The sequence below is a fragment of the Aquimarina sp. Aq107 genome, assembly GCF_943733665.1.
In the GTDB taxonomy this organism is placed as follows: Bacteria; Bacteroidota; Bacteroidia; order Flavobacteriales; family Flavobacteriaceae; genus Aquimarina.
Map to the genome: position 1 here is coordinate 733,700 of NZ_OX030782.1, position 57,671 is coordinate 791,370.

Consider the following 57,671-nt stretch of genomic DNA (forward strand, 5'->3'; position numbering starts at 1 on the left):
ATGAGAAAAAAGGAACTTTAGCTTCTCCAGCAACTGCTTTTGCTAATAAAGTTTTACCTGTTCCAGGAGGTCCTACTAATAAGGCTCCTTTTGGTATTTTACCTCCTAATGAAGTGTATTTTTCAGGATTTTTAAGAAAGTCTACAATTTCTTGCACTTCTTCTTTAGCTCCTTCGAGACCAGCTACATTTTCAAAAGAAACTTTTACATCTGTATTCTGATCAAAAAGTTTTGCTTTTGATTTTCCAATATTGAAAATTTGACCACCAGCACCTCCACCAGCGCCACCACTCATTCTACGCATAATAAATATCCATACTCCGATGATAAGTGCAAAAGGAAGCAAAGTGATAAAGATATCACCCCACATATTGCTTTCGGTGTCATAACCTACTTCAGTGGCTAAACCATTTTCACTTTTAATTCTAGCGATTTCGTTCTCGAAATTTTGTAGATCTCCGAACTCAAATTCATAGTCCGGGTCATTTGGGCTAGTTGGTAAAATTGAATTCTTTTTATTTTTAGTGTGTTTTTCTTGACTTTTTGCTTCTTGAGTCAGGAAAACTTTAGCTTTACGTCTATTGATTATTGATACACGCTCTACTTCTCCGTTACTTAAAAAGTTATTGAAATCGGAAGGAGTTGTTTCGGGAGCAGACCCCATATTTCCTCCGCCTAAAAAATTCAATGCTAAAAAACCGACAATTATAACACCATAAATCCAATATGCGCTAAACTTTGGTTTTTTATTTGGTTCCATTTTTTTATTCTCTTTAGCCATTTACGCTTTTTTTAATAGTTTGTTTCGATAGTTGTTGTTTTAGCATCTCCCCATAATCCTTCGATGTCATAAAATTCTCTGATATGCTTTTGGAAAACGTGTACAACTACATTTACATAATCAATCAGTACCCATTCAGCATTTTCACCTCCCTCTACGTGCCAAGGTTTATCTTTTATTGATTTGCTAACTGTTTTTTGGATGGAATTAACAATGGCATTTACTTGAGTATTAGAGGTTCCATTGCAAATAACAAAATAATTACAAACTGTATTTTCGATTTCTCTAAGATCTAAAATAGTAATGTTATTACCCTTTACTTCTTCAATACCTTTAATAATTTGGGTTATTAATTGATCAGTACCGATTTCTTTTTTAATCATGCATTTTTTTAATTTGTGTAAAGTTATTACTTTTTATGGTTTTAATGTCTGTATTTCCGGACATTTGTAAAAACTTTCACATCGTTATTTATGGATATAATCAAAGTTGATGCCATTGGCTCTACAAATACTTTTCTGAGGGATATGAATCGGGAGAAATATTTAACAAAACCTACTTGTGTTGTAGCACGAGAACAATTGCAGGGTAAGGGGCAAATGGGTACAACTTGGCAAAGTAATCCAGGAGAAAACCTTACGTGTAGTGTGTTTGTGCCGATTAATGACCTTGATGTTATGGAACAGTTTTATATCTCTATGACTGTTTCATTAGGTGTTTACGATGCTTTAGATTTGTTAAAGTTACCTAAGTTGTCTATAAAATGGCCTAACGACATTCTGTCAGATAAATATAAGATGTGTGGTATTTTAATTGAGAATGTTGTTAATAATGGCAGATTGCGAGGTGCAATTATTGGTGTTGGTATAAATATAAATCAACTAGATTTTGATAATCTTCCGCTTGCTGGATCTCTAAAAAAGATTTTAGATAGGAGTTTTGATATAGATGAGGTGTTGTCTATTTTGTTAGCAAAATTAGAATATAGATTTTCTATTCTTCACCGTTCTAATTTCCAAAATATAAAAAGAGAATATGAATCTTTTTTATTTAGAAAAAATAAACCCTCTACATTTTTGGATGTAAAGGGTGATTCTTTTGTTGGTATTATTCAAAATATTACTTCAGCCGGAAAACTTCAGATACTTCTAGAAGATGAAATTATACAAAGCTTTGATCTGAAAGAAGTAAAATTGCTGTATTAGTAATAATTAAATTTTACTAATATTCTCACTTAATGTATTGATAAAGTTTTGAATAGGATTTTTGATCATCATCCCCATCATAGCATTGAATTGCCCTTCAAATATAAGTTGCGTTGTGCTTTTTCCATTTTCTGTATCCACAATATTGGCTGTAAGTGTAAATGGTAATTTTTCGCTAGCAGCTCCAAGAATAACAGTTGAGTGTTCTGTGCTTCCTTTTTGTTCTAAAACAATTTCTGGCATTCCTTTTAGTTGGAAAAGAAATCTAGAGTCGCTTAATTTTTCAAACTTTTGTTTGCTTTCAGGCATCAATTGTTCGAAGTTTTCAACTTTTGTTAAAAATTCAAATACTTCTTGTTGAGTTTTTTCTACAGTTACTGTAGGGCTTTCTAAATTCATTGAAATAAAAATTTATTGATTCCACTCTGCTGGGTTTGTTCTCCAACTTTGTAGTGTTTTTTGTTCTTCTTGTGTAATGTAATTAGTATCTAATGCTTGCTCAAGAAGATTTTCATAATTACTTAAAGTGTGCAAAGATAATGCCGCTTCTTCGAAATTTTCTGAAGCGATATCAAAGCCATAGTTAAAAATAGCTACCATTCCTTTTACATTTGCATTCACTTCTTTTAACGCTTTTACTGCATTAAGACTGCTTTTACCAGTGCTAATTAGATCTTCTACAACAACAACATTTTTACCAGAAGGAACGATTCCTTCTATTTGATTTTTTCTTCCATGTTTTTTTGCTTCTGGTCGAACATAGATAAAAGGAAGGTTTAGTTGTTCTGCGACCAACATACCAATACCTATAGCGCCAGTTGCTACACCAGCAATAACGTCTGGTTTTCCGTATTTTTCTTCAATAAATTTAGCAAGATGCTCTCGTAAAAAATTACGAATAACAGGATATGACAAGGTAACTCGATTATCGCAGTAAATCGGAGACTTCCAACCAGAAGCCCATGTAAAAGGTTCTTGTGGTTGTAATTTAATTGCATTAATTTGCAACAGTAGTTCAGCGGTTTTTTTAGCTGTATTTTTATCAAAAATCATAGTTGCAAATGTATAAAGTTTTTGTGAATAATACGCCTATTATTCTTTCAACAAAAGAGTCTATTGAGGATTGCGAGACAATTCATATCAAAGAAGTAGATTTTCCTAAAATAATAAGGGATATTTTACTTAAAGAAAGTAAAGGCAAGGAAGTGAAATATCACTTTTATCATAAAAATGAAGAAAAGCTATTAGATCATTTGTATACCAAGTTACCCGTAGTAATAGCAGGTGGCGGTAAGGTATATAACTCAAAAAAAGAGATTCTTTTTATTCACCGTAATGGTAAATGGGATCTTCCAAAAGGAAAAGCCGAAAAAAAAGAGAACATAGAAACAACGGCGGTTAGAGAAGTAGAGGAAGAAACAGGAGTTACTGGTTTAGAAATTACTAAATTCTTATATAGGACGTATCATGTTTTTAAAAGAAATGGTGAGTTTAGGCTAAAGGTTACGTATTGGTTTGAGATGAAAACAGAATATACAGGAATCTTAATACCTCAAAAGGATGAAGGGATCATGAAAGTAAAATGGAAAGATGCTAAAAAAGCTCGCAAGGCTCTTAAAGATTCATATGAAAATATTAAACAATTGTTTTCACACGATTATCTTTAATAATTAAGATTACTTTTCAATGATTAAAGCTATAAAATATTTATTATGAGGTTCTGTGTGTTATATGTTTTCTTATAGAAAGTCATAGCTAATTTGAGGAGATTATTATTTCTGAAGACTTCCTTCTTTTTCTGTCAATATATTTTGTTCCATGACTTGTATCTCGTTACTGATTCTATCTAATAGTACGCTAAAATCATTTTGATTTATTAGGTTGTTTTCTCTATTGGGAAAAATCTCTTCTACAGGAAATCTGTAATTAAGATCAATAGTAAATTGGTAAAAATTAGTAAGAGGTTCACCTTTAGTGTTTAATAGAGGTACGTTTAAGATAATTGCATCATTACTGTCACTATTTTGATTGGGAATGATCCAAGGACGACTGGAATGCAGGATATCAGGGTCACGTTTTAATGTAATTTTGGAACTAGGTATTCGCTTTTTACTAGTATACCATTTATTGTGGATAGCATCATATGCGTCATAAGTTTCTTTTGCTGTTTTAACAACTCCTAAACTGTCCAATGTGGTTCCAATATTCAATGTTGCTGCCTTATTAAAAGGTAGTTTTGAATGTAAAGTTTTCATTCCTATATGTATTCCAAGCAAGTTTGAATATACATCTTCAACTGAAAAGCTTGAAAATTTTTCTGGTATGAAAGGGATAGTTGATGCTCCAAACCAAGTAGAAATCTCATGCCAAAGAGAAAGATCATATGTTATCTTTCCTGCCAATAAAATAGAATCATCGGTGCTTAGATCTTCGGGTATATTTAAATATAAAGTTTTACGACCAGCTTCGTTTCGTAAAGGTATGGTTACTTTTCCTTTTCCTTTATTGTGTGCGATAGTAGTGTATAAATAACGAGTCCAATCTATTTGATCTCGTAAGTGGCCGATGTCTATAAAACCACCTTTATTAGTATAGATAGTTCCGGTGCCTTCATCTTTATTACCCATATAATGATGTTCGTTTAGATCATCAATACTAATAACCTGATCGATCGAAACAAATGGGATTCCCCATATTTTTAAATCATATCCAAAAGCACAACAAGCCCTTATAATTCTAGGAGGAGTTTTGCTTAGATCAATAGTGTCATCAACTGGTATGCTTTGAGCATTGATATTTATAGAGGTAATAAAAACACTTAAAAGTGTAAAGAGTTTTATATATTGTAATATCGTTCTACTAATAATAAATTTCATGAAGTTGGATGATAAATATTATAAATTATTACGTTTTATCATATCAGGATAGAGTTCATCTTCAACCCACATGAAGTTTGGGAATATTCGCATTATTTTCTCATAGCATAATTTGGCTAACTGTATTTGGTCCGTAGCTTCATAAGCCTGTCCTAGAGCCGTCATTGTGTTTATGTACATCCAATTATTCACAACTAATCCTTGTTTTTCAAAGCTTTTAACTGCCTTAATGTAGTATTTAATTGCTTCTCCTTTATCTCCACCAAAAGCAGATGGGCGATAATACATAGAGTTTCCTTTTTCGATATTTCCCTGAATATTTTCTGAGTCTATTTCAATAGATTTATCTATGTATCTCATACTTTTTCTACCTAAGTAAATAGCCTTTAGATTAGAGATGCCAATGGTAAATGCAATATAAGCTCCTTTGTAGGCTAACAAGGTTGCGTTTTCTGGTGATTCCTCTAGTAACCTGTCTATAATTTTTTCTGATTTATCAATATATTCTTCTGCTGTATCATCTTTTTCGGCCCCAATTAACCAAGCTGTATAGCCATAGTAATAACTGATAAGTTCTAATTGTTCTTGGAAATTATTGGGATTAGCATTTTTTTCGCAAGAATGCATTAATTCATACCATTTATCCATTTTACCTCTTGAATAAGCTTTGTAAATTGGATCACGATAAGGACTTTGAGAAAAGCCTAATTGCATTGAAAACAGTATAGTTATGATCGAAATTATAGATCTTGTAATATATTTCTGTCTTTCCATATTAGTTTTTTCTGTTTGTTATTGATGAGGCCCTTAATTATTATTAAAAGAAATATAATATGTTGCGGTAGGACTAATAGTAGGTTTTGAACAATTGCTTGTTGGCTTGCTAGCATAACAAAAAATCGAATGGATACAATACCAACAAGATAGGCAATTAACCACCATAAACCCATGTATAGATATACTACGAATGGTGCAATGGTTGTTAGTATTCCAAAAGTGATAGTTACTAAAATACTGTTACCAAAGAATTGGAATATGTTTTTGATAAATCCTTCAATAGCTTCATCTAATCCAACATACATTCTGCAAGAAATATCATTATCTCCTAAGCGTGTGTCGCTAGCTAGCTTTTTTTGTTTAAATAGTCTAATAATAGCTATATCTTCTACTTTGTTAGACTTATATCTTTCGTGAGGCCATATTTCTTTGTATGTAGCAGCTTTAAACATCATAAATTGACCATTAGCTGCTGAAAAAATTTTATTTTTTGATTTTCTTATTAGGTATATTGGTAGGATGCTTAATAAAACCCAATTCATTAAAGGTACCGAAACTTTTTCTCCAATAGACTTAACTATTTGTTTTGGAAATACAGATAATAAGTGTAGATCGTGTTGTTGAAGATAGCTAATACTTCGTTTAATTACACCCTTTTTTACGCTTACATCTGCGTCTAAAAAAAGTAATATGTTACCAGTAGCAGCATTTGCTAGTTGATGGCAAGCATGATTTTTACCTAACCAACCTTTTGGAAGCGCATCTCCATTTAATAATTTAATGTTAGGTTTGAGGGCTGCCCAGTGTTTAATAATACTCTCCGTTTTATCCGTCGAGTGATCATTATAGACAATGATTTCTAAATCATTATATTGAAATGTTGATAGTTGTTCTAATAGGGTCCCTATGTTTTCTTCTTCATTACGAGCTGGTACTAAAATAGAAACAGATGGTACAGAAGTTAATGAAGTTGTTTTTGGTAAATACGCAAACGAAAGGTAATTAACAAATGATACCAGTAATCTGATAATAAGTAAGATTATTAAAAAATAACAGAAATAGATCATTTCATACCTTGTTTTGTAAAACACACTTTTGCAAAACGATTAAACTCTCGTTCTACATCTTCGGCATTTGTAGTTGTAGTTATAGTTTGTGTTTCATAATAGACATTTAAATCGGGTCTGAGCTTAGTGCCATAATTAATTAGGTTTACATTATATACTAATTGGAAATTATTTTTAGCATTTGCTAAAATATGAGAAAGTAACCCTTTTTCAAAAGTAAATTCTTTTGTGTAGATACTTTGAATTCTCCCTTGCGGAAAAAATAAAAATAAATTTTCTTTGTCTTCTAACATTTCGATTGCATAATCAAGACTAGCGATACTAGACCTTTTTCCCTTATTGATTGAACTAGCACCAATTTTAGTCAGCATCATGTTTTTTTTCAGTTCTTTTTCAAGCATCATAAAGTTAAATCTTCGTTTGAAGATTTTTAGATTTAGTAAAATTTGAATAAAACCATCATAAAAAGAGAAATGATTACTGATCATTAGAATAGGAAGGCCTTTTTCTTCATATTCGCCTTTATATTTAATACTGCTAAAGAAAAATCCTATTAGTATTTTGGTATACAAATAAGAAAATTTCACCCAGTATTTATTATGATTAGCTCGTATCATTTCTGTATATAAATATGGTGAATAACTAAAATTATAAAAAAGCTAAACTGGATAAAAAATAACCAACGTGCAGGGCGATTGTTTGTTTTTATTTTAAACTTCTGGATTACCCAATTAAATAATAAAGCCAATATAAACCAAGCTATATAATTATTTATAGGAGGTTCGTTGTTAGAAAACATCCACATATCTATCAACGGAGCTGCTTTTTCTAATAGGATATCATATAATACCATTAACACTCCAGCACCCACAATGATAAAACTATTGTTTGATGTATATTTAGATATTATTCCATTGGATGCATACGTTAAGAAAACCCAATTAAGACCAATAATAACAGGTACGTCTACTATTTTAACACCAAGTCCTTGACCATAAGTGTAAACTCCAAAAAGCTTACCAGTTGCTACACCAATAATTTCGATTAGTATACTTGATATAAATATACTAGCTAAAACTATGGTCGTTTTTAAATTCCATTCTTTATGATGAGAAAAGACTGCTGCAGAAACAAGTACTAATGTGTATGGTGTTATTAGTATAAATAAATCATGAGTACTAGGTGAGAAATACAAAACTAACCCTACGCAGTAAAAAACTATAAAAGTTATTGGAAGTCCCTCATTAATAATGTATTTAATTATCCGATTCATCTATCATGAGAGTGTTTTATTAGCAATAATTTTAGTGCTTGCTAAACAGATTGATATTTCATTAAATGAACAAATATGCTCATCAAATAAATACAAGCCATGAATTCTGAAATCCTTCAATGCAATTTTCATACCTTTTTGTTTTTTTTAGCTCTCATTTCAAAAATATGAGTAAGCATTAAGGGTGATAAAAGCAATGAAAAATTATAAAACATATCTTCGAGCGGAATTGAAAGAACATGAATTCCTAGTATTACTTCTGGATTATAGTCAAAAACGGCTTGCTCAATTCCTGTTCCAGTTAGTATTCCATTAATAATGAAAAATGGAATAAGTAAAATCGGGTATATAGCTAAATAATATTGTACTACTTCTCTTGTGAAATAATAACCCAATAGGAGTATTACTGGTAAAACAAGAAAATTAACAAAAGTGTACGTGAGATCGTAGTTTAATAATGAGGTTGTAAGGGACGCTATTGCAATAAGAATGGTTAAAATTTTAGTCCATTTCTCATTTACTTTGAATTTAGGGAAATGAAACTTAACCGCATAAAAAGAGAATGCGCAAGCATACGGAATTGCAATAAAAAATAGGTACTCTTCTAAAGGAAGTTTTTTTATGTAAATCCCAGAATTATAGATTGGATTAAAAAACCAACATCCAATATGAGTAAAAATGATATCCCAAGCAACAAAAACAACCATAGTTATTAGGATTGCAGGAATTAGATATTTCCAACGCTTATATAGTTTCAGATTTTTCTCGAAACTCAAAGCCAGAGGTCCAGCAAGTGATATAATAAGTATAATTAGGTAAAGAGACATAGTTCGTAAAGTTTAGTATTGTGTTCTATGCCAGTTTAAGTTTGTTGCTGATGTAAATAGACGCTAATGTCCATATTTTAGATCTATTTGGTATACGAACTCGTTCGTTCAATAATTTCTCAACAGGTGTATACTCTATTTTGGTGGTAAGCTTAGTATAATAAAGGTACGCAGCATAAACACCGTTTTTTGAGTTGTCCGGAAGTTCTTTGATCCCTTCTAGAGCAACTTTGAAATCTTCATTGATATACTCAATAATTTTTTTCTTGATATTTTCAGTTAGTTCATTATCCCTTAAGATAGGGAAGTAGATACGATGTAACTGATTGATATCATCGTTTATGTCACGCAAGAAATTTACTTTCTGAAAAGCAGAACCTAAACGCATTGCGGCTGGTTTTAAGGCTTGATAACGTTCTTCATCACCATTGACAAAGACTTTAAGACACATTAACCCTACTACATCTGCGGATCCATATATGTATTCTTTAATCTCATTATCATCAAACTCTTTCTTTGATAAATCACTGCGCATGCTTTTTAAAAAGGCCTGAATTAACTCATCATCAATGTTGTATTTGCGAACAGTTATTTGAAATGAGTTTAGTATTGGATTAAGACTTATACCTTGATCATAAGCACGGTAATAGTCTTTTTCAAAATTTGAAAATAAAGTGGTCTTATCGTAATCGTGAAATGTATCGACAATTTCATCGGCAAAACGCACAAATCCATAAATACTAAATATGCTATCTCTTATTGATTTATCAAACAGTTTGATACCCATAGAGAATGAAGTACTATAATTTTGTGTAACTATCTTACTGCACTTAAATGATACATCATCAAATAATCCCTTCATTTACCGTTTTTTAAATTTTTTTAATGCAATTTTGCATTAGTAGAGTATGATTATTCCTCTTTACTTTAATCTATTTTTTTGCTTGATAGCAATCAGTTCAATAGATTGTTTAAGCATTAAAACTATTTAATTCTTAATTGTTGTTTCCTAGTGTTTTGATAAGTTAATATCATTTGCAAAAGTAATCATCTTTTTCAAACTACCCCACTTTTTAAATTTGCAATCAAACTATTCAGTAAACCTTCTATAGAACAGTTTCATTATAGTTAAGGTTTAATAATAAAATATTATAAATACTTGTGATAATTCAATATGTATATGAAAATAGTGCTAAATATTATGATAAAAGTTTATTGATTAATTATACGAGGCTATATTGTGTTAAATGAGTTTCCTGTTACTTATGATTGTGTTTTTTAAGTTGCTAGGTTTTTTTTAATAACTTAAAACAATTTATAATCTTTCAGAAATGCTTTTTTTTGAAGTAAGATGATTAGAAACATTGTAACTTTTGTAAGTAAGATATGTCCAATGGTATATATTCATTTTTTAATAAGTAATCTTTGAAGTTTTATTATCTATTACAGTGTAAACGTCTTTACCGTTCTTTTAAAGATTTTGGGACTGAACCTATTATAGGGTATCCTATTATTATTGTACTGTTTTATTGGTTGTCAATATTTTTTTTTAACAAAGTACCTTATGCATCTTATTTTTATATAGCATTGAGTGTTGCTTTTGTTTATACTTTTAGTAGTTCAGGACATAGTGGTTTTTTAAAACAACATTTTTCAAGTTTTAATCTTAGAAAAATCAAATTACTCAATAGTTTGCTAGGAGCATTACCGTTTGCAATATTTTTGTTGTATAAAGCATGCTATGTGGAAGTAGTTTTTATCGTTTTGTTGACTTTGTTAGTTTCGTTATTTAAGAAAAGAAATAAAGTGTCCTTAGTAATACCAACTCCATTTAATAAAAAACCTTTTGAGTTTATAATAGGATTTCGAAAAACTTTTTGGTTGTTTTTATTGATATATGGTTTGGTATTTATAGCCATTGTTAAAGCTAATTTTAACTTAGGTTTATTTGCTATCGTAGCTGTGTTTTTGACCTGTTCCGGTTACTATATGAAGCAGGATCCAGAGTTTTATATATGGATATATGCAATGAATTCTAAAGAGTTTTTAATGCGTAAAGTGCTAATCGCAATCAAATATAGTTCTCTGCTAACTATTCCGATGTTTGTGTTTTTATCTGTTTTTTATTTGAACCAGATATACATAGCAGTACTTTTCTTAATGTTGGGTTGGATGTATTTGATAATGTTTGTGTTTATGAAATATGCTTTTCGGAGTCAAGGATTAGAGATTATGCAAGGAGTGATTGGTGTATTGTGTATTTTATTTCCTCCATTAATGATAATAACACTACCTTATTTTTATAATAAAGCTTTGAGTAACTTAAATCTTTTGCTGAAATGATATCAATAAAATCTTTAGATAAGTATTACGGTAATAACCATGTGTTGAATGATGTTAATCTAACATTTAATCCTGGCGAAGTTCATGGTATAGTAGGAGAAAATGGAGCTGGAAAAACTACTTTGTTTAGGTCTATTTCTGGGATGGAAAGTTTTAGTGGAGCTATCGACTATGATGCCGGCAATATTAAGAATGTAATGGGTTTTTTGCCTACAGATCCTTTTTTTCTTTCTAAAATTACAGGAAAAGAGTATTTGCAATTATTATGTAATGCTAGGGATATTAAAATTAATGATTTTAACGAGAAAAATATTTTTGATTTACCCTTGCAACAATACGCAGAAAGGTATTCTACAGGAATGAAGAAAAAGTTAGCGTTAACGGGTATATTGTTGCAGAATAACGACGTCTTTATTTTAGATGAACCTTTTAATGGGGTAGATATATATAGCAATACCGTTATTAATGAGATTCTTATTAAGTTAAAACAACTTAATAAAATAGTAATATTATCATCTCATATTTTCTCAACACTTTATGAAACCTGCGATTATTTACATTATTTAAAAAATGGCAGTATTGTAAAAAGCGTAGATAAAACTCAATTCGAAAGTATTGAAAAAGAGATGCAAGCATCAGGAATTAAGGTTAAAATAGACAAACTAAATCTGACATAAAGTTATTTTAGGGTTCTATAAATAGGATAGCGCATATGTGCTTTCTCGTAATTATCAGACTGTTTATGAATCCAATCTAATTGTGCATACCAGTTTTTAGCAAAGACAGTGTCATTTTTCTTGTCTTCAAACCTTTGTTTAAGATTACTGTCATTTTTCAATAATTCTAGTGCTTTATCTTCCCAAACATAGGGAGAAAACCCTTCTTTTTGCTGTAAAATGGTATCAAAGAAGTTCCAGTTGAAAAAAGAGTCTGGGGCTTCTGGTTCTAATGTTTCTAGTAAATACCTAAAACCTTTTTGATCTGTTGGGATTATATAATCTCCTTTTCGAAAAGTGATTGTTTCTGTACTTTTTTTAACTTCAGTGTCATAATGAAGATAATGTCCTTCATATGGCGTTTTTTCGACTTTTATAATCTTTTATGTGGTATACTTCTACAGAGATTGTTGTGTCTTTTTGTGCAGTTTTGTATGATATTTTGTTAAGATTTAATTTATCAATTACATTCCACCAACCTTTGGGTATTATATAAGATGTAGGAATAGTAATTTCGGAAGTCGGAGAGAAATAGTTTTGGTATCTAACCTTTTCGGTAAAAGGTTTATTTTGATCATATTTTAATCGTTTCGAACCTGTAACTTCGCTATTTATATAAGATCCTTCGTACCCTTTAAAATCAAAATAGGTAGCTTTAGTAGTGTCTACTTTCCAATTTAAAGGGTATGTTTTTTGTTTTGGTAAATCGGTAAAAGCTTTTTGCCTAAGATCTTTTATTTTTTCACCATCTTTCTCGGTGATATCAATCATAGATTTCATTAATTCATATGTTCCTAGTACCCTTGGTTTATATGGTTTTAGCATATGAGTTTCTACCATCATTCCTAAGGTATTCCATAGTGTTGTGTATCCTGTTGAGTATCTAGGAGAATCCATGAATTGAGTCCATCCTTTATCTGGTGTAGTCCCCCAAACGTTTACATAAGGTGTTATGTCCCAGTTTTTGTTTGATAACGATTTTTCTAACTGTGGATGCATTTGGTTGTGTAAATAATCACCAAGATTTCCATTTAATTTATTATGTTGAGTAAATAGGTGTGTTAGCGTGTACTGGTAGTCGGCACCATTACTAACGTGATTATCAATAAAAACATCTGGTTGAGTTAAATGAAAAACCTCTGCAAACGTCTGTGCATTTTTTGTGTCATTTTTTATAAAATCTCGATTTAGGTCATAATTCCTAGAGTTTCCTCTAAAACCATATGCTTTAGGACCATTTTGATTAGTTCGAGTTCCAGAATTTCGATTTAACGCACCTCCAATATTGTAGACCGGAATTGTAACTAAAACAGTATGTTCTGGTGTTTTGATAGTTCCTTTAGCAATATCCCTAAAAAGAAGCATCGTTGCATCGATACCATCGCTTTCTCCAGGATGAATTCCATTGTTGATCAATAAAATACGTTTGTTTTGTCTTATTTTTTCGAAATCAAATACTTGATCTGGATTAAGAGTTACTATAAGAAGTGGGTGACCGCTATCTGTACTTCCCATTTCCTGGATATCGATTTCTGGGTATACTTTGGATAAATTTTGATAATAGGTAATAACTTCTGGATATGTTGGGGTTTCTGTACCATTACTTTTTTCAAAAATAGTGGTAAAATCAAAGTTTTCGGCAGTATCTTTTTTAGTAGAGTTACAAGATATAATTGACAGTAGGCTGATAATGAGAGTAATGGTTCGCATGAGCAATATGAGTTAGGCATAAATATACTAAGTTTTATATTTTTAAGATCTTCTATAACGTTTTAGTTTTGTTCTGGTAATAGATAGGTTATGATTTTACTTGTCAGGACATAAAATAACTGTATTTTTGCAGCCTCAAAATAGACTGATTATGACTGAGTTTGTAAGAAAAAGAGTAGCAAATGCCAAAAATGATATTCTATCTGGTTTAACAGTGGCATTAGCCTTAGTTCCTGAAGCTGTTGCCTTTGCGTTTGTGGCTGGGGTAGATCCTTTAGTAGGGTTGTATGCGGCATTTATGATTGGGTTAATTACTTCTATTTTTGGAGGGCGTCCCGGAATGATTTCTGGTGCTACTGGAGCACTTGCTGTAGTTATGGTTAGCCTTGTGGCAGAAGGAAATGCAATGGGAGCAGAGGGCGAACAATTAGGATTGTATTATCTTTTTGCTACAGTTATCTTAATGGGTATTATCCAAATGCTAGCTGGTGTTTTTAAACTTGGTAAGTTTGTACGTTTAATACCGCATCCGGTGATGATGGGATTTGTTAATGGATTAGCAATTGTAATTTTTCTTTCTCAGTTAGGGATGTTTAAGGAGTATGTGCAAGGAGAAAAAGCTTGGATGCAAGGATCAGGATTGTTTTTAATGCTAGGATTAGTTGCTTTAACAATGTTAATTATGTGGGGACTTCCTAAAATAAAAGCTGCTGCTAAATTTCCTGAAGCTTTAATAGCTATTTTGATAGTTTCGGCTATTGTAATCTTGGGTAAATTGGATGTTGCTACAGTGGGTAGTTTTATTAAAGATGGAGGAGGAGAAGGTCTAAAAGGAGGATTGCCACAATTTCAGTTTGATATTTTTAATAAGGTTCCGATGACCTGGGAAACATTTAAGTTTATAGGACCATATGCATTGATTTTGGCTGCGATTGGGTTGATAGAATCACTAATGACACTTAATCTTATTGATGAACTTACAGAAACTAGAGGAAATTCTAACAGAGAATGTCTTGCGCAAGGTGGTGCAAATATAGTTACAGGTCTTTTTGGAGGAATGGGTGGTTGTGCTATGATTGGGCAATCAATTATCAATATAAAAGGTGGTGGACGTACACGTTTATCAGGTATTGTTGCGGCCGTAACGCTCTTAATGTTTATACTGTTTGCATCTGGATTAATTGAGCAAGTTCCTATTGCGGCGCTTGTAGGTGTAATGTTTATGGTCGTGATTGGTACATTTGCTTGGTCTAGTTTTAGAATACTAAATAAAATTCCTTTAACAGATGCAATTGTATTGATCTCAGTTTCTTCATTGACTGTGTTTTTTGATTTAGCAGTTGCCGTTATTGCAGGAGTAATTATGTCTGCATTGGCATTTGCTTGGGAAAATGCGAAAAAAATTAGAGCAAGAAAGCACATTAAAGAAGATGGGACTAAAGTTTATGAAATATGGGGGCCATTATTCTTTGGAAGTATTCAGGCTTTTAATTCTAAGTTTGATGTGGCAAATGATCCAGAAAATGTAGAAATTGATTTTATCGAATCTAGAGTTAGTGATCATTCAGCATTAGAGGCTATTTTTAACTTAGTAGGTAAGTATGAAGAAGCAGGTAAAACAGTGCGTGTAAAACATTTGAGTGAAGAGTGTCAGGCTTTGATGATTAAAGCTTCTCCAAGATTAGCAAATGTTATAGAACATGATATTGATGATCCAAGATATCATGTGATGGCAAAGGTGATGAAATAAAGTTTATATACTTAATCCGTTCTTTCTAAAAGATACATATGTTCATTGAGTATATCATTTGCGCTAGCTAATTGAGATTCTGGATCATACTGTTTGGATAATTGAAACTCATCAATATGCTCCTTTAAGACATATCCATCGACATTTTCATAATATGAATTTGGAATAGTCTGATGAGCAAATGCATCATTTGTATCATTATGAGAATCAAAATAATTCAATAACCTTTTATAGACCTCTAGTTTTTCAATTTCAGGAATATATGATACACTCCCTATATGGTCACCTTGTTTTTGTAATCCTTTAAATACGGTAAAGAGTTTTTGTGTAATAGTTTTATTCAGAAAAAATAATACACCTTCGAGTACTATAAAAGTAGGTGCTTTTGCAATCATTTTTTTTAATGAATTAATCATCTTTTCTTCAGAATCCAGATTAAAATCAAGACTTAGATATTGAACATCACGTTTTGGTAATTTACCTTCTTGAGTCCATAAATCTATTTTGCTCTTTTTGTATTCAATAATATCCGCTTTGTCGATTTCAATGGTTGATACATGATCATTCAGTAAGAATTGATACATACTAAAACCTGCTCCGAAATTGATCAATGTTCCTCCATTGTTTTGGTTAAAAAACGATTTCAATCTCTCATAAAAATATCTATTCCTGATACTGTGTAAGATAGATTCTTCTTTAGATATCGCATTAGTAATTGATGGTATAAGAGCTTCTGTTTTTGGGTTGTTCCATAATTTTGCATAAATATCTTTGCTAATATTCTCGTGATAAGAGCGATATGTAGATACTATAAAGGCGGTTTCGTGGATTTGCATATATAAATTTAACGTTTTTAAACGTAAAAAAATAAAAACACCACTAATATCAAGCAAGAAAATAGTGGTGTCGTAGTGTATATATATTCAAAAAAATTATGGCAATAATCCAGTAATCTGTGTGCTGTCGGTAATTGTAGTGTCCTTATCTTTCAAGTTGTTATTAGCTAAACGAGTAGTTTTTTCGCTATCATTAATAAAACCGTTTTTAATCATTAAAGCCTTGTAGAAATCAGTTTTGGTTTCTACCCTTGTAGTTTCTACTTTCTTAATTTTAATATCAAAATTATTTACAGCAATTAAAGTCTGATAAAAATCAACTTTAGTATTCTTTACATTATTAGATTCAGTTTTTGTTGGTTCTATAGAAGTAGTCTCTTGAGCACTAATTGTAGTAAGAGAAAACAAAACAAAAATGGAAAGAATTATAGTTTTCATATTTTTTGGGGCTTAATGAATTTACTACTTGATTTGTATCAAATTTACAATCAAATAGTTATGGAATAAAATGTTTTGACATGTTTTAGATGAAGGGTTATTTTGTATCGACAAACAACACATATTTTACGGTTTTACCGTAAAATATGTGTTACGTTTTTTGTTGTTTTTCATTGTTTCGAGTTTTATTAAAGTATAAATAACATTGATTTTTAGTGAGTTTTGCCTTGTTTTTATTAAAAGTGTTTAAATAGGTATTTAGTCGAAGTTTTTTATTTTGTAATCAACTACCTACATGGTTTGTAAAACTAAAAATTGATATTGAATATAGGGGCAGACTTTATTATATAAAAGTAAGTTTATTAAAATGATTACTCAGAATTTGTTGATCATCTACTTCTAACCAATTATTTAAAATTGTGGCATAAATACTTCTAAAATCTATCGTATACTTGATATCTCCATTAGTATCAAGATTTGATAAATTAGATAATTCATTATAGATACCTACTTTTTTTAATGAACCTCCTATAGCTATTACATTATTGGCAGCTCCATGATCGGTTCCATGACTTCCATTTTGTTTTACTCTTCTACCAAATTCTGAAAATGTTAATATTAGCGTATCTTTAAATCGATCATTCTTTTTAAGATCTTTTACTAAAGCTCCAATTGCTTTAGAATATACATTAAGTAAACGGTCTTGACTATTTACTTGGTTTACATGGCTATCAAAACCACCTAGAGAACTATAATAAACCCGTGTTTTTAATCCAGATACTATAAAATCAGCAATCGTTTTTAGGTTTCTCCCAAATGTTGATTGAGGATATTCTATATTGGTTTTATAGATTTTGGAAGTATTGTAAATGTATGCGGCGGATGAATGAGTCTCTAGCATTGTTTTGTATAGATACCCTTGATTATCCTCATCTAGCATTTCTTCATTAGTATTCTTCGCTAGATTATAAAAAAAAGGCTCTCTTGTTGTTCGATGTAATTGGTTAGGGTCAGAAACAGCAATACCATTTAAATCTTTTCCTTTCATAGCAAGTGATAGTGAACTATCTACTTCTATTGCTTGATACGGATGCTGGCAATTAGCATCGAGATATCTGCCTACCCAACCAGAAGATAAATACTGGTTAGTATCACTAGCTGTTTGCCAGATGTCCGTACTTCTGAAATGAGATCTATTAGGGTTAGGGTATCCTACATTATTAATTATAGACACTTCTCCCAGATCATATAATTCTTTTAACTCTTTCAGGTTATTGTTAAACGCCAAATCATCAGTCATTTTTAAAGTCTCTGTAGCTTTTTTAGAAATGGTAGGTCTTAAACGATAATAAATATCATTATTAATAGGAATAACACTATTTAGACCATCATTACCGCCCGATAGTTGAATAATGATTAAGTTTTTATATCCAGATAATTGTTCTGGTGTTAAAAATTCCATCCCTTTCAGGAATGAAGGAACTAATGCTATTCCTGATGCAAAAACTGATTGTCTTAAAAAATCTCTTCTGTCCATAATTAGGGTTTTAGCAAAGTTGATATTCTGGTAAACTCATTAATTCAACTATAAAATTTTTAGTGTCTTTAGAATCTAGTTTGTTTACAACCATTTTTGCACCATTTGATAATTCTGGCTGTATTATAAAATCAATTAATTCTTCTTTATTTTCTTTTTCTAATGAAGCAAGAAAGAGCTGCCAATTAGGGGTAGCTTTAACTTTTCTTTGCATTTTTGATTTAACTTTATTATAGAATTTTTCTCGCATCATTGCTGTAGTTCCATCATCATTGTTATTCCACTCAATAACTCCATCGTTTAGGGTTACGGATGCCAGTTTTAAACGTAACATTAGGGTAGAGCTGTCTATCCAAGATTTTCCACCAGGCCATCCAGCGACATTAGGTGGTAAAAATAAAGTTTGATTTAGTTTACGTTGAAGGTATAATAGTACTTTTGGATCCTTATAAGCTATCCTAAACGGTTTACTTAGTCCGACAAGTAGCTCTACAGGTGATTTTATTTTTACTCCTATGTTTTGAGTTTCATAAAACCAATCACTTAAGAATATGGCTCTCATTAGATTTTCTAGATCATAATTGGAGTTGTAAAAGATATTTGTTAGTTCTTTTATATGAGTTGGTTCTATTTTTTCATTAACAAAGTATCGATATAGCTTTTCGACTAGGTATTTCGCTGTCTGTTTTTGTTCTAAAAGAATTTTGATAACATCTTCCCCTTTAAAATCACCAGTTTTTCCTAGAAAAGTTTTAGGTCCAAAATCATGATGTTTTTGTCTAAACACAAACGCTCCACTTTTATTAAAATTCCATCCAGTAAAAGCCCTTGCGGCTTCTTTTATATCTATTTCTGTGTATCCATTATCTTGTCCGAGTGTGAAAAGCTCCATAACTTCTCTGGCAAAATTCTCATTGGGATTATTTTTTCGATTTTGCCTATTGTTTAGAAATAATAACATGGCAGGAGACTTAGAGACTTCCATCAACATCTCTCCAAAATTTTCTAATGCATGCTTTCTTATTATATTGTTTAAATGCAATGCTGCTCTTGGTGTTTTTAATCTAACAGCAAAATGATTATGGAAAAACAATGTCATCTTTTCTCTTAAGACTTGTTTGGTTTCTACTAATTGTTTTAACCAAAGAACATTAAGTTCTAACAATTTTTTATTGCGAAGTTTTCGTAACTCTTTTCGTTCTTCTCTAGATAAATCTCGCGAATTTTTTAATAAAGCTCCAAAATCAAGGGATAGATTAGTGCTTTGTCTGCTTTCTGAAAACAGATGATTTACTATTTTGTTTTTAGAAAATTTTCTAACATTTTTTAATTCTGAAGAATCGATTCCAAAACCAATACGCCAATAGAGATGTTGTATTTGTTTATCTGTTAAAGAAGTATTCATGATCGCAGTCTTTTTAGTAAGACTGTGATTTAGGAAAAAGGTTTAAATGAGAAATTTACTTTTTGGGTTCTATAAGGTCCCACTTGTTTCCATATAAATCTTCAAAAACTACCACAGTTCCGTATATTTCTTCTCTGGGTTTTTCTAGGAAAATAACTTCTTTCGATTTCATTGTATTGTAATCTCTCCAAAAGTTATCAGTATGAAGGAAAAGAAAAACCCTCCCACCGGTTTGATTTCCAATTGCTTTTTTCTGTTCTGCAGTGGTTCCTTTTGCCAGTAAAATAGAAGGTTCCGAGTTGTTTTCTGGAGCTATGGTTACCCAACGTTTATTATCAAGTTGGATATCTTCAATTAATTGAAAACCTAGTTTTTCGGTATAAAATCGGATTGCTTCATCATACTCTCTGACTACAATACTAACGGTTCCAATTTTTCTTTTTTTCATTAGTCACAGATGATTTCACTCAATGGAGTAGTTTCGTTTGTAGCATCATTTTGTGTAATGTTTTCAGAGAATAGAGCAAATCTATCAAGTGCATGAAAAGTAGATCTAGCAGAAACTTCCATAGTGTAGGTGCCAGGTGCATCAAATTCGACAAAAATATCATGCGCATCATTATCACTTGTTGAAGATTGCCATTTCCATTGATCTGCCGGGCCGCTTTTGTATATTTTAAACCAGCCATCTTTGCTGGAACCATTTGGATTTGGTGATTGACCAGTATCTGCCGGATAAACGATACTTTCTCCTTTTTTTCCATAAAATTTGGAAGCATCTGCAAATCGCAACCACGAATCGTTATGCTCAGATCCTGATGTTCCATTGGTTATTCTAGATCTCCAGATAAATCGATAAACACCTGGATTCGAGATTTTTATTTTGTATGTAAGCAGACCGTTGCCGGGAGCGTTTAAGAACTGATTATCTTTCCATACCAAGTAATGTGTTCCTAAGAATCCCGTAGTAGTGTTTTCTTTTATCCAATCGTTATGGTCTTTAATACTTTCAAATTCGACCGCTACTAATCCGTCTTTTTCTTCATAAATGCTACTATCAGGGTTTTGACAAGTTATAGGGTCAATAGTATTATCATCAGATTCATTATCATTATCACTGCTACAAGCATAAAAAAGAATGATAACACTAAGAATAAGTAGCCTATTAGTGATAGGTGTAGTTTTCATGTAGGTATATTTTTGGGGTTTTACGAATTCTATTCTTTTTTGACAATTACGGTATCTGGTACCAAACCTGTATAATCTCCATTGTTTCTTATAACGTCTCTTACGATTGAAGAAGATATATAGCTTTTACCAGATGATGTTAATAAAAAGACAGTTTCAATTTCAGTTAGTTTTCTGTTTGTATGAGCAATGGCTTTTTCAAATTCAAAATCAGCTGGATTTCTTAATCCTCGTAGAATAAAATTAGCATCTTGCTGTTTGCAAAAATCTACTGTAAGACCTTTGTAAGTCATTACTTTGATTTTAGGTTCATCTTTAAATGCTTCTTCAATAAAATGCTTTCTTTCTTCAAGTGAAAACATATATTTTTTTTCAGCATTTACACCAATAGCTAGAATGATTTCATCAAAAAGAGTTAATCCTCTTTCTATTATATCGTAATGTCCCAAAGTTATAGGATCAAATGAACCAGGGAAAACAGCTCTTCTCATAAGTGATTTCTCAATGTTAATATAAAGATTAGGTAAAGTTACAAAGTTTAAAATTAGTATAATCTTAATTTTGAATGTACTTACTTATAATCCTTTTATTGCTTCTTCTATGGTGTTGGTTAGTAAATCTTGTAAGCTAATCCCTGCCGCAATTGCTTGTTGTGGTAAAATACTTGCTTCACTAAATCCTGGATTGGTATTCATTTCGATAAAATGGGGTTCGCCATTGTGAAAAATGTATTCACTTCTCGAAAAGCCTTTCATTTTAAGTATTTGATATACTTTTAATGCTAGATCTTTTACTTTTTTCTCATCGTTTTCATTCAATCTAGCTGGTGTAATTTCTTGTGATTTACCTAAATATTTAGCTTCATAATCAAAAAAATCATTTTCAGAGACAATCTCAGTAATAGGTAATACAGTATCTTTTCCTTTGTAGGTAATCACTCCTACAGAAACCTCTGTGCCGCTCAAGAAAGATTCAATGATAATTTCATCATCTTCTTTGTAGGCTATATCTATTGCAGAAAGTAATTCATCTTCTTTATTTACTTTAGAAACCCCATAACTACTGCCTGCTTTATTAGCTTTTACAAAACAGGGTAACCCCACTATATCAATAATAGCTTTAGGGTTTATAGTATCTCCTTTATTTAGAAAATAATTTGTAGCAGTAGGGATACCATAAGGTTTTAAAGTGCTGATACAGTCTCTTTTATTGAAGGTAAGTGCTGCCTGATAAAAATCACAAGCAGTTTGTGGAATTCCAATCAGCTCAAAATAGGCCTGTAATAATCCATCTTCTCCTGGAGTCCCATGAACAATATTAAAAGCAGCATCAAAAGTAATTTTAGACCCATTTAAGTTTAACGAAAAATCATTTCGATCTATTGATGCTTTTTCATTATTATCATTGACGTAATACCAGGAATCTTTGGTTATATGAATACGATAAGGTTCATAGATATTTTTGTCCAAATGTTTGTATACTACATTTCCACTTTTAATAGAAATGTCAAATTCACTGGAATAACCTCCCATAAGGATGGCAATATTTTTCTTCATTGAATAAGGTTTACAAACAAAAATATCATTTATCTAACAACAAAAGCTAAAAAGTTTCCGTTTTTATATCTTTGCCGAAACTATCAATTGATACATGGAATTTTTTAAAGGACTTTTGAGATTTATTTGGAGTAAGACATTTCTTATTCAACTAGTAATAGCTGTTGCTATGACGGCAATCTTATGCTTTATAGCACTAAAATGGTTGGATAGCTCTACAAACCACGATCAGCGAATAGTGGTCCCAAGCTTAAGTAAGAAGTCATTGGATGAGGTTAAAATGCTTGTGGAATCCAAAGATTTGCGATTTGAAGTTCAAGATTCAGCAAATTTCAATCCAGATTTTCCAAGATATTCAGTGATAGAACAAAATCCTCCTGCAGGAAATATGGTAAAGGAAAATAGAAAAATCTATGTTACTTTAAATCCATCGGGTTATCGAAAAATTGAAGTTCCAGATGTTATACGTAAAACTAGAAGGCAAGTAGAGCCACGATTGGTAGCTTTAGGCTTTAAGATTGGATCTATAACATTTAAACCTGATCCATCAGATCAAGTGTTAGAACTTAGATATAAAGGAAAGCGATTGAAGCCCGGAGATAAAATAATGAAAACATCAACTATTGACTTAGTAGTAGGAGATGAGAGTGGGAATTTAAGACTTCCTCAATAAAATTAAATTCTTAAATAAAATACTTTTGCAAGAGAATCCGAATATTGAAGAATTAGGACCTAATGAAGATGACTTATATGAACATCATCGTTTTGTCGCTGGCGCAGGTCAGGTTCCACTTCGAGTGGATAAATTTTTGATGAATTTTGTTGAAAATGCTACTCGTAATAAAATACAACAAGCGGCTAAGGATGGTAGTGTTTTTGTAAATGATATCCCTGTAAAGTCAAATCATAAGGTGAAACCAAATGATGTGGTTAGAGTTTTGTTTGCTCATCCCCCTTATGAGAATTTGTTAACTCCAGAAAATATTCCATTAGACATTGTATACGAAGATGATGTTTTGTTAGTGGTTAATAAACCTGCCGGAATGGTAGTGCATCCAGGTCATGGAAATTATTCAGGAACCTTAATTAATGCATTAATCTATCATTTCGACAATCTCCCAAATAATAGTAGTGATCGTCCTGGATTGGTGCATCGTATAGATAAAGATACTAGTGGGTTGTTAGTAATAGCAAAAACCGAAGATGCTATGACACACCTAGCAAAACAGTTTTTTGATAAAACTTCAGAGCGAGAATACGTTGCCATCGCTTGGGGTAATATGAATGAAGATGAAGGAACTATTGAAGGTAATATTGGACGTCACCCTAAGAATAGGTTGCAAAACACAGTTTTTGTGGGAGATGAAGCTGATAAAGGAAAACCGGCAGTTACGCATTATAAAGTTATAGAGCGTTTAGGGTATGTAACCTTAGTTTCTTGCAAATTAGAAACAGGAAGAACACACCAGATTCGTGTGCATATGAAACATATAGGCCATACCTTATTTAATGATGAACGTTATGGAGGAGAAAAAATTCTGAAAGGAACCACTTTTACTAAATATAAACAGTTTGTAGAAAACTGTTTTAAGGTGTTGCCAAGGCAAGCACTGCATGCTAGGACTTTAGGCTTTATACATCCTGTAACCGGTGAGAAAATGCATTTTGAAACTTCTATACCAGAGGATATGACAAAATGTGTAGAGCGTTGGAGGAATTATGCTAAGAATCAATTGGATGCCGAATGATTTTTTTCTTTTAAAATTAAGTTTCCTAATATTAATAAAACGTTACTAAAAACTTTATTTTGAAATAAATAGGGATTGCTCGGTAAATAATATTATCTTCGCGCTTTAATTATTTATAATGAACAAAGGAACAGTAAAATTTTTTAATGACTCCAAAGGATTTGGATTCATCACAGAAGAAGGATCAAACAAAGACCATTTCGTACACATTTCAGGCTTAATCGACGAAGTTCGTGAAGGTGACGAAGTAGAGTTTGAACTTAAAGAAGGTAAAAAAGGAATGAACGCGGTAAACGTGAAAGTATTATAATATATACATTTTGACTTTTTTAAAACATAAGCTCGTCTTTTTAGACGGGCTTTTTTTATGATTCTATGTTTAGTTTGGGAGTAAATAGAAGATTCTAATACTCCGATAGACAAGAATTACTTATGCTGATTTTATATGTCGCCGTACTATCGTACTTTTGGATAAATAAAAGTCATCTGAATGAAAATTGTAGTATCTCCAGCAAAATCTTTAGATTTTGAAACGCCTTTACCAACTAAAAAATATACAGAGCCATTATTTTTAGCTGAAGCTGAAAAGTTAAATTCTGTTCTTCAGAAGAAAACACCTAAGAAATTGTCTGATCTGATGAGTATTAGTGATAATTTAGCTCAATTAAATTGGCAGCGTAATCAAGATTGGAATATTCCTTTTACTTCGGATAATGCCAGGCCAGCTGTGTATGCATTTAAAGGCGATGTTTATGTAGGGTTAGATGGTTATAGTATTCCAGAAGATAAATTAGATGTTCTACAAGATAAATTAAGAATACTTTCTGGCTTATATGGAATTCTAAAGCCATTAGATTTAATGCAACCATATCGATTAGAAATGGGTACTAAACTTAAGGTAGGGCGTAAAAATAATTTATACGAGTTTTGGAAAAAACAAGTAACCGAACAAATTAATTCGGAGCTACAGGACGATGAGTTGTTTGTGAACTTAGCAAGTAATGAATATTTCAGTGTGATTGACAAGAAGGCATTAAAGGTGCCTATTATTACCCCACAGTTTAAAGATTGGAAAGGAGATAAATTAAAGATGATTAGTTTCTTCGCGAAAAAAGCCCGTGGTATGATGGTACGTTATATAATTGATACAGGAGCAGAAACCATAGAAGAATTAAAAGGATTTAATTATGATGGGTATAGCTTTAGTGAAGAGTATACAACAAAAGAAAATGAGCTAGTTTTTGTGAGATAAGCAGCGTTAAGTTATCCGGAAATTATTTTCAAAAGCAACAATTGTATCTAATTTTAGTATCTTCAACACTTATATATTTATATACAAGTGTAGATGCAAAAAATCATAAGTTTTCTTGATCGAATTGGCGAAAAAACAGGCGCTTTAGTAAGCTGGGTTGCTGTTTTTTTAGCAGTTGTAATTGGTTTGGATGTTATCATAAGGTATGTGTTCCAATTTACATTTATCTGGATGATCGAAACGGAGATCTATTTATTTGGTATTCTATTTTTGGTAGGTTCTGGATACACTTTTAAACACGGAAAACATGTACGAGTAGATGTTTTTTACACTAATTTTTCTGAAAAAAGAAAAGCTTGGATCGATTTGCTGGGAGGAGCTTTTTTATTAATTCCATGGTGTTATGTAGTAATCGTTTCTTCTTGGTACTATGGCTTGTCATCATTTATGATACAAGAATCTTCTCCACAAGCGGGAGGGTTGCCAGCACTTTATGTACTTAAATTTTGTATTACACTGGGATTTGTGTTTTTGCTTATACAAGGCATTTCTCAGATGCTAAAATCAATTCATATAATAATTTTTAATAAAGATAATTAATGGAGTTTTTAGCAATTGTTCTATTCGTAATTATCTTTATTTTAATTTTGAAAGGATATCCTGTTGCCTTTACTTTGGGTGGGATTTCTGTGGCTTTTGCTTTTGGTATATCGATTTTTGCTCCAGAGTATTTTACAATGTCTACATTTTATTTATTGCCTTCTCGGATTATGGGAGTTGTAAATAATTATGTTTTAATGGCAGTTCCATTGTTTATTTTTATGGGGATTATGCTAGAGAAATCCGGACTTGCTCAAAGTTTATTAGAAACTATGGCAATGATGTTTGGTCGTGTAAGAGGAGGTTTAGCAATCTCTGTAGTTATTGTAGGTGCTTTATTAGCTGCTTCTACAGGTATTGTAGGAGCTACCGTAGTGACAATGGGATTAATTAGTTTGCCTACAATGCTAAAAAGAGGTTATAAAACTGAACTTGCGGTTGGAGTAATTGCATCCTCTGGAACTTTAGGGCAAATTATTCCTCCTTCTATAGTTTTGGTATTATTGGCTGATACTATCAATAGTTCATCAAGAGGAGCAGCTTCAGTAGATGTGGGCGCATTATTTTCTGCAGCTCTACTGCCCGGTTTAATTTTAGTTGGTTTATATATATTATATATATTACTAAAGTCATTTTTTCATAAAAAAGATGCCCCGAGTATACCAGCTGAAGAAATCGCAGCATTTCGCGGAAGTAATTTTACTTCTAAAATCATTAAAGTTTTATTACTACCAGTGCTGTTAATTGTAATCGTATTGGGTTCCATTTTTACAGGTGTTGCTTCTCCTACCGAAGCTTCAGCAATAGGAGCATTAGGAGCAACTTTTTTAACCATTATTCAGAAAAAGTTTTCGCTTAAAATACTTAAAGAAGTTGCGCAGGAGACAACTCGTTTAACATCTATGGTGTTTTTTATATTGTTAGGCGCAACTACATTTACATTGGTCTTTAGAACATTAGGTGGAGATAGATATCTTCAAGAATTGATTATGTCATCTCAACTGACTCCAATGATGTTTTTGTTGTTAGTAATGGTTGTGATTTTTGTAGCAGGATTTTTTATAGATTTTATAGAGATTGTATTTATAATAGTGCCTGTTGTAACCCCAATTTTTAATGCTTTTGATATGAATATGCTTTGGGTCGGAATTTTAATGGCATTGAATTTACAAACTTCGTTTCTTACTCCGCCATTCGGTTTTGCTTTATTTTATCTAAAAGGTGTTGCACCAGAAACCGTCAGAACCAGTCAAATATATCGAGGTATTATACCTTTTATAATAATTCAACTTATCATTGTAAGTTTAGTAATGTTTTTTCCCGAGATTATTTTTAACGGAGACTAATTTTTTAAGTTACTTTATAAATATAGAACTATGAATTTAAATTCAGTAAAAAGAACACGAGTTATTAGAGGTTTTATACTAACTGTAATGACAACTTTAGTTCTGTCTTGTTTGGGTGAACCACCTGCTAGTATGAGTAACCCTGCATCATATGATATAGCGAAACCGAATAAAGTGTTTCATTGGAAAATGACTACAACTTGGCCTCCTAATTTTCCTGTTGTGGGAGAAGTAGCAGAGAAGTATGCTAAGTGGGTAGATGAGCTTTCTAATGGTCAGATTAAAATTAAAGTATATGGAGGTGGAGAATTAGTACCTCCTTTAGAAGCTTTTGATGCAGTTTCTCAGGGAACCATTGAGATGGGCTGTGGAGCAGCATATTATTGGGCAGGTAAAACTCCTGCTGCACAATTTTTTGCAGCAGTTCCTTTTGGGATGAATAGTCAGCAAATAACATCTTGGTTAGAGGTAGGAGGAGGTTACGAACTTTGGAAGAAAACCTATGCGAAATTTAACCTAGTGCCTTATATGGGAGGGAATACTGGAGTCCAAATGGGTGGATGGTTTAATCGTGAGATTAACTCTATAGAAGATTTTAAAGGACTTAAAATGCGTCTACCAGGGATCGGAGGTAAAGTTCTCGAAAAAGCAGGAGGAGCTGCCGTTTTAGTAGCTGGTAGTGAAATTTATACCAGTTTAGAAAGGGGAGTTATTGATGCTACAGAATGGATTGGACCTTATCATGACTATAAAATGGGTTTTCATAAAATTTCAAAATATTATTATACACCAGGTTGGCATGAAACTGGTTCTCAATTGGAATTTTTTGTTAATAAAAATTTACACGATGGCTTACCACCTCATTTGCAAGCCGTATTACAAGCAGCTGCAAAACGAGCTCAGGTTTGGGTGTTGTCAGAGTTTGATAAACAAAATGGTATTTATTTAGATAAATTAGTTAATGAAGAAGGGGTAGAGATTAGAGAATTTTCAAAAGAAACTCTGGATGCTTTAAGAGGTTTTACTGATGAGGCTATAGAAGAGATGATAGGAGATGATCCATTATCAAGAGAAGTTTATGAAAGTTATTCTGGTTTTCAGAAAAGAATTTCTAAATGGTCTGAGGTTACTGAGAAAGCTTATTATAATAAGATCCAGAAGTAGTGCGCGCATTTATATAAAAGTATGGAACATAACAGGAAGAGCGAATTAGTTAATTATTAATATAAAACTTAATTATTTGATTTATTCTGTTTAAAATGTATTGCAAGTATTCATACTAATCGATATCTTCGCAGCGAATGTTCGCTAAATATTATTTAAACACAAAATTACAATCATGCAAATCAAAAAGGTTTTAGTTGCTAATCGTGGTGAAATTGCCATCCGAATTTTTAGAGCGTGTACAGAAATTGGTCTACAGACGGTTGGAGTATATACTTATGAGGATAGGTATTCATTACACCGATATAAAGCAGATGAAGCTTATCAAATTGGTGCTGATAATGAACCTTTAAAGCCATATTTAAATATTGAGGCGATTATTCAGGTAGCAAAAAAGAATAATGTAGATGCAATACATCCTGGATATGGATTCTTATCAGAGAATGCTGATTTTGCCCAAAGCTGTCAAGAAAACGGGATTATTTTTATAGGTCCTAAAGTATCAGTACTTCGTTCATTGGGAGATAAAATTATGGCAAAAGAAGTTGCTATCGCTAATAATATTCCAATTATTCAAAGTAATAAAGAAGATCTTACTGACGTAAAAATTGCTATAAAAGAAGCAAAACGTATAGGGTTTCCTGTGATGTTAAAGGCAGCTTCTGGAGGAGGAGGAAGAGGAATGCGTGTGATTAGAAGTGTCGAAGAATTAGAAAAAGCATATCCAGAATCCCAAAGAGAAGCTTTAAATGCATTTGGTGATGATACTGTTTTTCTAGAAAAGTTTGTAGAAAATCCAAAACATATTGAGATACAAATTGTAGCGGATCATCATGGAAATATGGTACATCTTTTTGAACGTGATTGTTCGGTACAAAGACGTTATCAAAAAGTAATAGAATATGCTCCTTCATATGGAGTTTCGCAGGAGATTTTAGATAATCTATATAAGTATGCGTTAAAAATTTGTGGTGCAGTAGATTATAATAATATTGGAACCGTAGAATTTTTAGTTGATGATGATGAAAGTATTTATTTTATTGAAGTAAATCCTCGTGTACAAGTTGAGCACACAGTTACTGAGATTGTTACAGGTGTTGATTTAATTAAAACACAAATTTTTATTGCGGGAGGATATCAACTGTCTGACAAACAGATTAAGATCGAAAGTCAAGAAAGTTTGAAAGTAAATGGATATGCAGTACAATGTAGGATCACCACAGAAGATCCGGAAAACGATTTTAAACCTGATTATGGAACCATAACTACCTATAGAAGTGCATCAGGTTTTGGAATTCGATTAGATGCAGGTAGTGTATATCAAGGAGTAACTATTTCTCCTTTCTTTGATTCAATGCTAGTAAAGGTTTCTGCTAATAGTAGGACTTTAGACGGAGCATGTAGAAAAATGCGTAGAGCATTATCTGAATTTAGAATTCGAGGTGTAAAAACGAATATGCCTTTTTTAGATAATATTTTAAGTCATACCACTTTTAGAAAAGGTGAGGTAACCGTTAATTTTATTAGAGATACAAAGGAACTTTTTAAAATTAAAGAATCTCGTAATCGAGCTACTAAATTAGCTAATTTTTTAGGAGATATTATTGTAAACGGTAACTCTGATGTTAAAAATATAGATCCAACTAAGACTTTTGTAGTCCCTCAAATTCCTAAATTTGAAGAGAAGGCTGATTATCAAAAAGGAACAAAGGATTTACTTACAGAACTGGGGCCTGAGAAATTCGCTTCTTGGTTAAAAAATGAGAAGAAGGTTCATTTTACAGATACCACAATGCGTGATGCGCATCAAAGTTTACTTGCAACAAGAATGCGAACGTATGATATGCTTAAAGTTGCAGAAGGCTTTGCGAAAAATCATCCAGAGGTTTTTAGTATGGAAGTTTGGGGAGGAGCAACCTTTGATGTTTGTCTTCGATTTTTAAAGGAAAATCCTTGGGAACGTCTTCGTTCTTTGAGAAAAGCTATGCCTAATCTGTTATTACAGATGTTGATTAGAGGTTCTAATGGTGTTGGATATACAGCTTATCCGGATAATTTGATTGGCAAATTTGTCGAACAATCTTGGGAAAATGGAGTAGATGTATTTAGGATCTTTGATTCATTGAACTGGATGAAATCGATAGCACCTTGTATCGAACATGTCAGAACGAGAACAGAAGGACTTGCAGAGGGTTCATTATGTTATACAGGTGATATTTTAGATCCGAAGCGCACTAAATATACTTTAGAATATTATGTGCAATTGGCAAAAGATATAGAAAATGCTGGAGCTCATATATTAGGGATAAAAGATATGGCTGGCTTGCTAAAACCATATGCGGCATATGAATTAGTATCCGCTTTGAAATCAGAAATTAATATTCCAATACATTTACATACGCACGATACTTCATCTGTGCAATCGGCAACGTATTTAAAAGCAATAGAAGCAGGAGTTGATGTTGTAGATGTTGCATTAGGTGGACTTTCTGGATTAACTGCACAACCTAATTTTAATGCAATCATGGAGATGTTGAAATTCCATGACCGGGAGAATCCAATGGATACTGTAAAGTTAAACGAATATTCTAATTACTGGGAAGCTGTTCGTGAGTATTATTACGTTTTTGAATCCGGTCTAAAAGCAGGAACAGGTGAAGTATATCAGCATGAAATTCCAGGTGGACAGTATTCTAATTTAAAACCACAAGCGCAAGGTCTAGGATTAGCAGATCGTTTCCATGAGATTACCAAAATGTATGGAGAAGTTAATACACTATTTGGTGATATTGTAAAAGTTACTCCAAGTTCTAAGGTGGTAGGTGATATGGCCCAATATTTAGTAAGTAATAATTTAACGATTGAAGATGTTAAAGAACGAGGAGAAACTATTTCTTTTCCGCAGTCGGTTGTTAGTTTATTCAAAGGAGAATTAGGTCAGCCAGAAGGTGGTTTTCCGAAAGATCTTCAGAAATCAATTCTAAAAGATCAAAAACCATTTACCAATAGACCGAATGCACATTTAGAGCCAGTAGATTTTGAAACGGAGTTTAAAGATTTTGTAAAAGTCTTTAAGAAAGGGATGGGGAGAGATCTAGATATAACAGATTTCCTTTCTTATAAATTATATCCAAAAGTATTTACAGGAGCATATAATCACCATCTTAAGTATGGTAATGTGATGAATATTCCAACTAAAAATTTCTTTTATGGAATGATTCCAGGAGAGGAAATTATTATAGAGTTGGACAAAGGTAAAATCTTATTAATTGAATTAATATCTATTGGTGAACCACATGATGACGGAATGGTTACTATTTTCTTTAAAGTAAATGGTCAAACTAGAAATGTGGAGATTAAGGATAACTCAATTAAAGTTGATAAAATAGTACATGCAAAAGTAGATAAAGCAGATGCTAAACAAATTGGAGCACCTTTGCAGGGATCACTATCCTCAATATTGTTGAAAAGTGGGCAAGAGATAAAGAAAAACGACCCTCTTTTTATCATTGAAGCTATGAAAATGGAGACTACAATTACTGCAAATGAAGATGCTACTGTTAAAAAAATAGTTTTAAAATCTGGAACAATGGTTGAAGCGGATGATTTAGTAATTGTACTGAAATAATAAATATTCAATATTTATTTAGAAAACAAAAAAGTCTCTAAGCTTAAAAACTTAGAGACTTTTTTTGATCACATGTAAGAATTTATTCTTTTATAATTCTTTTTACAGTGTTTCCTTTTTCTCCTTCAATATTTACAAAGTAAATACCGGAGTTTAATTCTGAAATATCAAAAGTATTAGTATTGCTTTCAAAAACTATTTTACCTATCACATTAAATATGGTTACTTTTTTTATAGGAGTAGATATATTTAATATGCCTTTTGTTGGAATAGGGTAAATACGTAAATCTTGATCCTTTAATTCTTCTTCTTCAACGCTAAGGGTAGCAACAAGAAAACAAGAAGATCTTTCAGAACATCCATTTAAGGTGATTTCTACAGCGTAATTACCATTTTCTATTGCAGTAAAAGATTGGTTTGTTTCGCCAGGTATTAGAGTATTAGTATCGCAGTCAATCCATTGGTAAGAAGCTCCAGAAATATTGGCCATAAATGTAGGTGATGAGGAGTCGTCTACAGAAGTGTCTGGAAGTTCAAATACTTCTATAGTATCCGAAGCTGTGTCAGTACATCCATTAGCATTTGTAAAGCTATATGTTATTGTATGAACACCTGCACCTGCTGTTGCAGGATTAAAGGAGTATGTTGTTCCATTTCCATCATCAGTTACTCCTGTTCCAGAATAAGTTCCTCCAGTAGGACTTCCACCAGTTAATCCGGTTTGTATTCCTTGATCAATACATATATTCGCTGGCGGACTAAAAGTTACAGTAGGCAAATCAAATACTTCTATAGTATCCGAAGCAGTGTCAGTACATCCATTAGCATTTGTAAAGCTATATGTTATTGTATGAATACCTGCACCTGCTGTTGTAGGATTAAAGGAGTATGTTGTTCCATTTCCATCATCAGTTACTCCATTTCCAGAATATGTTCCTCCAGTAGGACTTCCACCAGTTAATCCGGTTTGTATTCCTTGATCAATACATATATCCGCTGGCGCACTAAAAGTTACAGTAGGCAAATCAAATACTTCTATAGTATCCGAAGCTGTGTCAGTACATCCATTAGCATTTGTAAAGCTATATGTTATTGTATGAACACCTGCACCTGCTGTTGCAGGATTAAAGGAGTATGTTGTTCCATTTCCATCATCAGTTACTCCAGTTCCAGAATAAGTTCCTCCAGTAGGACTTCCGCCAGTTAATCCGGTTTGTATTCCTTGATCAATACATATATCCGCTGGCGCACTAAAAGTTACAGTAGGCAAATCAAATACTTCTATAGTATCCGAAGCTGTGTCAGTACATCCATTAGCATTTGTAAAGCTATATGTTATTGTATGAACACCTGCACCTGCTGTTGCAGGATTAAAGGAGTATGTTGTTCCATTTCCATCATCAGTTACTCCAGTTCCAGAATAAGTTCCTCCAGTAGGACTTCCGCCAGTTAATCCGGTTTGTATTCCTTGATCAATACATATATCCGCTGGCGCACTAAAAGTTACAGTAGGCAAATCAAATACTTCTATAGTATCCGAAGCTGTGTCAGCACATCCATTAGCATTTGTAAAGCTATATGTTATTGTATGAACACCTGCACCTGCTGTTGCAGGATTAAAGGAGTATGTTGTTCCATTTCCATCATCAGTTACTCCAGTTCCAGAATAAGTTCCTCCAGTAGGACTTCCGCCAGTTAATCCGGTTTGTATTCCTTGATCAATACATATATCTGCTGGCGCACTAAAAGTTACAGTAGGCAAATCAAATACTTCTATAGTATCCGAAGCTGTGTCAGTACATCCATTAGCATTTGTAAAGCTATATGTTATTGTATGAACACCTGCACCTGCTGTTGCAGGATTAAAGGAGTATGTTGTTCCATTTCCATCATCAGTTACTCCAGTTCCAGAATATGTTCCTCCAGTAGGACTTCCGCCAGTTAATCCAGTTTGTATTCCTTGATCAATACATATATCTGCTGGCGTACTAAAAGTTACAATAGGTAAGTCAAATACTTCTATAGTATCCGAAGCTGTGTCAGTACATCCATTAGCATTTGTAAAGCTATATGTTATCGTATGAATACCTGCACCTGCTGTTGTAGGATTAAAGGAGTATGTTGTTCCATTTCCATCATCAGTTACTCCATTTCCAGAATATGTTCCTCCAGTAGGACTTCCGCTAGTTAATCCGGTTTGTATTCCTTGATCAATACATATATCTGCTGGCGCACTAAAAGTTACAGTAGGCAAATCAAATACTTCTATAGAATCACTTGAGCTATCGTTACAAGTGCCTGCACTTGTGTAAGTGATTGAATGCGTTCCGATACCCGCAATAGTTGGATTAAAGTTGTAGGTAAGTCCATTACCGTTATCTGTAACACCAGGACCGGAATAAATCCCTCCAGTTGGAGTTCCGCCTCCTAAACTACTTTGTATACCAGCATTAATGCATAAATCTGCGGGTGCTGAATAACTTGCAACATCATTTGCATTGACATTGACCGTAACATTTGCACACGCACCAGGGACAACACATAAACCTCCTTCACCTCTTACAAAATATGTAGTGCTTGGTGATGAAGGAGTAACCACAAATGACGATGTGCTAGTAGTTCCGATTTCTGTGCCTCCACAAGTTCCTGTGTATATATGCCATTCTGTTGCGTCGTTTAAGTTTCCAGAAATAGAAAGTGTTGTTGTATCACCTTCACAAAGAATAGTTGGAGCATATGTAACCGCAGGGATATCCGGATCAGTACAAGGAATCGCAGTAAGGTCTAATGTAAAAAGTAAATCAGTTCCTGGTTGAGCAATTCCATTTTGATATCGTAATCCATCTACATAGTCTGAAGTATTCTCATTATCAAAAATTAAATTTATCTCATTAGATACATCAAAGGTGTAAGATTGTCCAGCAATTAGTATAATGTTTAATGATGAAAAATCGAATACGGAATATGTTATTGGATTTCCTGATGGGCTGGTAGATTGATTTGTTAACGTGCCTAATAAAGTTCCGCTAGATCCTTCTCCGTTTCTAATATTCACAGTAACCAGTGTGCTAAAGGTAGCTACCACACCTATCGAATTTAAAACTCCATTACAGGTTGGGATAAAACTTTGCCCCGAAACACCTACAGTAGCACCTATTTGAGTTTCATCAGTATTTTGTATGGTACACTGGCTGTTAACCTGATATACGAAGGTTATTGATAAAAAAAAGAATATAATTTTTCTCACTTTACAAGTATTTTAAATACACCTTTCTCAGAGTTGTTAACACTGGGCTTAAAAGTTATTAACAATGTAGATTGGGGGCTTATTTGTATAAGAGTCTCTACTGTTATGACTTAAAGGATGTTAAATGTTTACGGCGTAAAGATAGATAATTATTTTTTGTTAATAACTTTAACATTAAAAAGGCTTATCTAATAGTTCTACTTGAATGACTGAAAATGATGTAAAATGCAGATTTTTAGGTGTCTACTATTGGTAGTGTATAGGTTAATAGTTTTTACTCACAAAAAATCATAGAGTTTTATTATTTTCGTTAAATGCCATATTTTTTAATTATCGCCTTGCAAGGTTTTTGTATATATCACGCTATTAAAAATAGTAGTGAATACTACTGGTATTTTTTGATTTTGTTTTTGCCAGTAATAGGTAGCATTATTTATTTGATAACACAAGTCTTTAATAAACGAGATTTAGATGTTGTTCAAAACGAAATCGTTAGTGTTATTAACCCTACGAAGAAAGTAAATGATCTTAGAAAACAAGTGGAGTTTGCAGATACTTTTCAGAATAGAGTTTTACTTGGCGACGCCTTATATGAAATTAAAGATTATAATTCTGGAATTTGCGAATATGAGATTGCATTAAATGATAATTATGAATCTGATACGGGAGTTGTAAAAAAACTTTTAGAGGGCTATTATCAAACAAATCAATTTGATAAAGTCATTTTTTGTGCTGAGAAAATTGATCAAAAATCTGATTTCAAAGGGTCTAGAAGTCAGTTTTTATATGGTTTGGCTTTAAAAGAAGAAGGAAGGTCTAATGAAGCTGAAGAAAACCTAAGATCAATTGATCAGCGGTACTCTAATTATGAAGAGCGTTATATTTTAGCTCAATTTCTTATTAGCAGAGGAAAAAATATAGACGCCAAAGAAATTTTATCAGAAATAATGTTAGAATCACAACATATGTCTAAACATAACCACAACAAATATAGAGGAGTTGTTAACGATGTAAAGAAGTTAATTACATCTATTTAGTACGCTAAATTCTAATATTAGACAATATGAGCTAATTAAGAGTAGTATTTATAGGTAAAGAATAGATAATCTCTTTGCATTTCGCAAAAACTTTCTATTTTTACAAAAATCAAAAGTTCCCCGATCGCCTTGAAAATCAAACCTATTCAAATATCCTTGTTTCTAATACTCGTGTTGGGAGGGTTATTTGGTTTAATGTTTTTGAGTAAAAAGGGAGGAATCCAAAAAGCTCAGATACAAGAAGATGGCTTCTCTTATGAAGGAGTTTCTCTAAAATACCCCACATATAAAACTTTTTTAGCGTTAGAAAAAGATTCGTCGCTTACTAAAAAACAAGATATTTTAAAAGTTACGGAAACCGTTATCCCTGTGGCAGATGAGTCCGACTTGGAGTATGAATCTTTATCAGCTATTAAAGAAAATAAAGATAGTATACAAAGACCAGATTTTTCTAAGATTGATAGTACGAGAATTGAAAGAATACGATACCCTGCAGATAATCCAGATTTTGTCAAAGAATTACAATCTAAATTATCTTCCAGATCCTGTAGAATAATACATTATGGTGATTCTCAAATAGAAGGAGATAGAATTACAGGGTATATTAGAAATAGGTTACAAACCATGTATGGAGGTAGTGGTCCTGGTTTTATACCGGTAAAACCAGTTTATAATCAAGTAGCAGCTGTAGTAAAACCTAGTGAAAATTGGTTTAGATATGCTAGATTTGATCCTACGCAAGAGAGATTTAAACATAGGAAATACGGGGCATATATGTCTGTTTCTCGATTTACCGAACATAAAAAAATACTTCCTGATAGTACTACTTTGGATTCTTTACCTTTAGTGAAGGCTTCCGTCGTTATTGGAAAATCTAAAAAAGCATATGCTAAATTTAGAAGATTTACTAATATAGGGTTGCATTATGGAAATTGTAATTTTCCAATTAAAGTTTCAGTTTATAATGAAGGAAAGCTAATTCAACAAGATAGTTTAATTGCAGATGGTCGATATCATAAATATAAGATAAAGACCAATACAACTCCAAGTAGTTTAAAAATTGAATTAGAAGGAAAAGTAAGTGCGGATTTTTATGGGTTGACATTAGATGGAGGATCAAGAGTACAGATTGATAATGTTGCTATGCGAGGTTCTTCTGGGACCATTTTTTCTAGTACCAATGCTTCTATTTATGGTCAGATGACTAGAAATTTAAAACCTAAGATTATCATTATGCAGTATGGTGGTAACACGATGCCTTATTTGAAGGATTCTACAAAGGTTGATAATTATGCAAAATCCATTGTAAATCAGATTAATTGGTTGAGACGAAGAACTAAAAATGCAAGTTTTATATTTATCGGCCCTACGGATATGTGTCTTCCTGTAAATGGAAAAATGGAAACTTACCCTTTATTACCATATTTAAACGCTAAATTAATAGAAACTTGTTCGGAAAATAATGTTGCGTATTGGAGTATGTATGATGCGATGGGAGGAAAAGGTTCTATGCCCTTTTGGGTTGAAGAAAAGTTAACTGCTAACGATTATATGCACTTTACTTGGAAGGGAACTAAGATTATTTCGGAATTGTTTTTTACTGCATTATACTTAGATCTAAAAAAAGAAATAGCCGATGAAACATAGTATATTATATTTATATTTTTGTTTAGTGTGCACTTCTGTTATAGGTCAGGATTATGTTTTAGATACTATAAGAGATAAATACCCTTTTATTAATTGGAAAGCAAATCAGATTAAATTTGTAGAAAATGCCCCTTCTTTTGTAAAGTTGTTTCATAAACTAGATACTATAGCCAGAGGAAACGAAGAAAACGTTCATATTTTTCATATTGGAGGCTCTCACATACAAGCCGATATTTATTCTAATAGGCTAAGAACCTATTTACAGCATATGAGTCCTACTGCAAAAGGTCAAAGAGGATTTATTTATCCATATAAGATAGCAAGCACAAATAATCCTAGTAATTTTAATGTAGAATATGATGGGAATTGGAAGGGATATCGTTGTTCTATAAAAAAAGATAGTATTGCTTGGGGTATGGCGGGTGTAACAGCAGTTTTTAAGGATTCAATTTCTAATATTAAGATAAAAGCAAATCATAGGGGATATGATGCACAACAATATGATTTTAATAGAATTAGAATTTTTTATGATAATTGGAGTGAAGATTATGAAATCTACTTTAAAGAATCTGGGCTAATTGCAGATACTAAAGTAAATAAAGAGGCCCATTTCATTGAATTTGTACTGACACAGACGTTAGAAGAATTAGAATTTTGTGTTCAAAGAATTGGTAATCCCGAAAACCCGGAGTTTTTAATGATGGGTATGGAGTTAATGAATGATAATAGCGGGGTTGAGTACACTACAATAGGTGTTAATGGGGCAAGTTTTAGTTATTATGATAGGTGTAAATACTTTAATGATCAGTTGATGTTGTATAAACCGGACCTGTTTATTGTCTCAGTTGGAACTAATGATGCGTATCATCCAGATTTTAATCCAGAAGATTATAAGGTATATTATGAAAACCTTATTTTAAATATACAGAAAGCTAATCCAGATTGTGCAGTTTTGCTTACAGTTCCTAATGATTCTTATTATAAGAAGCAGTATCCGAATCCTAGAACTAGAGTGATGCAAAAGATTATCTATGAATTGGCAGAAAAGCATAAAATGGCAGTTTGGGATTTTTATGAAATAATGGGAGGCTTTAACTCATCCAGAGATTGGTATCAGAATAAGTTAATGCCACGAGATAGAATACATTTTACACAATTGGGATATAGAATTAAAGCAGATTTATTATTACAAGCATTGACAAATTCCTGGGAAAAAGAATTACAGTTAGCGCCTAACTCTGTTTTGAATCAAATAATTAATGAATAGATTAAGAGATATTTTTTCTTTTTCAGAGGAGTATCCTCTGATATTTACACAGGCAGATTTCTGGGTTTTCTTTGCGGTTATCTATTTTCTGTATTCGATATTATATAGCAAAAAGAATCTACGTAGCGCGTATCTGTTTGCAATAAGCTTGTTGTTTTACTACAAGACGAGTGGTCTATTTATTGGAATCCTACTTTTTAGTACTGTAAACGATTTCTTTTTGGGTAAAGCTATTTACAATAGTAAATCAATATTGATAAAAAAACTATTAGTAACCATAAGTGTGATAATTAATCTAGGAACGCTTTGTTATTTTAAATACGCCTATTTTTTTACAGAATCTTATAATAGTCTTTTTAATACTGATTATGAAGTGATTAATTACTTAGCTCAATTTGCTAATTCTTGGGCAAGTATTGATTATTTTACTGTAGATGCGATCATATTACCCGTAGGAATTTCTTTTTATACGTTTCAGACTATTAGCTATAGTGTTGATATTTATCGAAAGCAGATAGAGCCTTTAAAGTCCATTATAGACTTTGGTTTTTTTGTAAGTTTCTTTCCGCAATTGGTAGCAGGTCCTATTGTTCGTGCTTCGGATTTTGTTCCTCAAATCAGAAAAGAAATTACAATTACTAAAGAAGAATTTGGGAGCGCAACATTTATGATTCTAAAAGGATTAATAAAGAAGATGCTTTTTGCAGATTTTATCGCGATGAATTTTATGGATCGTGTATTTGATGTTCCAGAAATGTTTTCTGGATTTACCAATATTATGGCAATGATTGGATATTCATTACAGATCTATGGTGATTTTTCAGGATACACGGATATTGCGATTGGACTGGCATTGCTAATGGGCTATAAATTACCGGTTAATTTTAATTCACCTTATAAGGCTATTCATTGCGGGGATTTTTGGAAACGATGGCATATATCTCTGTCTAGTTGGTTAAAAGATTATTTATATATTCCAATAGGAGGAAACCGAAATGGAAGTATATTCTCTTATGTTTTTATTACTGTTTTTACTTTTTTAGGAGTATTTGCATATGCAGATTTTGGAATAGCAATTATAGCAACGGCGGGAATAGGCCTATTACTTATTGTTACACTATTCTCCGCTAAATTAGCTTGGCATTTTAATAGGAATGTCAATATTATGATTACGATGTTAATTGGGGGACTATGGCACGGAGCTTCTTGGAAATTTGTAATCTGGGGAGGATTAAATGGATTAGGGGTTGTTGCGTATAAGTATTGGCGTAAAATAAGCCCTTATGAAAATTCTAATACTTGGTTAGCAGTTACCTGGAAGATTGCATTCACTTTTATCTTTATTACTTTTACTAGAATCTATTTTAGAGGTAATAGTATGGATCATATTAATCGTTTTTATCAAGCGATTATGACTAACATGGATTGGACAAATGCATTAATGGTTCTTTGGGAGTATAGAATCGTGTTTATAGTAATGTTATTGGGGTACATAACACATTGGTTACCATACAAAACTAAGGATTGGATATTAGATCAATTCATTAAAAGTAATGTTATTGTCAAAGGAATAATAGCGATTATTGTTGCTGTTATATGTTATCAAACATATGCGGCCGATTTTCAGCCATTTATTTATTTCCAGTTTTAAGATCTATACTGATTTTAGACCCTACTAGATAAAATCTTTTTAACTTCGTGTTTGTAAATAAAAACTAGTATTGTTTCAACATACACATCCATACGAGCCTTTTTTTCCTGCGGGAGCCACAAAATTAATTGTGGGAACATTGCCACCACCACGTTTTACTTCTGGAAAATTGAAAGAAGGAGATGTTGATTTTTGTTATGGAAGTATTAGTGGATTATTATGGCCGGTTTTAGATCGTATTTTTGATTTAGATTTGATTTTTGAAACAACACAAAAAGCAATAGATCAGCGTAAGAATTTTTTAGCCTCTCGAGGTATTGGAGTATGTGATATTGTGCATAGTTGCGAACGTGAAAAAATTGATGCATCTGATTTAGGTATGCAGCATATCCAACTAAGAGATGTAGTGTCATATTTACATCAATACCCTGATATAGAAACTCTTTTATTTACTGGTGGTAACAGTAAAAATGGACCTGAATATTTTTTTAGAAAACATCTTAAAGAATATCAATTAAAGTTAGAAGTAGTTTCTAATGATATTCCAAGAATTCATAGTCTTAGACTTGGAGAAAGGACTATAAAAACAGTTTCGTTGATTGCACCTTCGGGAGCTGCAAATAGATCTATTGGAAGTTTACAAACTTATAAAGATTTAAAAAACCAAAATCCGAAATTCAATACAATTGATTTTAGAGTTTTACAGTATCAGGAATATTTCTGATCAGACAGAAGAATCGACATCAACATAGTAATGTCGATTCTCTTAATAAGTAACTTTATTGCAATATCGTATTATGCATCTTGATAGGCTTGAGCTTGTGCAAGTAGAAATTTAGCTTGTTTCTCTGGAGCCATTTGAATCTGCACTAATCTCCACGTAAGATTGTAAGTATTAATCTTAAAGTTAGCAGGAATAGAACCGAAAAAAGGATCATTTGTGTCTAATGCAGTTGTTGCAAATGATGGTTGTCCTTTGGTGATTAGTTTGATTTCCGAAACACTCCCATCAATTGAACCTGTAACAGAGCGATAATATTGCCAAACTAAAGACGTGCTACCAATGCTATTCGTTAGGTCTCTAAAACCATCTGCAGGTGGTGCAGATACATTATACGGTACTGTTGAGCTGGTTCCGAATTTATAAGATAATGAATTCACAATTTCTTTACCGCCCATGTTTACCGAAGAATAATCAAAATCCGTTTTTACGCTTTTGATTCCGTTCATTACATCCTTTACAGATGATTGAGCAGTAACATTAGGTACCTGTAGGTTTTCGAAATAACAGTAGAGCCCTACAACTCTAAAACTTACTTGTAATGACATAGTTCTTTTTTTTTAAAGTTAATATTTATATTATGCCAAATTACATTAAGTGTTCAGGGAAAATACCCCGTATTAATACTGATTAACAATTGTTTATTGATAAAATAAAGAAAGTTGATATCAATCAATTAATTCTATACAATCGTTAATTTTTTCTTATAAATAGAAAAAAAATAATAAGATAAGATTACCTATTTCCGTTGTAACGATAATGTCCTATGATTTTATAGTCAAATAAACAATCTGCGAGTACTTGTCCGCCACCAATATTGTGTACAATTAAATATCGTTTTTGATCAGAAGATTTTTTGTTTACGACCAATCCAATATGGGTAAGGCCTCCTCCTAAACTCCAACAAACGATATCTCCAGGTAAGTAATCTTTTGCATTGTTAGAATTAGATTTTGTCTCTCCAAATCTAGAAAAGAATCTCATTAAATTTGGAACTCTTCGATGATCAATATTTTTATCTGTTTTAGATAGTCCCCAGTTTTTAGGATATAAATGAAAATTTACTCTCATATCTTCATGAACCTCTTTTTGAAGATCGATTCCTAGTTTTCTATAGGCTCTTATTACTACATCTGTGCATACTCCTTTATCACTCGGAACATCTCCATTTGGATATTTTATGGAAAAATATGAAGGATCATAGGTGACATCCTGTGCGGTTAATGTTATTGTAGCGTTGGATAACCTATCATAAAAGCTTTCTTGAGAAACAAGAACATTAGAAAATGTAGATACTAAAAGGAATAAGATTAGTCTATGCATTTTGTTTTGTTTTTATTTTATTAACGTTATTAGTTTTTTATTATTAAGAAAATTCTTGCATAATATTGTTAAAATTCTTTTTTTTGATCCTTGGTTAGAATATAGTCTATTTTAATCAAGGATGTAATTTTTGATACCCCTAATCTTCAATTTGCACTCGTTCTACTTTCGCGAAGGTGACTAACTAAAGTTACTACGATATTTCGTTATGAGAATTTACTGTTTACTAGCTGCTCTTTGCTCTTTGCTACAATATAGTTATGCGCAACAATTAGATGTTGATTTTTCCAGAGATGGATTGCTAGTTTTTAAAGAATTAGGAGTTTTAACTTCTCATATTATTGATTTTGATGTTCTAGAAGGTGGAGAAATTAATGTTTTGTACGAATCTGATGCAAAAAGAAACCTGGTTCGTCTTACTAAAAATGGAACAAAAGATATTCGCTTCAATACCGAAATAAGTAATCTAAATAACGAATATACCATACCAGTAGCTATAAATTCTAAAGCAGATAGGAGTATCCTGGTTCTATCAAACTTCTGGAATGGACATAGTTGGATGATTTCTGTAAATGAGTTTTATGATGATGGAACTATTAACCACGGGTTTGGTAGTAGTGGAGTGTACAAAAAAAATATTCTTGATAATTTAGATGATAATTATGGACAATATATTTATGCTTCATCAAGAGATGAGATAATAGTTGTTGCTAAAGTAAAAGATTTTAGAAAAACAGAAAGTGAAGAAAAGATTGCTATTCTTAAACTTTCTGATATTGGAGAAACATTATCATCCGGTCTATATGATGATCATTACTTTACATTAAATTGCTCTGCAATGACAGATGATTATCTATTATTAGCATATTCTGAATCTATTGATAATGGAGAAGAACAGGCCACATATTTGGCTGGATTGGATAGCGGAAAAATGTCTTCGAATAAATTAAACTGTATACAGATTAATGAAGATTATCAATCATTTGATCGTATTGTATTATCTGAAAAAGCATTATATACCTCGCAATTAAAAAGTGATTCTGAAGGTTTGTATCATATTCGTAAATATGATGTAGAAGGAAATTTAGATGTTTCTTTTTTTGATACCGGAGAAATGAGTTATAGCGCAGATATTTATAATACGGATTTTGTAGTGAATACTAAAGGAGAAGTATTTGTTATTTCTGCTAGTTTGGATAATGAATTCGAAATATTGATCAAAAAGTTATTAAACAATGGAGATATCGATATGGATTATGGTACCAATGGAGTAGCTTCAGTTTTTCTTAAATACCCAATCTTAGAATTAAATAAAATTCTATTGGATGAAAAAAGTGAGTTGTATATTTCTGGTGAAATGCGTGTCGAAGGCGATTCTTATGGTTTTATGACAAAATTAAAGCTAAACATAGAACAACTAAAAAGAGAAAAACTAGAAAAATTCTTAGACAATTTATTTACTAAAGAATAACAAATTATTTAGATAATTCTTCTAGTCTTTCTTTTTCTATTTTAGTGAGTTTATCAATACCTTGTTTATTTATTTTGTCTAATAGATCATTCAATTCTTTTTCTTTTTCGATTTTATTCACATTATAACGATCATCGATATCAAGTAACCCTTCGGGTTTTTCTTTGATACTTTTCTTGAATTGTAAGAAATCAGGTTTTAACCATTTGATAAAAACAAAAATTACTATAATGGCAATTATTAAAGGAATTGATATGAAGTTTATTAATAAAATCTGTGACATCATAAGAACTCTAATTAATTCAGTATTTTAAATCTATTATGGATGTTATAAATGTTCGTTTTTGAAATTTATGAATATTATCGAATTGTTTCAATAAAATCTTCAATACTTTCTACACCATTTTGAGTTAAGTGTTTGATAAAAGCAGATCCAATAATTGCACCTTTTGTAGTTTTGGTCGCCTGAGTAAACGTCTCATTATTGCTAATACCAAATCCAACAATCTGCGGTGCCTTTAAATCCATATTAGCAATACGCTCAAAATATGCTTCTTGGGTATTTCCGAATCCAGATGTGGATCCAGTAACACTAGCAGAGCTTACCATATAAATAAATCCATTAGAAACACTATCAATAAAGCGGATACGTTCTTCTGAAGTTTGCGGAGTAATTAAAAAGACATTGATTAATCCGTATTTTTCAAAAGTTTCTTGGTATTGCTCATGATACTCGGCAACTGGTAAATCAGGTATGATTAAACCATCAATTCCTATTCCTTGACATTTGGCGCAAAAAGCTTCTACACCATACTGCATCATTGGGTTGAAATACCCCATAATAATTAATGGTATGCTCACGGATTTTCTAATATCTGCAAGTTGTTCGAACAACAGTTTAGTAGTCATTCCATTTTTTAACGCTATTGTAGAACTTTCTTGTATTGTTGGTCCATCTGCCAACGGATCGCTAAAAGGTAATCCTATTTCTATCATATCAACACCGCTTTTTTCTAGATCCTGAATGACTTTTTTTGTATCAGATAATGAAGGATAACCTGCAGTAAAATAGATAGATAATAGTTTTTTATTTTGCTCAAGAGCTGTATTAATTCTGTTCATGTCTTTATTAGTACAGTAGTCTTTAGTTAGTAGTCAGTGTCAATAAAATAGATTGATACTAAGTACTAATTACTTTCTACTAATTTATTATAATTTGAAATAATCTATATAAGTATTAAGGTCTTTATCTCCTCTCCCAGAAAGACTAATTACTACAATGTCATCAGGTTTAAATTTTTTGTCATTGAATATAGCCAAGGCATGCGATGTTTCTATTGCTGGGATGATGCCTTCTAATTGAGATAATTCTAGTCCTGCAGTCATCGCATCGTCATCTGTTACAGAGTAAAATTCTCCTCTTCCGGTTTTGTACAAGTGCGAGTGTAAAGGGCCTACACCGGGATAATCTAATCCAGCCGAAATAGAATATGGTTCGGTGATTTGACCATCGCTCGTCTGCATTAGTAATGTTTTGCATCCGTGTATAATCCCTTCTTTACCTAATTGAGATGTTGCAGCGCTTTCTCCACTATTAACACCTTTACCAGCAGCTTCTACAGCAATAATTCCTACGCTTGGTTGGTCTAAGAAGTGATAGTACGTTCCTGCTGCATTACTTCCGCCTCCAATACAGGCCACAACATAATCTGGATTTTCTCTTCCTTCTTTTTCTTTTAATTGCCATTTGATCTCTTCAGATATAATCGATTGAAATCTAGTAACCATATCTGGATATGGATGTGGTCCAATAGCAGAACCAATAATATAATGCGTATCTACTGGATTATTGATCCAATCCCTAATAGCTTCATTAGTTGCATCTTTTAGTGTTTTACTTCCAGATTTAGCAGGTCTTACTTCTGCGCCAAGCATTTTCATACGAGCTACATTAGGAGCTTGACGTTTAATATCAATCTCTCCCATGTATACAATACACTCAATTCCCATTAACGCACAAACTGTGGCTGTAGCTACGCCGTGTTGTCCAGCTCCTGTTTCTGCAATAATTCTATTTTTGCCTAATTTTTTTGCTACTAGAATTTGCCCAATGGTATTGTTTACTTTGTGTGCCCCAGTATGATTTAAGTCTTCACGCTTTAAGTATACTTTGGTATTGTGTTTTTCAGAAAGACGTTTGGCATAGTATAATGGAGATGGTCGTCCTACATAGTCCCTTAATAGTTGATCAAACTCCGCTTTAAAAGAAGGTTCATTCATAATCTCTAAATATGTAGATCTTAACTCTTCTACATTAGGATATAGCATTTCTGGAATGTATGCTCCTCCAAAATCACCATAATATCCTTTTTCGTTTACTTGGTAGCTCATTTCTTTTCTTTTTGTGATATATCATAGTTGTCAGACATAAATAGCGCCTTTAACAATCTACAGACAATAGTTTTTTAAATTTTTCTAAATCATTTATATTTTTTAATCCTGGTTCAATTTCAAATTTACTATTGATATCTATACCGTATATCGGTAAATCTGTTTCTAGGATTTTTTTTACATTTTCAATTTCTTGTAATCCAATTCCACCACTTAAAATAAATGGAGTAGAGGAGTTATAATTATTTAAAACACTCCAATCGAACTTATATCCATTACCTCCTTTTTCTTTTCCTTTCGTGTCAAAAAGAAAATAATCTACAATTCCTTCATAAGGTTTTAATTCTTCAAAATCGAATTGATCTTTGATAGAGAATACTTTAAATATTTCTACTCTGTTAGGTTTGGTAGAGCTGTTTAACTTTATTCTTAGTTCTTTGCAAAATTCAGATGATTCATTTCCATGTAACTGCACAGCGTTGAAATTATATTTGTTACTTTTTTCTAATATGGAATTAATTTCTTCATCCACAAAAACCCCTGTTTTTTTAATAGTATCCGGTATTTGAGGAATTATAGCATCAAAATTTCGAGGAGATTTTTCATAAAAAATGAACCCAAGATAGTCCGGCTGCAATGCTGCAACAGCTTCTATGTTTTCTTGATATTTCATTCCGCATACCTTTAGTTTCATCTTTGTAAGGCTTTTATAAATTCTACAGCGCTAGATCCCGGGTTTTCAGTTTTCATAAAGTTTTCACCTATTAAAAACCCTTTGTATCCATATGGTTGTAATTCTTTTATAGCTTCGATATTACTAATACCACTTTCAGAAACTTTTACAAAATCATCAGGAATATGTTTGCTCAACTCTTTACTTATATCGATACTAACCTCAAAAGTTTTGAGATTACGATTATTAACTCCTAGCATATCTAAGGAAGGCATTATTGATTTCTCTAATTCTTCTAGATTGTGAACTTCTAATAATACATCCAATGATAATTTTTTTGCAAACTCTGATAATGTTTTGATTTCGTCTTTAGACAATACAGCAGCGATTAATAATATTACATCAGCACCGTATGCTTTAGCTTCTAGGAGTTGATATTCGTCTATTATGAATTCTTTTCTTAATAAAGGCATCTTTACAGAAGCTCTAGCAAGCAATAAATCGTCTAATGATCCACCAAAATATTTTCCGTCTGTAAGAACTGACATTCCACAAACTCCAGCGTTTTCGTACCCTGTAGCTACATCTTGGACGCTAACTGTTTGATTAATTATGGATTTAGAAGGAGATCTACGTTTATGCTCTGCAATAATTCCTGTATCACTCTTTCGTAAAGTATCTGCTAAAGAATTTCCTTTACGATCAAATAATACAGAGTTTTCTAATTGATGAATAGGTATTAAACTTTTTCTGAGTTCAACTTCTTTGTATTTATCTGCTATAATTCTATCTAGTATGTTCATTGTTAAATAACTGATCACTAATTCTTACTCAATTCTTGTACTTTTTTTAATGCAGCTAATCCTTTTCCTGAAAGCAACGATTCTTTCGCTTTTTCAAATCCTTGAATTGGAGATAAATTTTCTACCGTTGCGATTGCCATTCCTGCATTGGCAGACACAACATTGTTTTGTGCCTCTGTACCTTTACCGCTTAGGATATTCATGAAAATAGTAGCTGACTCTTCTATAGAATCTCCACCCACAATCTCTTCCATTTTTAAAGCTGATACCCCAAAATCTTCAGGTGTTAGCATTCCTTCAGTTGTGTTAGAAATTGTTTTTGTACTTCCTGTAAGTGATATTTCGTCATATCCATCTAGCGCATGAATTATTGTAAAGTTTTTATCTGTATTTTGATATAAATATCCATACATTCTTGCTAGTTCAAGATTGAAAACACCAACGATTTGATTTTTTGGAAATGCTGGATTTACCATAGGGCCAAGCATATTAAAGAATGTTTTTACGCCTAATTCTCTTCTTATAGGAGCTACATTCTTCATGGCTGGATGAAATAAAGGTGCGTGTAATACGCATATCCCTGCTTCATCAATACTACGTTTTAGAAAATCTTTATCATTACTAAATTTGATTCCTAAATGTTCCATAACATTAGAACTACCGCATTTAGAAGAAACGCCATAATTACCGTGTTTAGTTACTTTAATACCAGCACCTGCAGAAACAAAAGATGATAATGTAGAAATATTAAAAGTATCCTTACCATCTCCTCCAGTTCCACAAAGATCGATGGGATTATAATCACTTAAGTCTACAGCTATGCACAATTCTAATAATGCATCTCTAAAACCTTCTAGTTCCTCAACCGTAATACTACGCATCATATAAACCGTAAGAAATGAGGCAATTTGACTTTGGTTATAATCTCCTTTAGATATATTAACCAAAACTTGTTTAGCTTCTTCTTTAGAAATGGTTTCGTGATTGATTAATCGATTTAATAAATTTTTCATAAGCCATTTTTTCCCAGTTTTCTCAGAGTATTGATAGAGAATTTACATAGGATATTTTTTAAAATTAATATAGTATCATTATTATTATCAATCTCAATTGTTGATCCAGTTTTCTAACATTTTCTTTCCGTCGGGAGTAAGTACTGATTCTGGATGAAATTGCACGCCTCTAACATCTAATTCCTTGTGACGAAGAGACATTATTTGTCCATTCTCATCAAATGATGTTGCTTCTAAACATGATGGTAAATCTTTTTCTGATACTACCCAAGAGTGATATCTCCCTACATCGAATGTATCGTTTAAACCATTAAAAAGTGGTTCGTCTGATACTGTAAGTTTTACTTCGGTAGCAACACCGTGATAAACTTCATCGAGATTGATGATGTTTCCTCCAAAAACTTCTCCAATAGCTTGCTGACCAAGACATACACCAAATATACTTTTGGTATTTGCATATGTTTTTATAATATCTTTTAATAATCCAGCCTCATCAGGAATACCAGGTCCTGGTGAAAGTAGTATTTTATTAAAAGATGCTACTTCTTCTAAGTTCAATTGATCATTTCGTTTTACAACTACTTCACATCCTAGGTCTTCTAGATAATGAACCAGATTGTAAACAAATGAATCGTAGTTGTCTATTACTAATACTTTTTTCATCTCCTTATATTTCTTCAGCTAGTTTTAATGCTTTGGTTAGTGCTCCCAGCTTATTGTATACTTCTTGTAATTCGTTTTCTTGGTTTGATTCATTAACTAATCCTGCTCCAGCTTGCCAATGTAATTGATGATTTTTACTTAAAAATGTTCTAATCATGATTGCATGATTAAAATTTCCAGAGAAATCCATAAAACCAATTGCGCCACCATAAAAATCTCTGTTCACGGTTTCATACTTTTCTATAAGCTTCATAGCCATATGTTTTGGTGCTCCACTTAATGTGCCCGCAGGAAATGTATCTGCGACTACTTGCATAGTAGTGGTGTCCTTGTGTTTTTTACCAGTCACTTTACTTACTAAATGAATTACATGAGAATAGAATTGTACTTCTCTATAAGTATCTACGGTAACGTCACTACCATTGCGACTTAAATCATTACGAGCTAGATCAACTAGCATTACGTGTTCTGCGTTTTCTTTTTCGTCTACAGATAATTTTTTAGCAAGTTCTGCATCTTGTTCATCATTTCCTGTTCTTTTAAAAGTTCCAGCGATTGGATGAATTTCTGCAATATCATCTTTAACTACTAATTGTGCTTCTGGCGAACTCCCAAATATTTTGAAATCACCATAATCAAAATAGAATAAGTAAGGAGATGGATTAACACTTCGTAAAGCGCGATACACATTAAATTCGTCTCCTTTAAATTTTTGGGAAAAGCGTTTAGATAAAACTAATTGAAAAACATCTCCTCGTTGGCAATGCTGTTTAGCCAAGGCAACATGTTCCTTGTATTGTTCATCATCTAAATTAGAAGTCGTTTGACCAACAGTAGTGAAATTATAAGATGCAAAGTTTTTTACATTGAGTAGAGACTCTATTTCCGAAATGTTACTTACAGAGTCGTAGCAATGGGCAAAAATATAAGCTTCATTGTTAAAGTGGTTGATTGCGATAATATTTTGATATACGGTATATTGCATATCAGGGATGTCTAAACCACCTGGTTTCTTTGTAATTTCTATGTTTTCGAAATAACGGACCGAATCATAAGAAATATACCCAAATAACCCATTGTTTATAAATTTGAAATCACTTTTGGAGGTTTTAAATTTTTGTCCAAATTGTTCAATAACAAGAGGAATGTTTGTATCATTAGTTATTGGGGTTTCACTAAATGTTTTGTCAGGAAATGATTCATAAATGGTCTCATTTTCAATCCTAATATTAGCTATTGGATTACAACAGATATATGAAAAACTATTTTCATTACCTCTATAGTCGCTACTTTCTAATAAAAGGCTATTAGGAAATCTATCTCTAATTTTTAGATAGACACTAACCGGTGTAATAGTATCGGCAAGAATTTGTTTAAAATGTGTGGTTAATGTATAACTCATGTTAGATTTTAATATTTATAATTTATAAATCCCTTAACTATATGAACAAAAAAAAGGCTTGTCGTGATTTGACAAGCCTTTGATATGTTTACTTAACTATATGACAGGATCTATCTCACGACGTTTTCGTTATAAGATGACCACCACCATGTATTTGTTAAGATTATTTTCATTTTATTTTTCTTGAGTCAAATATATAAATTAATTATAATTCAAAAAATAAAAAATTACATTTTTAAATTTACAGCTAATTCGAATTCATCGCTGATCGCTTTATCTCCTAAATTATCAAAGAAACTTCCTGATCCGTATTTGATATCATATTTGGTTCTATCTACTTTTAAGGTAGTAGAAGCAGTTGATCCATTTACAGCAAGGTCAAAAGCGATAGGATTTGTTTTTCCCTTGATGGTAAGATCTCCGGCTATTTTATAACCACCATCCATTTTTGAGGCTTTTTTAATTATAAGTTTAGCATTTTTGAAATTTTGTACGCCAAAGAAATCATCAGAATTAAGGTGGCCTTCTAATTTTTCTTTTCCTTTTCCAGCTTCTAGATCTGTTACTGCAAGTGAGGTCATATCTACGATAAACTCACCACCACTTAAATTTTTGCCATCAAAGGTCAAGAATCCACTAGAAAAGTTAAGAGTTCCTGTGTGTTGACCAGTCACTTTTTTACCTGTCCAATTAATAGAACTTTCTGCTGTATTTATCTTTTTTTGTTGAGCATAAATAGATGTGGTAGCAATTATTGTTAATGCTAAGAATAATGGTTTAAGTTTGGTTTTCATAATTTTAAAATTTAATGATTATATAAATTGTGTTTACTTAATTAACTTCTAAGTTTATTTAATAGGTTGTTTAGAATATTCAATTCTTCTTTAGATAAGTTGGAGGTGATTTTTTTTTCGAAATTATCCATTACGGGGCTTATTTTATCTAAAAAGTTATTCCCGTTTTCTGTTATCGTAATTTCTACTTTTCTTCTATTAGTTTCACAAATGATTCTTTTTACTAAATCTTTTTTAATTAGTTTATCTACTAATCGTGTCGTATTACTCATTTTACTAACCATTCTCTCTTGTATAGTAGATAAGTTGGCAGGTTTACCTCCTTGACCCTTTAAAATTCGTAGTACATTAAATTGCTGAATAGAAATATCATAAGTTTTTAATTCTGAACTTATTCGATCGCTTATCCAATTTTCGGTATATAATAAATTGATGATCACCTTTCTAGAGAGAGGAAGTTCTTTTTTTGTTTGTATGATATCTTCTATATTCATTTGTATAAACAATATTTGTATATACAAATGTATAATGTTTTCTTTCTTAAAAATGATAAAGAGTTACTAATTCTTTGTTAAAGTTCCAATGATTGCTATTCATTAATATTATTATTGTCCGATTGTAGGATGAACGAAATCCTAAAATTCTCTTTATGAATTATTTAAACCTTGTTAATTTTCTTTTAGGAAATAACGCGTTTTAATACATTAGTATAATGCAGAAACTGATCTTGTATATAGGATTGACCTTTTTGGTTGTTGGGTGTAAAGGAGAACAAAGAGTTGCTTTTGAGGCATCTAATGTTTTTTCTAGCAAAGGTGTAGAGATACCGGTATATGATTTTGAAAATTTTGAACATCTCTTAACTATTAATGATGGAAAAACACGGGTGATCAATTTTTGGGCTACTTGGTGTAAACCTTGTGTCGCAGAATTACCATATTTCGAATTAATTAATAGTAGATATCCAGATAAAGAAGTAGAAGTGATATTAGTGAGTCTCGATCTTCCTAATCAGGTAGAAACTAAACTAATACCATTTGTAAAAAAACAACGTATACAAAGCAAAATTGTGTTGTTGGATGACCCTGATGCTAATACTTGGATTCCTAAAGTAAATGAAAATTGGTCTGGTTCTATACCAGCTACTATAATATATAAAGGAAATACCTCTAATTTTTATGAGCGATCCTTTACATACGATGAGTTAGAAAGAGAATTAAAAAAAATGTTATAATAGTTCCTAATCATACGGATTAAAACCTTAATTAAATAAAACAGATGAAAACTTTAAAAATTTTAGTAGCAGTTGTTCTAGTAATTGCAGTAAGTGCATTTGCGATTGATAAAGTTAATTTGTCAGATAGTGATGCTGGTTATGTAATAGGTGATGTCGCAACAGATTTTAGCCTTAAAAACATTGATGATACTACAGTTTCTTTAGCTGATTATAAAGACGCTAAAGGGTTTATTGTTATTTTTACTTGTAATCATTGCCCATATTCTGTGGCTTATGAAGATAGGATTATAGAATTGGATAAAGCTTTTAAAGATAAAGGGTATCCTGTTATTGCTATCAATCCTAATAACCCTAAAGCGTATCCAACGGATAGTTTTGATAATATGAAAGTAAGAGCAAAAGAAAAAGGGTTTACATTTCCTTATTTGTTTGATGACGGACAGAAAATATATCCTCAATATGGAGCTACAAAAACTCCTCATGTTTATATTTTAGAAAAAACTACAAATGGTAACATTGTGCGTTACATCGGAGCAATAGATAATAATTATAAAGATGCATCCGCTGCTGATAAAAAGTATGCTGAGGATGCTATTAACGCTTTATTAAAAGGAGAAAAAGTTCCCGTAGAGACTACTAAAGCAATAGGTTGTAGTATAAAAGCATAATTAGCACTGTACTTTTAAAATAAATGGATGTACGACTTCGTACAATTCAGTTAGGACTCTTATATTTGTAAGGAATTGCAGATTTAAAAGTTCAATTAATAAAGGAAATATAAAATGGCCGAAGATATCACTCAAGATCAATGGGAAGATCTAATTGCTAAGGATGCAAATGCAGTAATTTTAGATGTTAGAACAGAGGAAGAAGTAGAAGATGGATTTATACCCAATATGTTAAATCTAGATATACGCCAAGGACAAGGTTTTTTAGACGAAGTACAGAAATTAGATAAATCCAAAAATTATTACGTGTACTGTCGTTCTGGAGCTAGAAGTGCACAAGCTTGTACATTGATGAATCAAATGGGTTTTGAAACTACTTATAATCTCATAGGTGGTTTTATGAGCTGGGATGGCGAAGTTGCCGAATAATAGTATTTAATTGTGTTTATGAAAATTAAAACAATAATAACCGTAGTTGTTCTTTCAATGTTATTATTCAATTGTAAAGATGCTAAAACAGATGATACTGCAATTGTAGAATTAATAACAGTAGCAGAGATGGATTCTTTATTGGAAATGGAAAAAGTACAGCTTGTAGATGTACGCACTCCACAAGAATATGCAGAAGGTCACATAGAAGGAGCGATTAATATAGATTTTAGTGATGAGAATTTTGAAACACTAATATCTGAAGTAGATAAAACAAAACCTGTAGCTGTGTATTGCGGTAGGGGAGGAAGAAGTGGTAAATGTTCTGCGTATATGAAGAAAGCAGGGTTTACTAAAATCTACGATCTAGATGGTGGTATTACTGAATGGAAATATAAAGGAAAGACTTTGGTTAAATAATTTTTAAGTGTTTCTGTCATGATATAAAAAAAACCGACCACTATATGGTCGGTTTTTTATTTTATATTTTTCTGAATTGATTATTGTTTTAAGATTCTTGAATAGGTTACATTTTTACCATTTTTTACTTTTATAATATAAGTTCCACCAGTAATTCCTTCGATTAGGGAGCTGATGTTTAGGTTTTGTAAACTATTCTCTTTCGGCGTTGTATTAATTTTATTTAATAATTTACCAGTAATATCCCAAATAGATACTTCTAAACGTTGATTTGAGGTAGCATTATATGTCAATGTCAATGATTTAGCTGTTGTTGGATTTGGATAAATGATAGGAGCACTATTGTTTAGTTTTGTATCATCAATAATATTTGGATTTTGTCGAGAAAGAGAGCTAATCGTTATATCTAAGTTTCCGGGAGCAGACCAATTCCCAGCAGCATCTCTTACCAAACTTTTAATTTTTCCGTTTTGTCTTCTTATATCTTTAGTTACAGAAGATCCAGCTGTTATGGATTGTGTTTGATTTGCTCTAAATTTATACACTTTAAGATCATCGAATTCCATATTGGTTTTGTTCGTTCTTAACGAGATAGAACTTCCATTTTTGATTGGAGTCGTGTCTGTCCATCTTAAAAGCGAGGTATTGTTTCTAAAAATTTCTAATACTCCAAAAGCCGGGCTATAGGTTATTTTATAATTAGCCCATTGGTTATCTAGTGGTACATCACTAATCGCTCTAAAATTTAGTTGATTATTTACTGTCTCATATATTCTGACCTTATTATCTTCTCCACTAAACCATATTAAATATGAGTTTCCTCTCTGACTTTGGGTTACATCATCAGCCATGATATGTAGACCAAATTTTTTTGGCCCTGTTGTAGAAATTGTTTTAGCAGAGAACTCATACAAATAAGGGAGCCCAGAATTTTGTGATAAAAAAGTATTCAATTTTGTATTGTCAGACGAAATGTCGGATTGACTTAAATGGCCATTACTAATGCTCCAATTTCCAGCTCCTTGGGTATATCCAGAGTAAAAAACATTAAAGTTGTCATTAAAAAAACCATTGCCTCTATTGGCATACCAATTATCACCATATTTCTCTAAAGCTTGATAAAACCTTCTAGTTACCCCTATGTTATCATTGTCATTAAAGTTAGCTGTAAAATCACCAGATTGAGAGTTACCTCCAGGAACGCTGATAGTTGTGGTTGGTGCTTCTGTATCTCCGGTAGGTGGTGGAGTACAGTTTCTGTTTAGGTCGTTTTGAAGAGCAGTTAAATAAGCGTCTGCAAATCGATTTCTCCAAGTGTCGTTTAAGAGTTTCGTAGCGTCTCCAGTATCAACAAATCCTATTTCACTAAGTACACCTACTGCGTTATTTCCGGTCAATACCCCTAGATGAAAAATGAAAGAAGCATCTTCAACCGATCTTCGATCTCTCCATTCTCCTTTTTCTACCATTCGATCTTGAATCTGTCTAGAAAATCTACTATTTGATGATTGAGGAGAATTACTACGATTACACCAGAATGTTTCGGTACCTGTTCCTCCTCCGGCATTACAGTGGATGCTAATAAAACGATCTGCCCGCCAATTATTAGAAATTGCTCTTCGCTGACTAAGTGTGAGCCATCCATTACGAGTATTTCGAGTTAAATGAACAGACCAACCGTTACAATCATCCTCGATTAGATTTTTTAGTTTGATACCAACGGATAATGCCGTTGCGTGTTCTGTATCGGTTCTTCCATCTGGATTACTACCATCACTAGCATAGCCGTGTCCTGGATCTATCACTACAACTTGCGCTTGTGATATTGTAGAGAATAGAATAGCGATTATAAGAAGTAACTTTATGCCTAGTATTGAGATTGTATTTTTCATGAGGACTAGTTTTTAAGATTAAGGTCTGCAACAAAAATTCTTCCGGTTTTTTCATCAGAGAAAGCGATTCTTTTGCCATCAGGGGATACATCTCCCCATGTTTCAATAATATCATTAGAATTTGTTAACTGAGTTTTTGAAACAGTTGTAGCAGAGATATAGAATAATTCTGATGCAGATATCGTATGTCCATCAATACTTTTATCTTCAAATGTGATGACCCCACTATTATCGGGTAACCAAGAACTAGCTAATCCATAGCCAAGAGATGTCCTTTTTTGTGTTTTGTAGATTGAATATATATACATGTTTGGTCCTTCATGAACAACTACTTGCTTTTGATTAGGAGAAACAATTGGATGGTAATATTGACCAGCTTCTTTGGTTATTACCCATGGTTTGCCATCAATTCCTTCTTTTGCTTCTAATTTTAGTGTTTGTAAATTGATATATACGATGAGGTTTTTTTTAGATTTCTTATTAAGAGAAAGATTCGTGTTATCGGGATGTACGTTGGTTAGGGTTTTTTCGATTCTTGTGTTTAGATTTATACTTTTTACAGTGATATCAGAAAAGAGACCATCTTTAGGTTTTTCTCTAAAAATTACACTTTCGCTATCTATAGACCAGTTAGCGAGATATCCTATTCCTTGACCGTGTTTAACTTTTGTAAGTTTATTTTCATGCACAAGGTCGATTACGAATAATTCATCATTATGATGATCTGTAAACAATATTTTTTGACCATCTGGGGACCATATTGGAGTGCTATATTCTCCCTCTTTAGTTATTGGTGTACTGTTAGAGATCATTTGTGATCTAATAATTGTACTGAACAA

At 32.1% G+C, this 57,671-nt stretch carries 57 protein-coding genes and 1 pseudogene (2 of these 58 running past the window's edge); 23 read left to right on the top strand and 35 right to left on the bottom strand.

The features are described 5' to 3' along the window. Both ftsH and rsfS read right to left on the bottom strand, forming a co-directional pair. Positions 1–781 carry the 5' portion of an ATP-dependent zinc metalloprotease FtsH gene (gene ftsH, locus NMK29_RS02820; protein ID WP_108803400.1) on the bottom strand. It extends 1,166 nt beyond the left edge of the window, so only the first 781 of its 1,947 coding nucleotides appear in the window; the start codon lies at positions 779–781; its stop codon lies off the left edge, out of view. 11 nt (positions 782–792) lie between these two features. After that, on the bottom strand, positions 793–1,164 hold the full coding sequence (gene rsfS / locus NMK29_RS02825) for a ribosome silencing factor (RefSeq protein ID WP_108803401.1): 372 nt from the start codon (positions 1,162–1,164) through the stop codon (positions 793–795). A gap of 90 nt (positions 1,165–1,254) precedes the next feature. Between rsfS and NMK29_RS02830 the strand changes: the two genes are divergently transcribed. After that, positions 1,255–1,986, top strand: a complete 732-nt coding sequence (locus NMK29_RS02830; protein ID WP_108803402.1) for a biotin--[acetyl-CoA-carboxylase] ligase — start codon at positions 1,255–1,257, stop codon at positions 1,984–1,986. 6 nt (positions 1,987–1,992) lie between these two features. Here NMK29_RS02830 and NMK29_RS02835 read toward each other — a convergent pair whose 3' ends face one another. Beyond that, entirely contained in the window at positions 1,993–2,385 is a 393-nt protein-coding gene (locus NMK29_RS02835) for an orotate phosphoribosyltransferase (protein WP_108803403.1), read from the bottom strand. Positions 2,386–2,397: 12 nt separating this feature from the next. Next, entirely contained in the window at positions 2,398–3,039 is a 642-nt protein-coding gene (gene pyrE / locus NMK29_RS02840) for an orotate phosphoribosyltransferase (RefSeq protein WP_108803404.1), read from the bottom strand. Positions 3,040–3,047: 8 nt separating this feature from the next. On the opposite strand from pyrE, the gene NMK29_RS02845 reads away from it, so the two are divergent. Then, positions 3,048–3,653 (top strand): NUDIX hydrolase, encoded by a 606-nt coding sequence (locus NMK29_RS02845; RefSeq protein WP_108803405.1) that lies wholly within the window; start codon positions 3,048–3,050, stop codon positions 3,651–3,653. Between the two features lie 105 nt (positions 3,654–3,758). Here the strand turns inward: NMK29_RS02845 and NMK29_RS02850 are convergent, their stop codons facing one another. From NMK29_RS02850 to NMK29_RS02880, 7 genes are all read right to left on the bottom strand, one after another. After that, positions 3,759–4,862 (bottom strand): DUF4056 domain-containing protein, encoded by a 1,104-nt coding sequence (locus NMK29_RS02850; RefSeq protein WP_108803406.1) that lies wholly within the window; start codon positions 4,860–4,862, stop codon positions 3,759–3,761. A gap of 18 nt (positions 4,863–4,880) precedes the next feature. After that, a complete protein-coding gene (locus tag NMK29_RS02855) occupies positions 4,881–5,636 on the bottom strand; it encodes a M48 family metallopeptidase (protein WP_108803407.1) in 756 nt (251 codons plus the stop codon). Continuing rightward, positions 5,603–6,706, bottom strand: coding sequence for a glycosyltransferase family 2 protein (locus NMK29_RS02860; RefSeq protein ID WP_108803408.1), 1,104 nt, complete (start codon positions 6,704–6,706; stop codon positions 5,603–5,605). The genes NMK29_RS02855 and NMK29_RS02860 overlap by 34 nt, the downstream gene beginning before the upstream one ends. Further along, positions 6,703–7,278 carry a 1-acyl-sn-glycerol-3-phosphate acyltransferase gene (locus tag NMK29_RS02865; RefSeq protein WP_254097154.1) on the bottom strand — a complete coding sequence of 192 codons (576 nt, stop codon included), beginning with the start codon at positions 7,276–7,278 and terminating at the stop codon, positions 6,703–6,705. Before NMK29_RS02865 ends, NMK29_RS02860 begins: the two co-directional genes overlap by 4 nt. A gap of 41 nt (positions 7,279–7,319) precedes the next feature. Next, entirely contained in the window at positions 7,320–7,979 is a 660-nt protein-coding gene (locus NMK29_RS02870; protein WP_108803410.1) for a carotenoid biosynthesis protein, read from the bottom strand. Positions 7,980–8,107: 128 nt separating this feature from the next. Continuing rightward, positions 8,108–8,806, bottom strand: a complete 699-nt coding sequence (locus NMK29_RS02875) for a lycopene cyclase domain-containing protein (protein ID WP_108803411.1) — start codon at positions 8,804–8,806, stop codon at positions 8,108–8,110. A gap of 25 nt (positions 8,807–8,831) precedes the next feature. Continuing rightward, positions 8,832–9,668 (bottom strand): phytoene/squalene synthase family protein, encoded by an 837-nt coding sequence (locus tag NMK29_RS02880; RefSeq protein WP_108803412.1) that lies wholly within the window; start codon positions 9,666–9,668, stop codon positions 8,832–8,834. A gap of 563 nt (positions 9,669–10,231) precedes the next feature. Between NMK29_RS02880 and NMK29_RS02885 the strand changes: the two genes are divergently transcribed. Together NMK29_RS02885 and NMK29_RS02890 are read left to right on the top strand one after the other, a co-directional pair. Next, a complete protein-coding gene (locus NMK29_RS02885; RefSeq protein WP_108803413.1) occupies positions 10,232–11,149 on the top strand; it encodes a hypothetical protein in 918 nt (305 codons plus the stop codon). Further along, complete coding sequence (locus tag NMK29_RS02890; RefSeq protein WP_108803414.1) at positions 11,146–11,826, top strand: ATP-binding cassette domain-containing protein; 681 nt, start codon at positions 11,146–11,148, stop codon at positions 11,824–11,826. The genes NMK29_RS02885 and NMK29_RS02890 overlap by 4 nt, the downstream gene beginning before the upstream one ends. Before the next feature lie 2 nt (positions 11,827–11,828). Here the strand turns inward: NMK29_RS02890 and NMK29_RS02895 are convergent. Beyond that, a pseudogene (locus NMK29_RS02895) lies at positions 11,829–13,575 on the bottom strand (M14 family metallopeptidase). A 151-nt stretch (positions 13,576–13,726) separates the two neighbouring features. Between NMK29_RS02895 and NMK29_RS02900 the strand changes: the two are divergent. Further along, on the top strand, positions 13,727–15,325 hold the full coding sequence (locus NMK29_RS02900) for a SulP family inorganic anion transporter (RefSeq protein ID WP_108803416.1): 1,599 nt from the start codon (positions 13,727–13,729) through the stop codon (positions 15,323–15,325). 11 nt (positions 15,326–15,336) lie between these two features. On the opposite strand, the gene NMK29_RS02905 is transcribed toward NMK29_RS02900, so the two are convergent. The 8 genes from NMK29_RS02905 to NMK29_RS02940 form a co-directional block, all read right to left on the bottom strand. Beyond that, on the bottom strand, positions 15,337–16,161 hold the full coding sequence (locus NMK29_RS02905; RefSeq protein ID WP_159092215.1) for a class I SAM-dependent methyltransferase: 825 nt from the start codon (positions 16,159–16,161) through the stop codon (positions 15,337–15,339). Positions 16,162–16,257: 96 nt separating this feature from the next. Next, positions 16,258–16,599, bottom strand: coding sequence for a hypothetical protein (locus tag NMK29_RS02910; RefSeq protein ID WP_108803418.1), 342 nt, complete (start codon positions 16,597–16,599; stop codon positions 16,258–16,260). 343 nt (positions 16,600–16,942) lie between these two features. Continuing rightward, positions 16,943–18,136, bottom strand: a complete 1,194-nt coding sequence (locus NMK29_RS02915) for a DUF1501 domain-containing protein (RefSeq protein ID WP_108803419.1) — start codon at positions 18,134–18,136, stop codon at positions 16,943–16,945. 10 nt (positions 18,137–18,146) lie between these two features. Then, a complete protein-coding gene (locus NMK29_RS02920) occupies positions 18,147–19,541 on the bottom strand; it encodes a DUF1800 family protein (RefSeq protein WP_108803420.1) in 1,395 nt (464 codons plus the stop codon). Positions 19,542–19,596: 55 nt separating this feature from the next. Continuing rightward, on the bottom strand, positions 19,597–19,989 hold the full coding sequence (locus NMK29_RS02925; RefSeq protein WP_108803421.1) for a VOC family protein: 393 nt from the start codon (positions 19,987–19,989) through the stop codon (positions 19,597–19,599). Further along, positions 19,989–20,729: a hypothetical protein gene (locus NMK29_RS02930; RefSeq protein ID WP_234424265.1), complete on the bottom strand. Its 741-nt coding sequence runs from the start codon at positions 20,727–20,729 to the stop codon at positions 19,989–19,991. The genes NMK29_RS02925 and NMK29_RS02930 overlap by 1 nt, the downstream gene beginning before the upstream one ends. A 29-nt stretch (positions 20,730–20,758) precedes the next feature. Further along, positions 20,759–21,220, bottom strand: a complete 462-nt coding sequence (gene coaD, locus NMK29_RS02935) for a pantetheine-phosphate adenylyltransferase (RefSeq protein ID WP_027392368.1) — start codon at positions 21,218–21,220, stop codon at positions 20,759–20,761. 84 nt (positions 21,221–21,304) lie between these two features. Beyond that, positions 21,305–22,285 (bottom strand): D-alanine--D-alanine ligase, encoded by a 981-nt coding sequence (locus NMK29_RS02940; RefSeq protein WP_108803422.1) that lies wholly within the window; start codon positions 22,283–22,285, stop codon positions 21,305–21,307. 94 nt (positions 22,286–22,379) lie between these two features. On the opposite strand from NMK29_RS02940, the gene NMK29_RS02945 reads away from it, so the two are divergent. The 8 genes from NMK29_RS02945 to NMK29_RS02980 all read left to right on the top strand — a co-directional run bounded on the left by NMK29_RS02945 (position 22,380) and on the right by NMK29_RS02980 (position 32,023). Next, positions 22,380–22,958, top strand: coding sequence for a PASTA domain-containing protein (locus NMK29_RS02945; protein WP_108803423.1), 579 nt, complete (start codon positions 22,380–22,382; stop codon positions 22,956–22,958). Between the two features lie 25 nt (positions 22,959–22,983). Continuing rightward, positions 22,984–24,033: an RluA family pseudouridine synthase gene (locus NMK29_RS02950; RefSeq protein WP_234424266.1), complete on the top strand. Its 1,050-nt coding sequence runs from the start codon at positions 22,984–22,986 to the stop codon at positions 24,031–24,033. A 118-nt stretch (positions 24,034–24,151) separates the two neighbouring features. Beyond that, positions 24,152–24,343, top strand: a complete 192-nt coding sequence (locus tag NMK29_RS02955) for a cold-shock protein (RefSeq protein ID WP_027392365.1) — start codon at positions 24,152–24,154, stop codon at positions 24,341–24,343. 180 nt (positions 24,344–24,523) lie between these two features. Further along, positions 24,524–25,285 carry a peroxide stress protein YaaA gene (yaaA, locus tag NMK29_RS02960; RefSeq protein WP_108803424.1) on the top strand — a complete coding sequence of 254 codons (762 nt, stop codon included), beginning with the start codon at positions 24,524–24,526 and terminating at the stop codon, positions 25,283–25,285. Between the two features lie 93 nt (positions 25,286–25,378). Further along, positions 25,379–25,885 (top strand): TRAP transporter small permease subunit, encoded by a 507-nt coding sequence (locus NMK29_RS02965; RefSeq protein ID WP_108803425.1) that lies wholly within the window; start codon positions 25,379–25,381, stop codon positions 25,883–25,885. Continuing rightward, positions 25,885–27,231 (top strand): TRAP transporter large permease subunit, encoded by a 1,347-nt coding sequence (locus tag NMK29_RS02970; protein ID WP_108803426.1) that lies wholly within the window; start codon positions 25,885–25,887, stop codon positions 27,229–27,231. The genes NMK29_RS02965 and NMK29_RS02970 overlap by 1 nt, the downstream gene beginning before the upstream one ends. A gap of 30 nt (positions 27,232–27,261) precedes the next feature. Continuing rightward, a complete protein-coding gene (locus tag NMK29_RS02975) occupies positions 27,262–28,395 on the top strand; it encodes a TRAP transporter substrate-binding protein (RefSeq protein WP_234424267.1) in 1,134 nt (377 codons plus the stop codon). Between the two features lie 175 nt (positions 28,396–28,570). Beyond that, the gene (locus tag NMK29_RS02980) at positions 28,571–32,023 is read left to right on the top strand and encodes a pyruvate carboxylase (RefSeq protein WP_108803427.1); all 3,453 of its coding nucleotides are present in this window, start codon (positions 28,571–28,573) and stop codon (positions 32,021–32,023) included. A gap of 82 nt (positions 32,024–32,105) precedes the next feature. On the opposite strand, the gene NMK29_RS02985 is transcribed toward NMK29_RS02980, so the two are convergent. Continuing rightward, on the bottom strand, positions 32,106–35,270 hold the full coding sequence (locus NMK29_RS02985) for a T9SS type A sorting domain-containing protein (protein ID WP_254097156.1): 3,165 nt from the start codon (positions 35,268–35,270) through the stop codon (positions 32,106–32,108). 314 nt (positions 35,271–35,584) lie between these two features. Here NMK29_RS02985 and NMK29_RS02990 point away from each other — a divergent pair, with 314 nt between their 5' ends. The 5 genes from NMK29_RS02990 to NMK29_RS03010 all read left to right on the top strand — a co-directional run bounded on the left by NMK29_RS02990 (position 35,585) and on the right by NMK29_RS03010 (position 41,596). Then, positions 35,585–36,307 carry a hypothetical protein gene (locus NMK29_RS02990; protein ID WP_108801512.1) on the top strand — a complete coding sequence of 241 codons (723 nt, stop codon included), beginning with the start codon at positions 35,585–35,587 and terminating at the stop codon, positions 36,305–36,307. A gap of 201 nt (positions 36,308–36,508) precedes the next feature. Further along, the gene (locus NMK29_RS02995) at positions 36,509–37,954 is read left to right on the top strand and encodes a lipase (RefSeq protein ID WP_254097158.1); all 1,446 of its coding nucleotides are present in this window, start codon (positions 36,509–36,511) and stop codon (positions 37,952–37,954) included. Beyond that, a complete protein-coding gene (locus tag NMK29_RS03000; RefSeq protein ID WP_108801514.1) occupies positions 37,944–39,221 on the top strand; it encodes a GDSL-type esterase/lipase family protein in 1,278 nt (425 codons plus the stop codon). Before NMK29_RS02995 ends, NMK29_RS03000 begins: the two co-directional genes overlap by 11 nt. Continuing rightward, positions 39,214–40,872, top strand: a complete 1,659-nt coding sequence (locus NMK29_RS03005; RefSeq protein WP_108801515.1) for an MBOAT family protein — start codon at positions 39,214–39,216, stop codon at positions 40,870–40,872. Before NMK29_RS03000 ends, NMK29_RS03005 begins: the two co-directional genes overlap by 8 nt. Positions 40,873–40,942: 70 nt before the next feature. Beyond that, positions 40,943–41,596, top strand: coding sequence for a uracil-DNA glycosylase family protein (locus NMK29_RS03010; RefSeq protein ID WP_108801516.1), 654 nt, complete (start codon positions 40,943–40,945; stop codon positions 41,594–41,596). 71 nt (positions 41,597–41,667) lie between these two features. On the opposite strand, the gene NMK29_RS03015 is transcribed toward NMK29_RS03010, so the two are convergent. Together NMK29_RS03015 and NMK29_RS03020 are read right to left on the bottom strand one after the other, a co-directional pair. Then, complete coding sequence (locus NMK29_RS03015) at positions 41,668–42,201, bottom strand: hypothetical protein (RefSeq protein WP_108801517.1); 534 nt, start codon at positions 42,199–42,201, stop codon at positions 41,668–41,670. A 187-nt stretch (positions 42,202–42,388) separates the two neighbouring features. After that, complete coding sequence (locus NMK29_RS03020) at positions 42,389–42,976, bottom strand: DUF1287 domain-containing protein (RefSeq protein ID WP_108801518.1); 588 nt, start codon at positions 42,974–42,976, stop codon at positions 42,389–42,391. A 208-nt stretch (positions 42,977–43,184) separates the two neighbouring features. On the opposite strand from NMK29_RS03020, the gene NMK29_RS03025 reads away from it, so the two are divergent. Then, positions 43,185–44,447, top strand: coding sequence for a hypothetical protein (locus NMK29_RS03025; RefSeq protein ID WP_159092057.1), 1,263 nt, complete (start codon positions 43,185–43,187; stop codon positions 44,445–44,447). Positions 44,448–44,451: 4 nt separating this feature from the next. Here NMK29_RS03025 and NMK29_RS03030 read toward each other — a convergent pair whose 3' ends face one another. The 10 genes from NMK29_RS03030 to NMK29_RS03075 all read right to left on the bottom strand — a co-directional run bounded on the left by NMK29_RS03030 (position 44,452) and on the right by NMK29_RS03075 (position 52,680). After that, positions 44,452–44,733 (bottom strand): DUF6576 domain-containing protein, encoded by a 282-nt coding sequence (locus NMK29_RS03030; RefSeq protein ID WP_159092058.1) that lies wholly within the window; start codon positions 44,731–44,733, stop codon positions 44,452–44,454. 74 nt (positions 44,734–44,807) lie between these two features. Next, positions 44,808–45,569: a tryptophan synthase subunit alpha gene (gene trpA / locus NMK29_RS03035; protein WP_108801521.1), complete on the bottom strand. Its 762-nt coding sequence runs from the start codon at positions 45,567–45,569 to the stop codon at positions 44,808–44,810. A gap of 87 nt (positions 45,570–45,656) precedes the next feature. After that, a complete protein-coding gene (gene trpB / locus NMK29_RS03040) occupies positions 45,657–46,838 on the bottom strand; it encodes a tryptophan synthase subunit beta (protein ID WP_108801522.1) in 1,182 nt (393 codons plus the stop codon). A 49-nt stretch (positions 46,839–46,887) separates the two neighbouring features. Further along, positions 46,888–47,532: a phosphoribosylanthranilate isomerase gene (locus NMK29_RS03045; RefSeq protein WP_108801523.1), complete on the bottom strand. Its 645-nt coding sequence runs from the start codon at positions 47,530–47,532 to the stop codon at positions 46,888–46,890. Then, entirely contained in the window at positions 47,529–48,314 is a 786-nt protein-coding gene (trpC, locus tag NMK29_RS03050) for an indole-3-glycerol phosphate synthase TrpC (RefSeq protein WP_108801524.1), read from the bottom strand. The genes NMK29_RS03045 and trpC overlap by 4 nt, the downstream gene beginning before the upstream one ends. A 17-nt stretch (positions 48,315–48,331) precedes the next feature. Further along, entirely contained in the window at positions 48,332–49,327 is a 996-nt protein-coding gene (trpD, locus tag NMK29_RS03055; protein ID WP_108801525.1) for an anthranilate phosphoribosyltransferase, read from the bottom strand. A 93-nt stretch (positions 49,328–49,420) separates the two neighbouring features. Next, positions 49,421–49,990, bottom strand: a complete 570-nt coding sequence (locus NMK29_RS03060) for an aminodeoxychorismate/anthranilate synthase component II (protein ID WP_027395401.1) — start codon at positions 49,988–49,990, stop codon at positions 49,421–49,423. 4 nt (positions 49,991–49,994) lie between these two features. Then, positions 49,995–51,392, bottom strand: coding sequence for an anthranilate synthase component I family protein (locus NMK29_RS03065; protein ID WP_108801526.1), 1,398 nt, complete (start codon positions 51,390–51,392; stop codon positions 49,995–49,997). A 227-nt stretch (positions 51,393–51,619) separates the two neighbouring features. Then, positions 51,620–52,186 (bottom strand): YceI family protein, encoded by a 567-nt coding sequence (locus NMK29_RS03070; RefSeq protein ID WP_108801527.1) that lies wholly within the window; start codon positions 52,184–52,186, stop codon positions 51,620–51,622. A 41-nt stretch (positions 52,187–52,227) separates the two neighbouring features. Further along, a complete protein-coding gene (locus tag NMK29_RS03075; RefSeq protein ID WP_108801528.1) occupies positions 52,228–52,680 on the bottom strand; it encodes a MarR family winged helix-turn-helix transcriptional regulator in 453 nt (150 codons plus the stop codon). A gap of 218 nt (positions 52,681–52,898) precedes the next feature. On the opposite strand from NMK29_RS03075, the gene NMK29_RS03080 reads away from it, so the two are divergent. The 4 genes from NMK29_RS03080 to NMK29_RS03095 all read left to right on the top strand — a co-directional run bounded on the left by NMK29_RS03080 (position 52,899) and on the right by NMK29_RS03095 (position 54,940). Then, positions 52,899–53,420, top strand: coding sequence for a TlpA disulfide reductase family protein (locus tag NMK29_RS03080; RefSeq protein ID WP_027395405.1), 522 nt, complete (start codon positions 52,899–52,901; stop codon positions 53,418–53,420). A gap of 44 nt (positions 53,421–53,464) precedes the next feature. Beyond that, complete coding sequence (locus NMK29_RS03085) at positions 53,465–54,091, top strand: thioredoxin family protein (RefSeq protein WP_108801529.1); 627 nt, start codon at positions 53,465–53,467, stop codon at positions 54,089–54,091. Positions 54,092–54,205: 114 nt separating this feature from the next. Then, positions 54,206–54,520: a rhodanese-like domain-containing protein gene (locus NMK29_RS03090; RefSeq protein WP_108801530.1), complete on the top strand. Its 315-nt coding sequence runs from the start codon at positions 54,206–54,208 to the stop codon at positions 54,518–54,520. Positions 54,521–54,538: 18 nt separating this feature from the next. Further along, positions 54,539–54,940 carry a rhodanese-like domain-containing protein gene (locus NMK29_RS03095; RefSeq protein ID WP_108801531.1) on the top strand — a complete coding sequence of 134 codons (402 nt, stop codon included), beginning with the start codon at positions 54,539–54,541 and terminating at the stop codon, positions 54,938–54,940. 80 nt (positions 54,941–55,020) lie between these two features. Here the strand turns inward: NMK29_RS03095 and NMK29_RS03100 are convergent, their stop codons facing one another. Further along, positions 55,021–56,832: an N-acetylmuramoyl-L-alanine amidase gene (locus tag NMK29_RS03100; RefSeq protein WP_108801532.1), complete on the bottom strand. Its 1,812-nt coding sequence runs from the start codon at positions 56,830–56,832 to the stop codon at positions 55,021–55,023. A 5-nt stretch (positions 56,833–56,837) separates the two neighbouring features. Continuing rightward, positions 56,838–57,671 carry the 3' portion of a PD40 domain-containing protein gene (locus tag NMK29_RS03105; protein ID WP_108801533.1) on the bottom strand. The gene runs 42 nt beyond the window's last position, so 834 of the gene's 876 nt are visible here — the last part of the coding sequence; its start codon lies beyond the right edge, outside the window — the gene reads right to left on this strand; its stop codon occupies positions 56,838–56,840.

What these genes read in the sequence shown, in the direction of transcription:
- rsfS (WP_108803401.1), bottom strand. Translation starts at nt 1,164, where the DNA reads ATGATTAAAAAAGAAATCGGTACTGATCAATTAATAACCCAAATTATT.
- NMK29_RS02830 (WP_108803402.1), top strand. Translation starts at nt 1,255, where the DNA reads ATGGATATAATCAAAGTTGATGCCATTGGCTCTACAAATACTTTTCTG.
- NMK29_RS02835 (WP_108803403.1), bottom strand. Translation starts at nt 2,385, where the DNA reads ATGAATTTAGAAAGCCCTACAGTAACTGTAGAAAAAACTCAACAAGAA.
- pyrE (WP_108803404.1), bottom strand. Translation starts at nt 3,039, where the DNA reads ATGATTTTTGATAAAAATACAGCTAAAAAAACCGCTGAACTACTGTTG.
- NMK29_RS02845 (WP_108803405.1), top strand. Translation starts at nt 3,048, where the DNA reads ATGTATAAAGTTTTTGTGAATAATACGCCTATTATTCTTTCAACAAAA.
- NMK29_RS02850 (WP_108803406.1), bottom strand. Translation starts at nt 4,862, where the DNA reads ATGAAATTTATTATTAGTAGAACGATATTACAATATATAAAACTCTTT.
- NMK29_RS02855 (WP_108803407.1), bottom strand. Translation starts at nt 5,636, where the DNA reads ATGGAAAGACAGAAATATATTACAAGATCTATAATTTCGATCATAACT.
- NMK29_RS02860 (WP_108803408.1), bottom strand. Translation starts at nt 6,706, where the DNA reads ATGATCTATTTCTGTTATTTTTTAATAATCTTACTTATTATCAGATTA.
- NMK29_RS02870 (WP_108803410.1), bottom strand. Translation starts at nt 7,979, where the DNA reads ATGAATCGGATAATTAAATACATTATTAATGAGGGACTTCCAATAACT.
- NMK29_RS02875 (WP_108803411.1), bottom strand. Translation starts at nt 8,806, where the DNA reads ATGTCTCTTTACCTAATTATACTTATTATATCACTTGCTGGACCTCTG.
- NMK29_RS02880 (WP_108803412.1), bottom strand. Translation starts at nt 9,668, where the DNA reads ATGAAGGGATTATTTGATGATGTATCATTTAAGTGCAGTAAGATAGTT.
- NMK29_RS02890 (WP_108803414.1), top strand. Translation starts at nt 11,146, where the DNA reads ATGATATCAATAAAATCTTTAGATAAGTATTACGGTAATAACCATGTG.
- NMK29_RS02900 (WP_108803416.1), top strand. Translation starts at nt 13,727, where the DNA reads ATGACTGAGTTTGTAAGAAAAAGAGTAGCAAATGCCAAAAATGATATT.
- NMK29_RS02905 (WP_159092215.1), bottom strand. Translation starts at nt 16,161, where the DNA reads ATGCAAATCCACGAAACCGCCTTTATAGTATCTACATATCGCTCTTAT.
- NMK29_RS02910 (WP_108803418.1), bottom strand. Translation starts at nt 16,599, where the DNA reads ATGAAAACTATAATTCTTTCCATTTTTGTTTTGTTTTCTCTTACTACA.
- NMK29_RS02915 (WP_108803419.1), bottom strand. Translation starts at nt 18,136, where the DNA reads ATGGACAGAAGAGATTTTTTAAGACAATCAGTTTTTGCATCAGGAATA.
- NMK29_RS02920 (WP_108803420.1), bottom strand. Translation starts at nt 19,541, where the DNA reads ATGAATACTTCTTTAACAGATAAACAAATACAACATCTCTATTGGCGT.
- NMK29_RS02925 (WP_108803421.1), bottom strand. Translation starts at nt 19,989, where the DNA reads ATGAAAAAAAGAAAAATTGGAACCGTTAGTATTGTAGTCAGAGAGTAT.
- NMK29_RS02930 (WP_234424265.1), bottom strand. Translation starts at nt 20,729, where the DNA reads ATGAAAACTACACCTATCACTAATAGGCTACTTATTCTTAGTGTTATC.
- coaD (WP_027392368.1), bottom strand. Translation starts at nt 21,220, where the DNA reads ATGAGAAGAGCTGTTTTCCCTGGTTCATTTGATCCTATAACTTTGGGA.
- NMK29_RS02940 (WP_108803422.1), bottom strand. Translation starts at nt 22,285, where the DNA reads ATGAAGAAAAATATTGCCATCCTTATGGGAGGTTATTCCAGTGAATTT.
- NMK29_RS02945 (WP_108803423.1), top strand. Translation starts at nt 22,380, where the DNA reads ATGGAATTTTTTAAAGGACTTTTGAGATTTATTTGGAGTAAGACATTT.
- NMK29_RS02955 (WP_027392365.1), top strand. Translation starts at nt 24,152, where the DNA reads ATGAACAAAGGAACAGTAAAATTTTTTAATGACTCCAAAGGATTTGGA.
- yaaA (WP_108803424.1), top strand. Translation starts at nt 24,524, where the DNA reads ATGAAAATTGTAGTATCTCCAGCAAAATCTTTAGATTTTGAAACGCCT.
- NMK29_RS02965 (WP_108803425.1), top strand. Translation starts at nt 25,379, where the DNA reads ATGCAAAAAATCATAAGTTTTCTTGATCGAATTGGCGAAAAAACAGGC.
- NMK29_RS02970 (WP_108803426.1), top strand. Translation starts at nt 25,885, where the DNA reads ATGGAGTTTTTAGCAATTGTTCTATTCGTAATTATCTTTATTTTAATT.
- NMK29_RS02975 (WP_234424267.1), top strand. Translation starts at nt 27,262, where the DNA reads ATGAATTTAAATTCAGTAAAAAGAACACGAGTTATTAGAGGTTTTATA.
- NMK29_RS02980 (WP_108803427.1), top strand. Translation starts at nt 28,571, where the DNA reads ATGCAAATCAAAAAGGTTTTAGTTGCTAATCGTGGTGAAATTGCCATC.
- NMK29_RS02990 (WP_108801512.1), top strand. Translation starts at nt 35,585, where the DNA reads ATGCCATATTTTTTAATTATCGCCTTGCAAGGTTTTTGTATATATCAC.
- NMK29_RS03000 (WP_108801514.1), top strand. Translation starts at nt 37,944, where the DNA reads ATGAAACATAGTATATTATATTTATATTTTTGTTTAGTGTGCACTTCT.
- NMK29_RS03005 (WP_108801515.1), top strand. Translation starts at nt 39,214, where the DNA reads ATGAATAGATTAAGAGATATTTTTTCTTTTTCAGAGGAGTATCCTCTG.
- NMK29_RS03015 (WP_108801517.1), bottom strand. Translation starts at nt 42,201, where the DNA reads ATGTCATTACAAGTAAGTTTTAGAGTTGTAGGGCTCTACTGTTATTTC.
- NMK29_RS03020 (WP_108801518.1), bottom strand. Translation starts at nt 42,976, where the DNA reads ATGCATAGACTAATCTTATTCCTTTTAGTATCTACATTTTCTAATGTT.
- NMK29_RS03025 (WP_159092057.1), top strand. Translation starts at nt 43,185, where the DNA reads ATGAGAATTTACTGTTTACTAGCTGCTCTTTGCTCTTTGCTACAATAT.
- NMK29_RS03030 (WP_159092058.1), bottom strand. Translation starts at nt 44,733, where the DNA reads ATGATGTCACAGATTTTATTAATAAACTTCATATCAATTCCTTTAATA.
- trpA (WP_108801521.1), bottom strand. Translation starts at nt 45,569, where the DNA reads ATGAACAGAATTAATACAGCTCTTGAGCAAAATAAAAAACTATTATCT.
- trpB (WP_108801522.1), bottom strand. Translation starts at nt 46,838, where the DNA reads ATGAGCTACCAAGTAAACGAAAAAGGATATTATGGTGATTTTGGAGGA.
- NMK29_RS03045 (WP_108801523.1), bottom strand. Translation starts at nt 47,532, where the DNA reads ATGAAACTAAAGGTATGCGGAATGAAATATCAAGAAAACATAGAAGCT.
- trpC (WP_108801524.1), bottom strand. Translation starts at nt 48,314, where the DNA reads ATGAACATACTAGATAGAATTATAGCAGATAAATACAAAGAAGTTGAA.
- trpD (WP_108801525.1), bottom strand. Translation starts at nt 49,327, where the DNA reads ATGAAAAATTTATTAAATCGATTAATCAATCACGAAACCATTTCTAAA.
- NMK29_RS03060 (WP_027395401.1), bottom strand. Translation starts at nt 49,990, where the DNA reads ATGAAAAAAGTATTAGTAATAGACAACTACGATTCATTTGTTTACAAT.
- NMK29_RS03065 (WP_108801526.1), bottom strand. Translation starts at nt 51,392, where the DNA reads ATGAGTTATACATTAACCACACATTTTAAACAAATTCTTGCCGATACT.
- NMK29_RS03070 (WP_108801527.1), bottom strand. Translation starts at nt 52,186, where the DNA reads ATGAAAACCAAACTTAAACCATTATTCTTAGCATTAACAATAATTGCT.
- NMK29_RS03075 (WP_108801528.1), bottom strand. Translation starts at nt 52,680, where the DNA reads ATGAATATAGAAGATATCATACAAACAAAAAAAGAACTTCCTCTCTCT.
- NMK29_RS03080 (WP_027395405.1), top strand. Translation starts at nt 52,899, where the DNA reads ATGCAGAAACTGATCTTGTATATAGGATTGACCTTTTTGGTTGTTGGG.
- NMK29_RS03085 (WP_108801529.1), top strand. Translation starts at nt 53,465, where the DNA reads ATGAAAACTTTAAAAATTTTAGTAGCAGTTGTTCTAGTAATTGCAGTA.
- NMK29_RS03090 (WP_108801530.1), top strand. Translation starts at nt 54,206, where the DNA reads ATGGCCGAAGATATCACTCAAGATCAATGGGAAGATCTAATTGCTAAG.
- NMK29_RS03095 (WP_108801531.1), top strand. Translation starts at nt 54,539, where the DNA reads ATGAAAATTAAAACAATAATAACCGTAGTTGTTCTTTCAATGTTATTA.
- NMK29_RS03100 (WP_108801532.1), bottom strand. Translation starts at nt 56,832, where the DNA reads ATGAAAAATACAATCTCAATACTAGGCATAAAGTTACTTCTTATAATC.